Annotated in this window: 58 protein-coding genes and 1 pseudogene; 32 read left to right on the top strand and 27 right to left on the bottom strand. The window is 57.1% G+C overall.

The features are described from left to right. The first annotated feature begins 239 nt into the window (after positions 1-239). Genes ACZ1HK_RS00465 through ACZ1HK_RS00445 form a run of 5 tightly spaced genes read left to right on the top strand, consistent with a single transcriptional unit; the run spans position 240 to position 3,719 of the window. On the top strand, positions 240-491 hold the full coding sequence (locus ACZ1HK_RS00465) for a hypothetical protein (RefSeq protein ID WP_472627014.1): 252 nt from the start codon (positions 240-242) through the stop codon (positions 489-491). Continuing rightward, entirely contained in the window at positions 488-1,423 is a 936-nt protein-coding gene (locus tag ACZ1HK_RS00460; RefSeq protein WP_472627013.1) for a hypothetical protein, read from the top strand. The genes ACZ1HK_RS00465 and ACZ1HK_RS00460 overlap by 4 nt, the downstream gene beginning before the upstream one ends. Next, positions 1,416-1,718 carry a hypothetical protein gene (locus tag ACZ1HK_RS00455; RefSeq protein WP_472627012.1) on the top strand — a complete coding sequence of 101 codons (303 nt, stop codon included), beginning with the start codon at positions 1,416-1,418 and terminating at the stop codon, positions 1,716-1,718. The genes ACZ1HK_RS00460 and ACZ1HK_RS00455 overlap by 8 nt, the downstream gene beginning before the upstream one ends. Then, on the top strand, positions 1,708-3,015 hold the full coding sequence (locus ACZ1HK_RS00450; RefSeq protein ID WP_472627011.1) for a PBSX family phage terminase large subunit: 1,308 nt from the start codon (positions 1,708-1,710) through the stop codon (positions 3,013-3,015). The genes ACZ1HK_RS00455 and ACZ1HK_RS00450 overlap by 11 nt, the downstream gene beginning before the upstream one ends. Further along, positions 3,009-3,719 (top strand): hypothetical protein, encoded by a 711-nt coding sequence (locus ACZ1HK_RS00445; RefSeq protein ID WP_472627010.1) that lies wholly within the window; start codon positions 3,009-3,011, stop codon positions 3,717-3,719. The genes ACZ1HK_RS00450 and ACZ1HK_RS00445 overlap by 7 nt, the downstream gene beginning before the upstream one ends. 423 nt (positions 3,720-4,142) lie before the next feature. Here the strand turns inward: ACZ1HK_RS00445 and ACZ1HK_RS00440 are convergent, their stop codons facing one another. The 4 genes from ACZ1HK_RS00440 to ACZ1HK_RS00425 are packed head-to-tail and all read right to left on the bottom strand — an operon-like array spanning position 4,143 to position 5,864. Further along, on the bottom strand, positions 4,143-4,706 hold the full coding sequence (locus ACZ1HK_RS00440; protein ID WP_472627009.1) for an HdeD family acid-resistance protein: 564 nt from the start codon (positions 4,704-4,706) through the stop codon (positions 4,143-4,145). Positions 4,707-4,725: 19 nt separating this feature from the next. Continuing rightward, positions 4,726-5,067: a PRC-barrel domain-containing protein gene (locus ACZ1HK_RS00435; RefSeq protein ID WP_472627008.1), complete on the bottom strand. Its 342-nt coding sequence runs from the start codon at positions 5,065-5,067 to the stop codon at positions 4,726-4,728. Positions 5,068-5,095: 28 nt separating this feature from the next. Further along, a complete protein-coding gene (locus tag ACZ1HK_RS00430; RefSeq protein WP_472627007.1) occupies positions 5,096-5,491 on the bottom strand; it encodes a PRC-barrel domain-containing protein in 396 nt (131 codons plus the stop codon). Between the two features lie 46 nt (positions 5,492-5,537). Beyond that, positions 5,538-5,864, bottom strand: a complete 327-nt coding sequence (locus tag ACZ1HK_RS00425) for a hypothetical protein (protein ID WP_472627006.1) — start codon at positions 5,862-5,864, stop codon at positions 5,538-5,540. 249 nt (positions 5,865-6,113) lie between these two features. On the opposite strand from ACZ1HK_RS00425, the gene ACZ1HK_RS00420 reads away from it, so the two are divergent. From ACZ1HK_RS00420 to ACZ1HK_RS00390, 7 genes are all read left to right on the top strand, one after another. Then, the gene (locus ACZ1HK_RS00420) at positions 6,114-7,721 is read left to right on the top strand and encodes a tetratricopeptide repeat protein (RefSeq protein WP_472627005.1); all 1,608 of its coding nucleotides are present in this window, start codon (positions 6,114-6,116) and stop codon (positions 7,719-7,721) included. Between the two features lie 74 nt (positions 7,722-7,795). Then, the gene (locus ACZ1HK_RS00415) at positions 7,796-8,401 is read left to right on the top strand and encodes a hypothetical protein (protein ID WP_472627004.1); all 606 of its coding nucleotides are present in this window, start codon (positions 7,796-7,798) and stop codon (positions 8,399-8,401) included. A 146-nt stretch (positions 8,402-8,547) separates the two neighbouring features. Further along, positions 8,548-9,618, top strand: a complete 1,071-nt coding sequence (locus ACZ1HK_RS00410; RefSeq protein ID WP_472627003.1) for an AI-2E family transporter — start codon at positions 8,548-8,550, stop codon at positions 9,616-9,618. A gap of 29 nt (positions 9,619-9,647) precedes the next feature. Next, complete coding sequence (locus ACZ1HK_RS00405) at positions 9,648-9,938, top strand: hypothetical protein (protein ID WP_472627002.1); 291 nt, start codon at positions 9,648-9,650, stop codon at positions 9,936-9,938. A 14-nt stretch (positions 9,939-9,952) separates the two neighbouring features. Next, positions 9,953-10,393: a phage holin family protein gene (locus ACZ1HK_RS00400; protein ID WP_472627001.1), complete on the top strand. Its 441-nt coding sequence runs from the start codon at positions 9,953-9,955 to the stop codon at positions 10,391-10,393. A gap of 35 nt (positions 10,394-10,428) precedes the next feature. Then, positions 10,429-11,973 carry a mechanosensitive ion channel family protein gene (locus tag ACZ1HK_RS00395; protein WP_472627000.1) on the top strand — a complete coding sequence of 515 codons (1,545 nt, stop codon included), beginning with the start codon at positions 10,429-10,431 and terminating at the stop codon, positions 11,971-11,973. Between the two features lie 114 nt (positions 11,974-12,087). After that, entirely contained in the window at positions 12,088-12,576 is a 489-nt protein-coding gene (locus ACZ1HK_RS00390; RefSeq protein ID WP_472626999.1) for a hypothetical protein, read from the top strand. A gap of 177 nt (positions 12,577-12,753) precedes the next feature. Here ACZ1HK_RS00390 and ACZ1HK_RS00385 read toward each other — a convergent pair whose 3' ends face one another. Continuing rightward, positions 12,754-13,185, bottom strand: a complete 432-nt coding sequence (locus ACZ1HK_RS00385) for a MarR family winged helix-turn-helix transcriptional regulator (RefSeq protein ID WP_472626998.1) — start codon at positions 13,183-13,185, stop codon at positions 12,754-12,756. A 94-nt stretch (positions 13,186-13,279) separates the two neighbouring features. Here ACZ1HK_RS00385 and ACZ1HK_RS00380 point away from each other — a divergent pair, with 94 nt between their 5' ends. Further along, positions 13,280-13,726: a hypothetical protein gene (locus tag ACZ1HK_RS00380; RefSeq protein ID WP_472626997.1), complete on the top strand. Its 447-nt coding sequence runs from the start codon at positions 13,280-13,282 to the stop codon at positions 13,724-13,726. 335 nt (positions 13,727-14,061) lie between these two features. Here ACZ1HK_RS00380 and ACZ1HK_RS00375 read toward each other — a convergent pair whose 3' ends face one another. After that, on the bottom strand, positions 14,062-14,679 hold the full coding sequence (locus tag ACZ1HK_RS00375) for a Pr6Pr family membrane protein (RefSeq protein ID WP_472626996.1): 618 nt from the start codon (positions 14,677-14,679) through the stop codon (positions 14,062-14,064). Between the two features lie 826 nt (positions 14,680-15,505). Between ACZ1HK_RS00375 and ACZ1HK_RS00370 the strand changes: the two genes are divergently transcribed. The 3 genes from ACZ1HK_RS00370 (at position 15,506) to ACZ1HK_RS00360 (ending at position 18,025) form a co-directional block, all read left to right on the top strand. Next, complete coding sequence (locus ACZ1HK_RS00370; protein ID WP_472626995.1) at positions 15,506-16,504, top strand: AraC family transcriptional regulator; 999 nt, start codon at positions 15,506-15,508, stop codon at positions 16,502-16,504. A gap of 118 nt (positions 16,505-16,622) precedes the next feature. Then, positions 16,623-17,450, top strand: coding sequence for an NmrA family NAD(P)-binding protein (locus ACZ1HK_RS00365; protein ID WP_472626994.1), 828 nt, complete (start codon positions 16,623-16,625; stop codon positions 17,448-17,450). 65 nt (positions 17,451-17,515) lie between these two features. Next, positions 17,516-18,025 carry an anthrone oxygenase family protein gene (locus tag ACZ1HK_RS00360; protein ID WP_472626993.1) on the top strand — a complete coding sequence of 170 codons (510 nt, stop codon included), beginning with the start codon at positions 17,516-17,518 and terminating at the stop codon, positions 18,023-18,025. A 299-nt stretch (positions 18,026-18,324) separates the two neighbouring features. Here the strand turns inward: ACZ1HK_RS00360 and ACZ1HK_RS00355 are convergent, their stop codons facing one another. The 9 genes from ACZ1HK_RS00355 to ACZ1HK_RS00315 form a co-directional block, all read right to left on the bottom strand. Continuing rightward, the gene (locus ACZ1HK_RS00355; protein ID WP_472626992.1) at positions 18,325-19,392 is read right to left on the bottom strand and encodes a serine hydrolase domain-containing protein; all 1,068 of its coding nucleotides are present in this window, start codon (positions 19,390-19,392) and stop codon (positions 18,325-18,327) included. Beyond that, on the bottom strand, positions 19,392-20,393 hold the full coding sequence (locus tag ACZ1HK_RS00350) for an alpha/beta fold hydrolase (RefSeq protein ID WP_472626991.1): 1,002 nt from the start codon (positions 20,391-20,393) through the stop codon (positions 19,392-19,394). The genes ACZ1HK_RS00355 and ACZ1HK_RS00350 overlap by 1 nt, the downstream gene beginning before the upstream one ends. Then, a complete protein-coding gene (locus ACZ1HK_RS00345) occupies positions 20,390-21,424 on the bottom strand; it encodes a serine hydrolase domain-containing protein (RefSeq protein ID WP_472626990.1) in 1,035 nt (344 codons plus the stop codon). Before ACZ1HK_RS00345 ends, ACZ1HK_RS00350 begins: the two co-directional genes overlap by 4 nt. Positions 21,425-21,451: 27 nt before the next feature. Further along, the gene (locus tag ACZ1HK_RS00340; RefSeq protein WP_472626989.1) at positions 21,452-22,132 is read right to left on the bottom strand and encodes a hypothetical protein; all 681 of its coding nucleotides are present in this window, start codon (positions 22,130-22,132) and stop codon (positions 21,452-21,454) included. Then, on the bottom strand, positions 22,129-23,022 hold the full coding sequence (locus ACZ1HK_RS00335) for an SDR family oxidoreductase (RefSeq protein WP_472626988.1): 894 nt from the start codon (positions 23,020-23,022) through the stop codon (positions 22,129-22,131). The genes ACZ1HK_RS00340 and ACZ1HK_RS00335 overlap by 4 nt, the downstream gene beginning before the upstream one ends. Positions 23,023-23,032: 10 nt before the next feature. After that, the gene (locus tag ACZ1HK_RS00330) at positions 23,033-23,389 is read right to left on the bottom strand and encodes a glycine zipper family protein (RefSeq protein ID WP_472626987.1); all 357 of its coding nucleotides are present in this window, start codon (positions 23,387-23,389) and stop codon (positions 23,033-23,035) included. Between the two features lie 107 nt (positions 23,390-23,496). Further along, the gene (locus tag ACZ1HK_RS00325) at positions 23,497-24,522 is read right to left on the bottom strand and encodes an AraC family transcriptional regulator (protein WP_472626986.1); all 1,026 of its coding nucleotides are present in this window, start codon (positions 24,520-24,522) and stop codon (positions 23,497-23,499) included. Positions 24,523-24,637: 115 nt separating this feature from the next. Then, positions 24,638-25,300 carry a DUF4386 domain-containing protein gene (locus tag ACZ1HK_RS00320; protein ID WP_472626985.1) on the bottom strand — a complete coding sequence of 221 codons (663 nt, stop codon included), beginning with the start codon at positions 25,298-25,300 and terminating at the stop codon, positions 24,638-24,640. 14 nt (positions 25,301-25,314) lie between these two features. After that, complete coding sequence (locus ACZ1HK_RS00315; protein ID WP_472626984.1) at positions 25,315-26,295, bottom strand: NAD(P)-dependent alcohol dehydrogenase; 981 nt, start codon at positions 26,293-26,295, stop codon at positions 25,315-25,317. Positions 26,296-26,393: 98 nt separating this feature from the next. On the opposite strand from ACZ1HK_RS00315, the gene ACZ1HK_RS00310 reads away from it, so the two are divergent. Beyond that, on the top strand, positions 26,394-27,275 hold the full coding sequence (locus tag ACZ1HK_RS00310) for a LysR family transcriptional regulator (protein ID WP_472626983.1): 882 nt from the start codon (positions 26,394-26,396) through the stop codon (positions 27,273-27,275). 370 nt (positions 27,276-27,645) lie between these two features. Here the strand turns inward: ACZ1HK_RS00310 and ACZ1HK_RS00305 are convergent, their stop codons facing one another. After that, the gene (locus tag ACZ1HK_RS00305; protein WP_472626982.1) at positions 27,646-28,446 is read right to left on the bottom strand and encodes a LuxR C-terminal-related transcriptional regulator; all 801 of its coding nucleotides are present in this window, start codon (positions 28,444-28,446) and stop codon (positions 27,646-27,648) included. Between the two features lie 181 nt (positions 28,447-28,627). On the opposite strand from ACZ1HK_RS00305, the gene ACZ1HK_RS00300 reads away from it, so the two are divergent. From ACZ1HK_RS00300 to ACZ1HK_RS00290, 3 genes are all read left to right on the top strand, one after another. Then, positions 28,628-29,041: an ester cyclase gene (locus tag ACZ1HK_RS00300; protein WP_472626981.1), complete on the top strand. Its 414-nt coding sequence runs from the start codon at positions 28,628-28,630 to the stop codon at positions 29,039-29,041. Beyond that, on the top strand, positions 29,041-30,213 hold the full coding sequence (locus tag ACZ1HK_RS00295; RefSeq protein ID WP_472626980.1) for an MFS transporter: 1,173 nt from the start codon (positions 29,041-29,043) through the stop codon (positions 30,211-30,213). The genes ACZ1HK_RS00300 and ACZ1HK_RS00295 overlap by 1 nt, the downstream gene beginning before the upstream one ends. A gap of 64 nt (positions 30,214-30,277) precedes the next feature. Next, positions 30,278-30,760: an amino acid synthesis family protein gene (locus ACZ1HK_RS00290; RefSeq protein ID WP_472626979.1), complete on the top strand. Its 483-nt coding sequence runs from the start codon at positions 30,278-30,280 to the stop codon at positions 30,758-30,760. Positions 30,761-31,123: 363 nt separating this feature from the next. On the opposite strand, the gene ACZ1HK_RS00285 is transcribed toward ACZ1HK_RS00290, so the two are convergent. From ACZ1HK_RS00285 to ACZ1HK_RS00275, 3 genes are all read right to left on the bottom strand, one after another. Continuing rightward, entirely contained in the window at positions 31,124-31,900 is a 777-nt protein-coding gene (locus tag ACZ1HK_RS00285; RefSeq protein WP_472626978.1) for an ATP-binding cassette domain-containing protein, read from the bottom strand. Continuing rightward, complete coding sequence (locus ACZ1HK_RS00280; RefSeq protein WP_472626977.1) at positions 31,900-33,054, bottom strand: ABC transporter permease; 1,155 nt, start codon at positions 33,052-33,054, stop codon at positions 31,900-31,902. The genes ACZ1HK_RS00285 and ACZ1HK_RS00280 overlap by 1 nt, the downstream gene beginning before the upstream one ends. Before the next feature lie 103 nt (positions 33,055-33,157). After that, complete coding sequence (locus tag ACZ1HK_RS00275; RefSeq protein WP_472626976.1) at positions 33,158-34,177, bottom strand: substrate-binding domain-containing protein; 1,020 nt, start codon at positions 34,175-34,177, stop codon at positions 33,158-33,160. A 253-nt stretch (positions 34,178-34,430) separates the two neighbouring features. Between ACZ1HK_RS00275 and ACZ1HK_RS00270 the strand changes: the two genes are divergently transcribed. Both ACZ1HK_RS00270 and ACZ1HK_RS00265 read left to right on the top strand, forming a co-directional pair. Then, a complete protein-coding gene (locus ACZ1HK_RS00270; RefSeq protein ID WP_472626975.1) occupies positions 34,431-35,612 on the top strand; it encodes an ROK family transcriptional regulator in 1,182 nt (393 codons plus the stop codon). 168 nt (positions 35,613-35,780) lie between these two features. After that, positions 35,781-36,413 (top strand): tyrosine-type recombinase/integrase, encoded by a 633-nt coding sequence (locus ACZ1HK_RS00265; protein ID WP_472626974.1) that lies wholly within the window; start codon positions 35,781-35,783, stop codon positions 36,411-36,413. 599 nt (positions 36,414-37,012) lie between these two features. On the opposite strand, the gene ACZ1HK_RS00260 is transcribed toward ACZ1HK_RS00265, so the two are convergent. After that, on the bottom strand, positions 37,013-37,624 hold the full coding sequence (locus tag ACZ1HK_RS00260) for a response regulator transcription factor (RefSeq protein WP_472626973.1): 612 nt from the start codon (positions 37,622-37,624) through the stop codon (positions 37,013-37,015). Between the two features lie 164 nt (positions 37,625-37,788). On the opposite strand from ACZ1HK_RS00260, the gene ACZ1HK_RS00255 reads away from it, so the two are divergent. From ACZ1HK_RS00255 to ACZ1HK_RS00220, 8 genes and pseudogenes are all read left to right on the top strand, one after another. Next, on the top strand, positions 37,789-38,316 hold the full coding sequence (locus ACZ1HK_RS00255) for a putative pterin-binding protein (protein WP_472626972.1): 528 nt from the start codon (positions 37,789-37,791) through the stop codon (positions 38,314-38,316). Further along, entirely contained in the window at positions 38,313-38,645 is a 333-nt protein-coding gene (locus tag ACZ1HK_RS00250; protein ID WP_472626971.1) for a hypothetical protein, read from the top strand. The genes ACZ1HK_RS00255 and ACZ1HK_RS00250 overlap by 4 nt, the downstream gene beginning before the upstream one ends. Before the next feature lie 17 nt (positions 38,646-38,662). Beyond that, a pseudogene (locus ACZ1HK_RS00245) lies at positions 38,663-39,264 on the top strand (PAS domain S-box protein); the annotation flags it as partial. A gap of 87 nt (positions 39,265-39,351) precedes the next feature. After that, entirely contained in the window at positions 39,352-40,002 is a 651-nt protein-coding gene (locus ACZ1HK_RS00240) for an ATP-binding protein (RefSeq protein WP_472627025.1), read from the top strand. A gap of 118 nt (positions 40,003-40,120) precedes the next feature. Continuing rightward, positions 40,121-40,792, top strand: coding sequence for a response regulator (locus tag ACZ1HK_RS00235; RefSeq protein ID WP_472626970.1), 672 nt, complete (start codon positions 40,121-40,123; stop codon positions 40,790-40,792). A gap of 153 nt (positions 40,793-40,945) precedes the next feature. After that, positions 40,946-42,157: an NAD-dependent epimerase/dehydratase family protein gene (locus ACZ1HK_RS00230; RefSeq protein WP_472626969.1), complete on the top strand. Its 1,212-nt coding sequence runs from the start codon at positions 40,946-40,948 to the stop codon at positions 42,155-42,157. Between the two features lie 90 nt (positions 42,158-42,247). Next, on the top strand, positions 42,248-43,753 hold the full coding sequence (locus ACZ1HK_RS00225; protein ID WP_472626968.1) for a hypothetical protein: 1,506 nt from the start codon (positions 42,248-42,250) through the stop codon (positions 43,751-43,753). Next, positions 43,750-45,585, top strand: coding sequence for a glycosyltransferase family 2 protein (locus tag ACZ1HK_RS00220; RefSeq protein WP_472626967.1), 1,836 nt, complete (start codon positions 43,750-43,752; stop codon positions 45,583-45,585). Before ACZ1HK_RS00225 ends, ACZ1HK_RS00220 begins: the two co-directional genes overlap by 4 nt. A 74-nt stretch (positions 45,586-45,659) precedes the next feature. Here ACZ1HK_RS00220 and ACZ1HK_RS00215 read toward each other — a convergent pair whose 3' ends face one another. The 4 genes from ACZ1HK_RS00215 to ACZ1HK_RS00200 form a co-directional block, all read right to left on the bottom strand. After that, complete coding sequence (locus tag ACZ1HK_RS00215) at positions 45,660-46,187, bottom strand: hypothetical protein (RefSeq protein ID WP_472626966.1); 528 nt, start codon at positions 46,185-46,187, stop codon at positions 45,660-45,662. Next, positions 46,147-47,247, bottom strand: a complete 1,101-nt coding sequence (locus tag ACZ1HK_RS00210; RefSeq protein WP_472626965.1) for a calcium-binding protein — start codon at positions 47,245-47,247, stop codon at positions 46,147-46,149. Before ACZ1HK_RS00210 ends, ACZ1HK_RS00215 begins: the two co-directional genes overlap by 41 nt. Before the next feature lie 617 nt (positions 47,248-47,864). Continuing rightward, the gene (locus ACZ1HK_RS00205; RefSeq protein WP_472626964.1) at positions 47,865-49,148 is read right to left on the bottom strand and encodes a tyrosine-type recombinase/integrase; all 1,284 of its coding nucleotides are present in this window, start codon (positions 49,146-49,148) and stop codon (positions 47,865-47,867) included. An 859-nt stretch (positions 49,149-50,007) separates the two neighbouring features. Continuing rightward, positions 50,008-50,877, bottom strand: coding sequence for a hypothetical protein (locus ACZ1HK_RS00200; RefSeq protein WP_472626963.1), 870 nt, complete (start codon positions 50,875-50,877; stop codon positions 50,008-50,010). A gap of 573 nt (positions 50,878-51,450) precedes the next feature. Here ACZ1HK_RS00200 and ACZ1HK_RS00195 point away from each other — a divergent pair. Both ACZ1HK_RS00195 and ACZ1HK_RS00190 read left to right on the top strand, forming a co-directional pair. After that, positions 51,451-51,882, top strand: a complete 432-nt coding sequence (locus tag ACZ1HK_RS00195; RefSeq protein ID WP_472626962.1) for a hypothetical protein — start codon at positions 51,451-51,453, stop codon at positions 51,880-51,882. Between the two features lie 95 nt (positions 51,883-51,977). Next, the gene (locus ACZ1HK_RS00190; protein ID WP_472626961.1) at positions 51,978-53,087 is read left to right on the top strand and encodes a hypothetical protein; all 1,110 of its coding nucleotides are present in this window, start codon (positions 51,978-51,980) and stop codon (positions 53,085-53,087) included. A gap of 87 nt (positions 53,088-53,174) precedes the next feature. Here ACZ1HK_RS00190 and ACZ1HK_RS00185 read toward each other — a convergent pair whose 3' ends face one another. The 3 genes from ACZ1HK_RS00185 to ACZ1HK_RS00175 form a co-directional block, all read right to left on the bottom strand. Continuing rightward, entirely contained in the window at positions 53,175-53,390 is a 216-nt protein-coding gene (locus ACZ1HK_RS00185; protein WP_472626960.1) for a WGR domain-containing protein, read from the bottom strand. Between the two features lie 5 nt (positions 53,391-53,395). Next, complete coding sequence (locus tag ACZ1HK_RS00180; RefSeq protein WP_472626959.1) at positions 53,396-53,878, bottom strand: tyrosine-type recombinase/integrase; 483 nt, start codon at positions 53,876-53,878, stop codon at positions 53,396-53,398. Between the two features lie 191 nt (positions 53,879-54,069). Continuing rightward, positions 54,070-54,987 (bottom strand): hypothetical protein, encoded by a 918-nt coding sequence (locus ACZ1HK_RS00175; protein WP_472626958.1) that lies wholly within the window; start codon positions 54,985-54,987, stop codon positions 54,070-54,072. Positions 54,988-55,421 lie beyond the last annotated feature (434 nt).

Genomic DNA, 55,421 nt, shown 5'->3' with positions numbered 1-55,421 from the left:
AAGGGTCGGTCCGTTGGCGGGGAGCTTTGAGCCGGGGCGGGAGTTGGTTGGACGCTGTGTGCAGTGGCGGGCAACGATTGGCGGAGATTGGCCGGTGTGGTTGGTGGTATGTTGTGAATTCAGTGATGGACTTGCAATTAATCGCCAAATCAATACTATTTCACGCAAGATTTAGGTGAATTCGTCACCACCCGCCGCCAGATGTTGTGCCGCCGGGGTCGAAAATGGAGGATCGTTGCGTGAGTGCGCTTCTGGCCTATGACGAAAGCATGGGGGTCAAGCTCCACAGCGTAACCAAGCGTGAGTTGCGTATGTGTGCGGCGCAACACGAGGTGGCTATCGGTGAGATCGCCCGCCTTCTGGTCATGTCGTGGTGCGTCATGCCCATGAACGAACGGGAAGCCCTCACTCTTTGGATGAAACAGAACGAAAGCGCCACGCTGAAACAGCTTGTGCGCCAACATGAAAAGAAGATGGGCAAAGTCTCATGACCAAACGCCACCACCCTCTCAACGCGCTCCGTCGCACCCCGCCTCCGTCCCCCTCGGTCAATAATCCGGGTGGAGATATCCAGATCGATCACTTTGAAGGTGATGAGCTTGCGGCGGCCAATTCATTCGGCTTTGGCGCGACCGAGGGCGTTGAGGACGCGGTTGTGCTGGACCCGCCAAAACCGGCCGGGAAAACGCCGTTTCCGCAACCAACTGTGCCGCCAAACGTTCAAAACAACGATATCGCTATATCAACCTCATATGCGTCACCGAAATTGACCGCCCCGGCCCCTGAACACGGCATGACCAACGATCATCACGACCCAGAGCGGCGGCCATGGTGGAACCCGATGATTGACCGGCTGGCGGACCCGTCCGAGGACGATGAGACCCCAGAGGGCGGACGGGAGGTCTACATCGGTCTCAAGGCTTACCCGTGCGCGCACGAGCTTCTAGCGCGCTCCCGTGCCTATCTGGATTGGTGCATGGACACTCCGTTTGTGACCTACACCTCAACGCTTACGAAAATGGGCGTCCGGTATATCCCGCAATACCATCCGCGCGCGCCGGTCATTGACGGGCTGTTTCCGTGCATTGGTGGCTCTCGCATGGCGTTCAAGGCTCTGTGGATGCACAACACCCCACAAGGCCGCATCGCCCGTGTGATTGACGACATGATCCGCCAGACAATCAAGGCCGGTGCTCTGGCCAAGACATGGGACGCCGCGCTTGCCACCCGCCTCTTGCAAATCGGCTCAGGGTCCGAGGAAGCCGAGGTTATGGGGGCGGCTCAGGACAAGAACGCAGCCGAGATTGAGGACGATGGCGGTATCTACCTCCACCCGGACGATATGACCGGCGACGGGCCGCGCCTGACCCATGCGCAATACACGGCAATCCTCGCCGAGCGTAAGGCGGTCGCCAATGGCTAAAGTGAAAGTGAGCTTTGTGCCGCAAGGCATGTGTTTTCCGCCGTGGAACGAAACGGACCTCATGCCGTTTGACCGGGTTGAGTGGCTCGTGCACGTCCGGGCCTATCTCAACATTCCCATGACCGCGACCGTGGGCGAGCACAGAGCCGTCATCGAAGGACTGAGCGACCAAGAGCGGGAAACGTTGCTAGAGGACGTCCAGAGCTACGCGGAGGCGCTCGGGGACGCCAATTTGCTCCCCTTCACCTTGCGAGAGGATTACGAGGCTTTGACGGGGCAAGACCATGCCGCTTGATTTCAGTCAGACGCTCACAATCGGTGAGGATTTCAAGCCGCTCTTTGACGATGACTTGATTGGGCACATCCGTTTCATCGCGCTCCACGGCGGCCGAGGTGGCGCGAAATCGACGGTTGCAGGCATCGCCGCAATCCTCCGGTGCCGGTGTATGGCCCGGTATAAGGTCGCGGTTGTCCGAGATACTGAAAACTCGCTCAGCGGATCGTTCTATGAGCTTCTGTGCGAGTGGATCGAAAACCTCGGCTTTAGCCATGAATTCCACATCACCGAGCGCAAGATTACGCATCTGGAGACGCGGGCAACGATCATCTTTCAGGGCGTCACGAAAAAGATTTCCTCACTCAAATCGTTGCAGGGCATCAACCTGTTGATCTGCGAAGAATTCGACACGGTCCCGATGGCCGCCCTCAACGTGCTGTTTCCGACGATCCGCGCCGGTAAAATGGGCACAAAGAAGGCATCTCAGATTTGGGTTTTATGGAACCCGCCAGAGGGCGCACCATGCGCCTGTGACCTCCGTTTCCGTGGTGATCGCCCGCCCCCGGACGCAATCGTGCGTGAGGTCAATTTCAATACGGCTAACCCGTTTTGGTTTCACTCATCACTCGTGACCGAGGAATTGACCGCACGGAACGATCCGGAGGTGCATGAGCATGTTTGGCTCGGCAAGCACAGCACCGGCTCATCGCTCAGCGTGTTCCGCCCCGGTCTGGATTGGTCCATTGGCGGCCTGAAACACGTTCCGGATGACGCCCGTGTCTGTTTCGGCCTTGATCACGGCATGTCCCCAGACCCGGCGGCGAGCATCAAGTGCTATGTCATCCCGCCGCCGATAGGATCAACTGAGCGAGGCATCATCTACATCACGCATGCGGGCGTTGGATACGATCTCGGCACCGAGGATTTGATTGAATTCGTGGACGATAGCTTGCCCGGTGTGCGTCTCAACGAATTGATGACGGACACCTCTGACAAGCGGGCTAACCAAGAGCTAGAGGACGCGGGCTTTAACGTGGTGAAGGCCCACAAAGGGGCCGGATCGATCCAGAGCGGTATCAAGTGGCTCAAGAGCTATCACATCCGAGTGCGGCCGCCCAATGGTGACCCCGGCCTTGAGAACGTGGTCCACGAGTTAGAGAATTACCGCCACAAGAAAGACCCGCACACCGGGCTTAAAACCTCAGTCATTGTTGACCAATTCAATCATCACATGGACGCATTGCGCTATGCGACCGACCCCGGACAACGGCCGCTCAAAAACGGCCCATTAATCACAAGGCCCATCCGATGGTAACAGCAACGCACAGCCTCTTTGCCGAGGACGAAACGCAAACCTACATCCCCGGCGAGGGCGTAGGTTTCCAAGCGCATCTGGACGCTGGCGGCACAGAGCCGAGCGTTGATGAGCAATTGTATCCCCCGGCGATGGTAAACGCGCCCCAATTCGTCCACGAGCGCCCACTCAACGCCTCGCCCGATATCGACACCATGGACCTGAGCGACGATGAGCGCGCCGCCATTGATAGCCTCGCCCGCCACCTCGGCCGGGACGGCTGGTGTGATCCGTGGCAGGCCATGCTCTACGTTGCGGAACGTCTCCCCAACGATAACGGCCGGGCGCATGCCGTCCACCGAGCCGCCATTGCAATCAACGTTGGTATCTATCTGGATTGCCGGTTTTCGAATTACCGCGGCAACGAATACATGCGCGCCCCCTATGTGCTCCGGAATGCCCGCCGCCCCCACGTCATGCACGGTTGCGTCCCATCGCCAGACGGTCCTGTGATCATCGGCGACTTGCGCATGCGTTATGCGACCATGCGCCGTTGGTTGGCGGCCCACATCGAAGAGATACCGAGCGAGCGAATTCAGGACGCAGACGCCGAGGCCGAATGGCTGAGCGCCATTGAAACGGCCGCTCTACTCGCCGTTGATTACGAGCGGGAATTGCCCACGATTGACGGCGGCTTGCCCCAGCGGACGGTTGATCGTCTGTGACGTATATCCCTGTGATACAGAGATAACGAGCACCCCAGAGCCGACCACAGCGACCGGCCGCGGAAAATCGGCCTAGACCGGTGTATTGCCCACATACATTGATCCGCCATAGGGCGGGAAGCGGACGTTCGCTGCGGAGGCGAACTGCTCGCCGCAATTTGGCAAAGCTGCCGTTGATTGGAAGCGATCTGGATGAGTGTTCGGCGGTCCAAGACCGCGATACCGTCGGTTCATGCCGACGGCATAAGATTGGCCGAAACTCGAGTACGTCTTCAACGTGTACTGCGCGGTTGTGCAAACGATTGAGTGAAGATGTTCTGGATAAATCGATTGAAGCAAAAGACATGTTCTGAAAATCCGACTCCTCACGCCCGCATCGGTTGAACTCTGGCCGGGGCAGCCATTGCAGCCCCGGCCAGGCGTCTAAGCGGATTGGTGATCGCTCACATCAGTCGTCGACTGACTTCCCAAGGCCAGAAGTGACACACCGCTGAAGATGAAGTTGACGCCCACCAGCGCGCCGCTGACACCCAGCGATGCTCCACTGGCGAGGCCGGCGAAGACCAGCACACCAAGCAAGATCGAAATCCCGCCAGCCGCAGCCAGAAGACCCCAATGGCGTTCACCGCTCAGTTTGAATGCCATGACGATCCTCAGAACGCCCTCGGCGACAAACAACGCACCAAGCAGGATCGTCAGGGCAATGACCCCGCCGAACGGATCCAGCAGAAAGACTATGCCGCCTGCCAGATAGACCACACCAACGAGAAGCTGCCAGAACACGCCGCCCCAGCCCTTCTCGCTGAAGGCCTGAATGAGCGTGGCCACCCCGCCAACGACAAAGGCGCATCCAATGAGCAGTTCGACCGAAAGTGACGCAACAAGCGGGAAGACCAGGGCCGCGATGCCCGTAAGGAGCATCACGATACCGAGAAAGACAAGCCATCCCCGACCCTGGCTTGTTTCGGAATTATGAATTGAAGTCATTTGTCCGATCCCGCCGCAATCAGTGCGTGTACTGGAAGGGCGGCATGTCCTTCAGTTCATCGGTTGTGATCTTCGGGAGGACGAATTTTCCCTCTTCCGCCACTTCGAACATGTCTGCAGGAATTGCGACCCATTTGGCCCCGATTCCCAGAAAGCCGCCGACTTCCATGACCGCGATACTGACGTCGCCTTTGGGGGCAATGATCAGGTCGTGGACACGGCCAACATCATCGCCAGCATCATTCTGAATGGTCGATCCGATCACTTTGGCTGCGCTGTAACCTGCGGCCTGGATCTTTGCGACGTTCACTTCGATCCCAAGGATCGTTTCCCCTGCAGTGGGGGTATTTGCTGTGGTCATCGTCTTTCCTCCTGTCTGATTTCCACGATCAGTTGGTGTAGGTGAATTGCGGGATGTCGCGCAGGGATGCTTCGGTTGCATTCGGCAGAACCACGACGTGGTCCGTGTCACCCGCCTCAAACAACTCGGCAGGCACGGCAACCCAGCGAGAGCCGATGCCGAGGAAGCCGCCCACCTCGAGAATGGCCAGGCTCATTTCGCCATCGGTGGCCAGGATCAGGTCATGGACGTAACCCACGCTGGTGCCGGCATCGTTGTGGACATTGGCGCCGATCAGCTGGTTGGCGCTGTAGCCTTCGGCCTCGATTGCAGCAACGTTGACTTCCACACCGAGGACGGTGCGGCCTACGGTCTGGGCCGTGGCGAACGATGTTGTGGCCGCAAGCAACGCCGCGGCAGAGACGAATTTGGTCAAGGTCTTCATGGGTCTTTCCTTTCGTTTTGGTTGAGGGTTCCGCCGAACAGGCGGCTCATGTACCGGCCACCTGCGTGAGGTGATCGCGATATGCTTTGACGGCCGCCTGCAGAGCCTCGTAATGGCGCTCGGCCTTTTCTTTGGCGTCCCGCACGGCATCTTCGCCTTCAATCTTTGCCCGATCGGCGATGGCATCCATGTCTTGCTTGGCCTGTGTCCAGTCGTTCTTGAGCTTCTGGACCTGTTCATTGGACCATGCGTCAGCGCGGTCTCCTGCGGCCTTGGTCTTGACCTCCAGGTCGCTCAATTCGGCGCCGATCTCATCGATGTATGCTTTTGCCTGTTCGACGAACTTGCTTGTCTCGGTCATGGTGTGTTCCATTCACTGCTCCCTTGAACGGGAGATTTGGTTGCGATGAAGGAACCCTGCCTGGACTGAACTGCCGATATGAGTGAGTCACCGTGAATCGGCGGGAATTCACGGCATGTCGGCTGCCCCAAGCAAAAAAATTGACGTAAGGTTAACCTGAAGTATCGTTGTGACCGTCCAATCGCCCAACGGTTGCGGTGCTCGGTGTTCGGTCCGGGCAATACACAAACACCTGCACCCCAATGCGCGAAGGGGGAAGATATGACTGCCATAGCATCGGCTCCGATGGAGCCGGGGATTGTCCAACGCCAGTTGGACCGCATCCTCAACAGCAGCCAATTCATCGAGACGACGCGACTGCGTCGGTTTCTGCGCTACCTCGTGGAACAGACCCTCGCGGGCAATGACGACGCCTTGAAGGGGTATTCCATCGGACTCGACGTTTTCGACAAGCCAGATGATTTCGACCCTGCAATTGATACCATCGTTCGGGTTCAGGCCAGCAAACTGCGCAGCCGCCTGGACCTCTACTATGCCACCGAAGGGTCCGAGGATCCGCTTCGCATTCTAGTGCCCAAAGGCTCTTACGTCCCGGTCTTTCAGGTGGCATTTGACCCCGATCTTGCCCCCGATACGGGCACCGTCGACAGCGCCCCTGCTCAAACACGCTATTCCATTGCCGTAATGCCCTTCGACAACCTCAGCGGCAGTCCCGATCAGGAATTTCTAGCCGACGGCTTCACCGAGGAAATCCTCAACGCGCTGTCCAGGTTCCGGGAATTCCGCGTCGCCGCGCGGCATTCCACCTTTCGCTACAAGAAGAAAAAGGGAGATGCCCGCGAGATCGGAACGGAATTGGGCGTGCGCTATATCCTGGAGGGCAGCGTGCGCCGCTGGAAAGACCAGATCCGCGTGACGTCTCAGTTGATCGATGCGGAAACCGGCGCACACATGCTGAGCGAGACCTATGACGACGACATAAGCGTGCAGAGCCTATTCGATATTCAGGAAACGATTGCCTCCCGGATTGCGGCTGAAATTGCCGAACCCCATGGTGTGATCCACAAGACCGGGGCCGCACACAGAAAGGCCGCAACGGACAATCTGGATGCCTATCAATGCCGTCTTTTGGCCAGCGAATACTGGCGCGCGCCCAATGATGATACCCACCGACGTGTCGTCGACCTGCTCGAACGGGCCGTGGGACTTGATCCCAATTACGCTGGCGCATGGGCGATGCTTTCGATCATCTACAGCGACGAAGTTAGGTTCGGATTTCATCGCCCCGAACGCACGAGGCAGCCGCTGGACCGTGCCCTGGCCGCAGCGAAAAAGGCGGTTGCGATCGATCCGAAGGATGCCGCCAGTTATCACGCTCTGTTCACCACGCATTTTCACCGCAACGAACTCTCGGCCTTCAAAATCGCCGCGGAACGGGCCTTGGCGCTCAACCCGAACTACCCTGATCTGCTGGCAGATTACGGGACCTGCATCGGCTATTCCGAGGACCTGGAATTGGGGCTGGACTACCTCCGCAGGGCGACAGAGCTGAGCCCCGATGCACCGGGTTGGTACAAGGCGACGATGGCGGTGATGCTCTACCTTTTGAAGGACTACACCGCCGCGCGCGACATGATCGAGGGGGTGGAGCTTGGCTCCGGATATTGGGGCAATTTCATTCGTGCCATGATACTTGCCCAGCTTGGCGACCTGCCCCAGGCACGGAAGTATCTGGAACTTGGCATGGATCGCATTCCCGACGACGCCGGGCCCAGCCGCGATGTTCTGAAGATCTGGAACATGTCGCCCAGGGCCATGGACCACCTGTTCGACGGATGGCACAAGGCGGGGCTTCTGCCACAGCCGTGAAACCGTGACTCACTGTCGGGCTTGGGCCGGCCACGACATGATCCTGCACAGCCACTTGTTGCAGGAGCCACGCCATGCCAGTCACTTATTCCCTCAGCCCCGAGGCCCAGGCCGAAATCCGGGCCTTCATGCTGTCGTCGATTGCCATCTCGACCAGCGTGTTCAGCATCGCCTTCTACTACGGAGTCTTTGGCACGGTCTTCTTTGACCATCTGTTCTATGTCTGGGTGGCCTCAACCGTTGCGCTGGTGGCCAGCCTCTTCGTACCGCCGGTTGACGGTTTGCCGGCGCTTGTGTCCTGGCGGGGGCGCTTCGTGCTGCTGTTCCCGACCATTCTGATGCTTTGGTTGTTTTTCAGCGAAAACCCGTCACTCGATCTGGAAAACACGGATTGGTTCGAATGGGTGCTCGCGCTTATCGTTGTGGGGCTGTCCTTGCCGTATCTTCTGATCGTGATGATCGTTGTGGCGATCCCGGACGTTGAGCAGCTGAAACAACCGAAGCTGAAGGCCGCAATTCTCGGTATCTGCCTGGCAAGCGCCGCCATGGGCGTGGTCATCGGCACGCACCATTTCCGCTTCATCACCTGTCACGATTTCGCAGTATCCGGCAATTTCGTGCCCGACGATTGCCACCACGTGGCGGGTGCAAGCGATAACCCGGTGACCTCCGACCGTTAACCGTGACTCACTGCCCGGATCGCGCTCCCCTGGGCAGGGTCGAACCAGGGAACCTTACCTCGTTTCCACATGTCTCAAGGCCCTTCCGTCCACGACCCCTCCCTGTCGTGCCGAGCGGGAGGGCCACCAACCCTTGAGGAAAGACTATGCAAGACCTCGCCCTTCCCGGCAACGACCGGATGCAAACGACTACTCTGCTGAATGCAACCCTTGCGACCGGCCTGGTGCTGATGGCGATTTTCGCGCTTATGGCGGGGAAATCAGTGCTGGTTCCTTTTGCGATCGCCGTGCTGCTGTGGTTCATCATCAATGCCGTCGCGCGACGGATCGGACGGCTGTTTGGCCGCGAAGGTGAGCCCGGACTGGGCCAGATGCTTCTGGCAATCCTGCTGGTTGTGTTAATCTGCCTGGGCGTAGTCGAACTGGTGGCCACCAATATCGCCGCCATGGTCGAACGGGCGCCTGACTACCAACCGAACATCGATGCTCTGACCACACGGATAACTGGGCTGATCGGGCTGGAAGCCTTTGGCCAGTTGTCAGTCGCCATCGACAATTTCGACTATGACGTGGTTCTCGACCCTGTCGCCGCCGGGTTTGCGGCGTTTGCGGGCGGCATCGGAACGGTCGTGATGTACATCGCCTTCCTGCTGGCGGAACAGCAGTTCCTCGGCAAGAAGCTCCGCGCCATGGCGCGAGACGATGAACGCTTCACGAAGGTCGCCGGCGTTTTTTCCGAGATTGGCCACCGGGTGCGCACCTACCTGTTCACCAAAAGCATCACCAGTGCCGCGATGGCGGCGATGGTCTGGGTCGCATTGGAGATCGCGGGGGTGGATTTCGCTGGGTTCTGGGCCTTCCTCGTCTTTGTCCTGAACTTCATTCCCGTGGTCGGCGGCATCATTAGTGGGATTTTCCCGGCGGTCCTTGCCCTTGTGCAATTCCCCACCCTCACGCCGTTCCTGATCGTGGTGGCCGGCGTTGGCCTTGCTCACATGATCATCGGCAATATCGTCGAGCCGCGCTTTGTCGGCAGCTCCGTCAACCTGAGCCCTCTTGTCGTCATCCTCGCGTTGTCGGTCTGGGGCTTCATCTGGGGCGTCGCGGGCATGTTCCTCTGCATCCCCATCACCGTGATCGGAATGATCGTCTTCTCGGAATTCCGCTCCACCCAACCCATCGCCATTGCGCTTTCGGAAAGTGGCGAGATCAACTGAACAACCCTTACCAGAACTGGAAGAATCCCATGAGCAAGCAAACCGCCACTGCGGCTGTCGAAGAGCTGAGCAAGGAAGCCACAGCCATTCCCGATGCGAAACCCAAATCCCTTTCGGACGAGGCGCAAGACCTTCTGGTGCGTCTGGCAAAGGAGAACGAAGCGCTGAAGGACGAGATGGCCGAAGTGAAAGCACGGGTCCACGACACCCTCAAGAAGGGCAAGGACGAACTGAAGTCCGAGATCGCCCATCACCCCATTCAATCCATTGCAACTGCCTTCGCGCTTGGCTTCATCGCCTCGCTGGTGGTGCGGCGCTAAAGGCGGAGGTCAAGATGGTCGATAAAAGCACCTTTCGCCGCCTAGCTCTTTTGGGGCGCATCAAGTCGATGCGCCTCAAGATTGCCCTGCAACTGGCCGCGAAACAGGCAGGGACTATCGCCTTCGCGATGCTTCTGGCACTGGGCGGCATCGGCTTCCTGATGTTCTGCCTGTTCACCGCACTTGCAGCCGAGTTCGGCGTTATCGCAGGCGCACTGGTTGTTGGCCTGGTGTTGCTGGCGATCGCAGGACTGGCTGCAGTTTGGGCCGCGCGCATGAAACCTGCGGCCGAGGCTCAGATCCTGGACAATCTGGAAGCAAGCCTGATCGGCGATATCTCGAAGGATGTCGCGGACCTGGAGAATGGGCTGAAACGGATCGAAACCGGCGCGTCGGCCTTGTTCAAAGGCGATTACCTGACGGCTCTAGCCAGTATCGCCAGCCCAATGAGGTAATTCCGAAGATGCGTCGCTCACTACAGGCAGCCGCCATGGCCCTGGCATGGCTGGCTGCCACACTCTCTCCACTGCAAACCACAGCACAAACCGCAGAGGACGCTCCGGCGGAGGCCGTTGAGACAGACCCCTATGGCCGTGCCACTCCGCGCGGAACGGTCGAAGGGTATCTCAGTGCCATTCGGGAATCCGACCTTGAGAAAGCAGCGCTGTTTCTGGATGTTCGCGGATCGTCAGACGCCGATAGTCAGACCCGGGCCGCAGAACTGCGCGATCTTCTCAATGCGGGCGGCGCATTCTTTGCCCTTGAGGAAATATCTGCACAGCCCGAGGGTGACCTGTCTGACGAGATGAGTGCCGACCTCGAAGTTGTCGGCACGTTGGACACTGGCGGTCAGGAGGTTGAATTGGTCCTGCAAAGGATCCCCAACGCGGACGAGTCCGATATCTGGCTGTTTTCCCGCGATACGATCGACCACCTTCCCGATCTGCACAACCAATCCACAGAAGGTATTCTCAACCAGATCCTGCCGGATGCGTTGATGACGACAACTATGTTTTCGGTTCCGGTCGGTCACTGGCTGGCGATCTTGGCAGTGGCCGTGCTTGCGTTCATGGCTGGATACGTCGCGGCAACCGTGGTTTTGAAAGCCATTCTATGGCTCTTGCCAGACCGCTGGTTCGCTGTTTCCGACAGGAATTTGAGGAATGTACTTTTTCCCCTTGGGATCCTCATCTCCGTTGTGCTTTACCGCTCTGCCGTTGTGGCAATCGGTGTCGAAGTGGTTGCACGCGGGTCAACCGATTGGATCTTTTCGACCCTCTACTGGTGCGCCGTCGCACTTGTTTGCCTGCGCACCGTGGATCTGGTCGCGGAGATACTCGCCTCCGCCGTGGAGGGAGAGGTGCACCGGAAGTCGCTGGCGGCCCTCATCCTGACGCGCAAGATTGCCAAGGCCATCATTGTGGCCGTGCTTGGTGTGCAACTTCTCGAAATTCTCGGTTTCGATGTCACCACGGCCGTCGCGGCATTGGGTATCGGCGGCCTTGCACTCGCCCTTGGCGCGCAACGCACCGTAGAAAACCTGGTTGGATCAGTGATTGTGGTGGCAGACAGGCCGGTTGAGGTCGGCGATTTCTGCAAATTCGGGGATGTCTCGGGCACGGTTGAGGATATCGGCATTCGGTCGACACAGATAAGAACGCCGGATCGCACCATTGTCACCGTGCCCAACGGGGCCTTCGCCTCTATGCAGATCGAAAACTTCTCTGTGCGCGATCGCTTCTTCTTCCATCGAGTGCTGTCGCTCAAGAACGATGTCCCGTCAGATCAGGTGAGGATGGTCATCACAAAGATCCGAGACTTCATGGACGCGTCCGAATTCGTTTCAGCAGACTCGCGCGTGAACCTTGTTGATCTCAGCAAATGGTCAATCGAAGTCGAAATTCTGTGTTACGTCGAAGCGCCGGATTTCGACGCATTCGTCAAGCTTCGGGAAAGATTGGTTTTTTCACTGCTGGAGACCGTGAATGAGGAATATCGGTTCCTCGTGTCATCAGACCAAACCGTCGTCTCTTAGTGGCCCACGCAAGATTTGTCCCAGCAGGACTGCCCCGAGACCGGCCATGCCTTCAAACGATTTTCATCAAGAGTACCGCGGCGAGCTGCGGGCAACATCACTAGAGGTACTAAAATGACCCTTATAGAAAACTGGCTCGCTTGCCGCCGAGCCGAGCCCCTGTTTAGGATAGGGAATTCATTTGGATTTCAGACTCGTCAAGCCTGGGTGGTTGTGATCGGCAGCCGCATAGAGATCTCAGAATTACGACAAGTGCTCCAAGAGTTAACCCTCTTGGTGGAAAATGCTGAGCGCGCCTCCATAACCTACGATTTGCGAGGTCTGGACTTCAGAGAAATCGACTCGGCAACCATTCGCCAATGGTTGCGAACCAGCGCTGAATTCAAGTCGCTTCTCCGAACCAACGCAGTTTTTGTGGTCGAAAATGAGCTGGGTTTCGGGATGATGCGAATGTTCCAGTTGCTGGCTGACGCGGATAGCCTTTTGCCCGAAACCCGAACCCATGTGACCTATTCGGTCTACGATGCAGTACGTCGAATCCGTTACATCAACCGCAGCTCCAAAGCGGTCGCCAAGGTATCAGACGGAGGTGGGGGCAACTAGCTTTGCGACCGAGGTTCGTTGCGCCTCAGATCAGCCGGCCAGATCGAAGAAGGATTCAGTCGCTTTTTGACCAATTCGAACGACCGGTTTGGCTGGCTGCGCTGCAGAAATTCAGTCATGAGGTCAAAGACCGCAATGGGCCGAAAAGGATGAAGCAGCCCGACCTTGTGATTTTAGCTACTTCGGCGCCGCGTCACAAAGGGCTCTTTCCAATAGACTGCGCAGTACGTTCTCCTCCGCTTCTGAGATTGGGTTGAGGATTTCACTGATCGTCTCGGAGACGACCTGCTTAAGCCTCGAAACGACCTGTTCGCCATCCTGCGTCAATGACACCAAAGAAACGCGCGCATCGTCAGGCGACCGTTTGCGCTCTACTAACCCTTTCGTCTCAAGAGACCTGATTGTTCGTGTCATCTGCGATTTGTCGCGCGCCACCTGTTTGGTCAATTCATGTAGTCTAGGGCTTCCCATGTCGGACAAAGTTAGAAGCACAATGCCGCCACCCGGACCGACTTTCTCGGTGTCGAAGGCATGGGCTTTGGATTGAAGGCCGAAGTGGATGCGTCGCATGAAGCGATCAATCAAAAGGGCCAATTCTGGATCTTGCATAGAAGTACTTTTGTTGACAAAGTCCACAAAGTGTCAAAAGTGGACAACGTCAACTTATCTACCCCAAAACGGGTGCAGACGAAAGGGTACTCGCATGAACAGTCGGACCACTCTTCTACTCAGGATTTCGGCGGTGCTTTGGATCATCTGGGGCCTGGTCCATATGTTCGCAGGCATCATGACGATCTCGCAAGATGCGGGAGCGGCTGTAGCGGGGATAGCAGATGCGGTCGACCCATCCCTACTTGCGGGCGAGTATCACCCTGCGGTCGGCGCAGTCTTGAACCAGCACGGCTTCAACTTGCTTTGGATTGGTGCCTTTACGGTCGTGGGCGGTGTGATGATCTGGCGTCATTCGGCTGTATTCATCTTTATGACGGCCGTGGTCGGCTGGATCACTGACGTGGGCTATTTCGTCTTCATGGACCTGGGTGGTTTTGTGCACTTCGTACCAGGGACCGTCATGACGATTATCTCGTCAGCCGCGGTCATCCTGAGCTTCTGGGCGTACTTTTCTGGAATGCGCCGCGCAGGCATCTAGTCGGCAAGGCTGGATGCGCACGATGAGCGACATCGACTGGATTGCTGCTTAGTCTCGCTCTGCCGACATCTGCGGTCATGGAGACAGTGCCGGTGCAGCGAATGTCTCCTTAGACGGGCTGCATCGCAGCGGTGCGAGTCCTCGGCCAACGGCGGCTTTGGGCCGATAGTGCCCATTGCTCCATTCGCCGATATTCGCTTTGGCAGATGACCGAACTGCGGGACAAATCTGACCTTCGTTGCAACGGCTCCAATGGCTGCTTTAGGAGACTGGATGAGACGCAATCGATGGTGCGGTAAATTGGCCTTACACAAGATAATGCATGATGCGTGCGTTTATGTATTTCGCACCGCTGCAAATCGAGCAATTGCTGTAATGATCAACCCGATCACGACGAAGCTGAGAAGAAGTCCTGCAATAGATACCGCAAGACCATTCCAGCCCAACTCCGGCAGGTTAAGGAATGGATACGGATAGAAACCGCTGAACGACGCACGAACAAGAATATAGGTGCAGTAGGTGATGGGCCAGACAACCCAAAGCCCAACATCTAACCACTGAAACGGTGGTTTGGGCGCTAGGAACATCCACCAGAGCAGCGAAAGCGCCGGAACAACTGTGTGAACACCATGATCCGCCCAAAATGCCAACCCAACGAATTCCACCAGATGCGCAAGAAGCAGATGGTAGACAACTCCCACAATCACAATTGCGATAATCACGGCTTTGACCCAACGGGTGGAAACATTTCGACTGGCGGCGATCAAAGCCATGATCGTCATGACGACAGCATTAGTGAGGATCGTGAAGAACTGCGATAGGTAGGAGACGGCTCCAAGGACGCTCCCGTCTTCGCTCGTGCGGAGATAAACTCGTGTCAGCAGCGTGACCGCAGCCACGATTGCGATCCCGACGGCCGCACGCCGCGCTGTTTCGCTGTAATTGACAATCATTAAATTTCTACCGCTGTGAAGGTTGCCAGTTGGTCGCCCGCGACACTTTGCAAGATCAGCGTCGTCCCTTCTATGGCAAATCTCGTTGCCTCGGCCAACACTTCAGCAAAGCGGTGTCAGCACCATAGCGGCTATGGCTAGGGCACATTTGAAAGTAGTCTTCTGCATTTAGGTCTACTTCTCAGATGATTGGTCCAAATACTTGGACGCAGGTCATTGCCAATTCCTTGGTTGTTCAACATATTTTTTTTGCTTCCCAATCTGGGCACGCCCTCAAATGCGTTCCCCAATTGTTTAAGTACTTTGCCTAGGCCGTTGCACCGAGCGATGCGCTATCTCAGGTGCATAGAAAAGCGGACATTCATTGGAAGGAAAGCAGCCGTGATTTTGGGCTCGAAGCTGACTTCCGATGCATCACAGCATTCTGGCATGGCGGAGTTTTCTTGGCAGCCGTAGTCGGCCCAAACCTGCCGTTGCCCAATGGGTCAAGATGCTGCGACGCGGCCCGTCAGAGCCGCCATTCGCTGCATAAGCAAAATTTTAGAGGGGTCTAACTCAAACGTCGCGAACAAAGCGGACATGTGCAGCTCCGGCTATTGCTGACGCCGCATCTGTTAGTGCCGGCAGCAGGCGAGTCCCCGCGTTGCAGGGCTTATCGTCAATTCGATCATTCGAATGCACTCCGAAAAGACCAAATCATAGCTTTGCGGCGGTAGTATCAGGCAACTTGGTCACCAGCTAAACGGCCATCCGTCAAGACTTTGGGAATGACTCCCATTCTGCCGGAATACTTGGAACGTGTTTTCGACTGGCTTAACTTAAATGCATGGGTCAAGTTACGTCTCTTTTCGCTCGGAGAGTTGTTGGCGTCGCGGGCAATGCCATCGATGCAAATGCGGTCCTGGATTCGGTTGGCGTCGATGCCGACGGCGCATGGGACCCCAAGCACATGCTTGATGAGGACGACTTCTATGGCATGATCGAGCTGATGGCCGACAAGATGGATGTAACGTCTTTGCCACTGATCGTAGGTGAAGCGATGCGACCGGACGAATACGGCGCGCTTGGCTTGGCTTGGAAATCCGCGCCCAATCTCCTTGGCTCGTTCTCACGCGTGGCGCGGTACTGGCGCCTCTGGAGCAGCTTTACGCAGTATGAGCTTCAGGAAACTGACGACGGCATTTTGTTTATCGAACATCGTGACGGCATTCGGCGGCTTGGTATGCGCATCTCGATCGAGGCTGACTTGGCGAGTGGAGTTTCGCTCAGTCGACAAGTGTCGCCGCGACCCTTTTCCCCGATCGAAGTCACCTTCAAGCACGCCGCGCCCAAGACAATCGGGCATCACGAAGCTTATTTTGGTTGTCCCGTCCGTTTCGGTGCGGACAGAGATGCGATGCTGCTCTCTCGACAGTCTCTTTCGGAACCGAATATTCTTGGGGATGAGGGGATCACGCAGTTTCTTGTATCGCACCTCGATCAGGAACTTGCGCAAATCGATGACGCACCCGCTTTGCAGACGCAAACAAAAAGCGAGATTGCCCGCGCCCTCAGCGGCGGGCTGCCCAAAATGGCGGATATCGCCCGCAAACTGGGGCTAAGCGCCCGTTCCTTTCACCGGCGTCTTGCCGAGCATGGGCTCAGCTTTCAGACCCTGACCGAAGAAACACGCCGCGAGATCGCCACAGCTATGCTACAAGACGAACGCTACTCTCTGTCCGAGGTTGCGTTCCTCACCGGATATTCCGAGCAAAGCGCGTTCAACCGCGCTTTCAAACGGTGGATGGGGATGACGCCGGCGGCCTATCGGAAATCTCTCGGGTAAAGGCACCGCTACGCGCGGCATTGGCCACAGATGTCAAAACCCTGGCAATCGCGGTCAATACCTGAGCACTGCGGGTTTTCTAAACCTTGGTCATCAACACGAACCAAGGAGACAGAAAATGACCAACCAACCCATCCTCGTTATCGGCGCCACCGGCAAGACCGGCTCTCGCGTTGCAAGCAAGCTCGAAGCAAAAGGCGTCGTCGTGCGGCGCGGTGCACGGCGGTCCGAGACGCCTTTCGACTGGGAAGATCCCAGCACTTGGGCACCTGTCCTGGCCGGCGTTTCCAAGGCCTATGTCACCTACTTCCCCGATCTCGCTTTCCCTGGTGCTATCGAGAAATTGGAAGCTTTCACCAAGGTTGCAGCTGACACCGGCCTTGAGCACATCGTCCTTTTGTCGGGCCGGGGCGAGCATTTTGCCACCATGGGCGAAGAGGTCATCCGCAACTCGGGCCTGCCCTTTACCATCGTCCGGGCTGCCTGGTTTGCGCAGAACTTCAGCGAAGGTTATTTGCGCGACCCAATCCTCGGCGGCGTGCTGCCAATGCCGGGTGGAGATATCCAAGAGCCGATCATCGACATTGACGATATTGCCGACGTGGTCGTCGCGGCTTTGACTGAAGACGGGCATACCGGCGAACGCTATGAGGTCACCGGTCCGCGCCTGATGACATTTGCAGAGATGGCCGAGGTGTTGTCCACGACCTTGGGACGGCACATTCAGCACATCCCGATTACCTTCGAGGATTTCAATGCCAATGTTACAGCCTCTGGCGGTGATTTCGTGGCGGAGGTCTTTACGCAGATCGCCCGCGAAACGCTGGATGGCCGCAACGCCCACACGGCAGACGGAGTCGAACGCGCCTTAGGCCGCAAACCACAGGACTTTGCTGAATTTTCCAAGACCGCAATGGTCGCCGGCGCGTGGTCCACGGCCGCGTGATCATCTCAAACCTTTAGGCAGGAGGCACAGCCTCCTGTCGCGACACCCACTTAGGAGGATCGACCATGTCGACTGCTTTCTTCTTTCTTTTCCAATTCGCAATCCTTGCCTATGCCCTCGTGGGCGGCGTTTTTCTGGCCTTTTCCGACTTCATCATGCGGTCTCTTGCCCTGACCGGCGGCCATGGCGGCGTCGAAGCCATGCAAGTCATCAATCGCGAAGTGTTTCGCTGGGTCTTCATGGCCTTGTTCCTGGGTATGGCGGCTGTGTCGGTGGCCGTTGCAGCCTATGGGGCCTTTGGCCTGACAGGGCCTGCAGGGACGATGATCATGGCGGCCGGGCTGGTCTATCTGATCGGATGTTTCGGTGTCACCGTCTTTTTCAACGTGCCCATGAACGAAGCGCTTGCCGGAATGGAAACGGCATCGAACACCACCCGCGACTACTGGATGCAGACCTATGTGCCGCGCTGGACGTTCTGGAATTCAGTCCGGACGCTGGCCTGCGCCATCTCCGCTGCGTTGCTTTTGTTTGGGCTGATCTGGATGACTCAGAACCAAGTACAGAACGCGTGATGCGCGGCCTCAACAGGGCCGCGCGTGCAGGCCACGGGCTGCCCTAGAGCCACCCTACGATACACGACCATTCGCGCGCAATCCGTCCTTTATGGTTATGACGAAAACGGCGTGCGCAAAGCAGAGCTTGAGTTGCGCCGTGCCGAGCGGGGTTTGAACGAAAGGGAAATCGTGGAAAATCTTAGGGCAGAAGCACATCAAAATTCTTCCGGTTTGCCCTCTCAGACACTGCGAGGCCAATGCCCATGATACGCCGCTACGATCTGCCGGTTTTGGAAGCGTTTCCTTGCGCCCCCAAATCAATCTAAAGCCAGTAGGTCGTGCGCCTTTTGCATAGGGTTGGACCAATTCAATTTGGTGCCTGCCCACAGATTGCCCGCCACACCATTGTTGGAAAGAACTGCAAACGCGGCTTCCCGTTCGGGAGAGACAAACAAGGCGCAAGACGACCCGGCAGTTCCGCCGTTATGAAAAAGGTAGCCCAGCATCTGCTGGTCCATCGTGACCCGCAGCCAGCCGGAACACTGTGCAGTCGGGATCGACGCGCCTTTTCGCCCCAAGCCGAGGATCGGGATGGCCGATCGCACAATCGCATGGTCAAGCGTGGTCTGCGGCGTCCGCAGCGCGCGGATGACAACCTTTGCATAAGCGGCAAGGTCTCGCGCCGATGACCGCAAGCACCCGGCCCCCGCGAGGCTTTGAAAGATCCAGGGCGAAACGGCTTTGCCGCTTGGTGCCCTTGGTTGCGAGAAGCGGCCTTTCTGGGCCTCGCTCAGTCGATCTGTCGTGTCCTTGAGCCCGAGAGGTCCCGTCACTTTGGTGGCAAGAAGGTCGGAAAAAGACCGACCTTCCATGATGGCCATCGCCTCTCCCAAGAGGCCGACACCAAGGTTGGAATAAAGATGGCGGTGCACAGATGGCGGCGATTTATCGCCGTGGTGTCGAAACCAAGCAAGCAGATCCGCGCGCGAGAATTCCGCGTAGGGGCCGTCCGGCATCTTTCGAAAAACGGCTTTCCAAAGCGGCATATAGTAGTTCGGCAGTCCACTGGTATGTGCGGTCAAACGCTCTGGCGTGATCCAGGCAGGGACATCCTTCAAAGCGTCTGACATCTCGCGCAGCGGGGCCTTTGGGTCGATCCTGCCGTCTTCGATAAGCCGACAGAGCAGGATCGCCGTGAACACCTTGGTGATCGATGCAATCTCGAAGATCCAATCCTCATGCGGCGCGTCTGAGATCTGCGGACCGGATTGGCAATAGGTCGCTTTTCCATCCTGAAGCCAGAATGCGACAACTGCATGGTGCGGGCTCTCGTACGGTCTCATCATGGACCGGATCAGCTTTGTCTGTGCGTCCCGATCCGCCATCACTCTTCATTCCGGGCGATCAGGAATGCGCGAATGGTGCTAAGAGTCGCGTCCGGGTTGTCCCAGATCACATCATGACCAGCGTCGGCGATGACGCTGAGGTCTGCGCTGCGAAAAAACCCCTGATGCTGATCCTGCAACGCGGCACCGGTCCAAATGTTGCATTCACCAGCCATCAAGAGCACAGGTCCGGCAAACGACCTTGCACCCCACGTGAAGCGCTCAAATTCGGCCATCTGCGCAACGCCCCAGGTATCGCTAGACAAGGAACCAAAGCGCCAGCCGGGTGCCGTATATCCATCACCGCAGTGATAAGGATTGTCCGGATGGTTCGTGAAAACACCAACCATACGCCCGATCAGAAAGTCATTATGCGCCGCATCATCCGGCCCTTCGACATGCTGCGCCCGAAACCCTGTCAGAACCGCCTCGCGCCAATAGGTGTAGCCGGAGAGATATCGCTGGCTCTCCGTCTCCCATGCAGCAAAGCCCGCGGCATCGAGATAGCCGGGTTCGATGAGAACCGCAGCTTGCGCCCCTTCGGGGTTCTGGCCGAGGTAGGCGGTCGCCAACATGGCACCCCAGGAGTGCCCAATCAGAATTGGGGGTGCGTCAGGCGATACGGCCTGAACAAGAGCGGTCAGTTCAGCCAGATACCCCTCAAGCGTCAGCATCCCTGCGGGAACCCGTTCGGACAAACCCGCGCCGCGCTGATCATAGAAGACGACCGTGAATTCATCCGACAGGTCCGCCAAAGCCGTGAGCGAGCGGAAATCGCCACCAGGACCACCATGCAGGACGATGATTACGGGCGCATCAGTCGGCCCCTCATGAACCCGCATGTGCAGTTGAACACCGGCAATGGTCTCTGAAGGCAGCGTTGGGTCATCGGTGACAAGCCGGGCCACCGGGTAGTCGCCGCGCGTCCCGAGAAACAGGGATAGAAATGCGCCGACCAAACCTACGCAAATCACCGCGATCCATTTGAGCACCCGCTTCATTTCGTACCCTCATGTTTCGCGACCATCGCCAGCGCTTTCAGCATGAAACCGATCGGACGTCGCGGCGCATCGGTTTGGTTGAAGCTGCCCAGAATATAGGTGTCCCTAGCGGGCGCATAAAAGGCAAAGGACCCGCTCGCCCCGGAATGGCCGATCAACTCTGGCGTCGTGCGGAATAGCGTCATCCAACGGGGGAGCTTTATCCGCATCAGGCCGTAGCCGTATTGGATCGGAAAAAATAATCGGTTCCACTGACGCATCTGCGCGGCGTTCTCGGGGTTGAACAGCCGCCCGTCCATGAAGGCACGCAGAAAAACCAGCAACTCGTCCAGCGTCGAGATGATACCGCCATCCGACGTCATGCTTGTCAGGATCAAAGGAACGTCCAGCCGCTGGTCTTTGTGGTAGAGTGGCATGCCGATGTCGGTTCCATGCAACACACCGGTTTGCGTGAGCCCCAGCGGCCCACAGATCCGGTCTTGCAGCGCCTGATCATATGTCTGACCAGTCACAGCCTCGATCACCGCACCAAGAAGCTGGTAGTTGGTGTCGGAGTAATGGGACCTGCCACTTTCGGGCGCAGCCGGTGGCGGCAGGGCCTTTGTCATCTGTAGCACATCCACCAGATCGTAACTGCGGTTCTTGACCTGTTTCAGATCATGGGCCAGATCGCTTTCGTAGTAGTCCGCCAGACCGGAAGTCTGGTGTAGCAGATGCCGCACCGTCAACGCTGACCCGTAATCGACCCCTTTCACCACGTGTAGTCCTGTAAGGTCTACGCCGGGCAAAAGGCTCTGCACGGTTTGGTCCAGTTTGACCTGTCCTTCGTCAACAAGCTGCATGATCAGCGCCGCTGTGTACATCTTGGTGATGCTCGCAATTGGGAACCGCGTGTCGGGCATTGCGGCCCCGGCGCTCCCTTTGAAATCCACCTGACCATCGCCAGAGGCGACCCGTAAGATGATCCCATGGGTGTTTGACTTACCCGCTTCCGTGTCGAGTAGGGCCTGCAATCTTTGAGAAAGTGTCATCGGGTCTCTCCTTCGATCCGGTCGCCCTCAAGCGCGCTGCTGAACCGCCGCCGCTTCGCTCTTGAAGAGAAGCGCGAGGCCGACCGCGATGAACCAGGCAATCGCACCAAGGCCGAAAACCGCACCGGCAACTTCGCCCAGCGGCGGTAGAATTGTCAGAAGTCCACCCAAACCGGTGAGCAGGCCAAGCCCGGTGACAATCCTGCCAAACGCACGTTGCAAAAGGCCCGCAAGGCTGACGCAGAAGATCCAGACACCGCCGGCAATTTCATTGCCGCCACCAAGTCCAAGTTCAACCGCGTGCAGGGCTTCCCAAATCCGAACAGCCGCGTCGAAATCCGTCGGCGCCAAGGCCATCACCCGTTCCGTAGCGACGTTTGCGATCATGCCCGCGCCCAGGACCAGTGTGGTCCAGATAAGACCGAAGGCCAGCGAGGTCGTGCCCCATTCCGGCGATATCCGCTTCAACCGGCTTGCCAGTGCGACGACCAGCAACGTCAGCGCTAATGCATTGACGATATAGATAACGGTGTTCCAGGTGATCATAAGCGCCGGATTTTCCACCGTGGCGCTGACTACAGTGGCCGCATCGATTGCGTTTGTGCCGAACCCCATCTCCGCCATGACGCTGACAAGCAGAGCAAAGCCAAAAAGATAAGTGGCCGCACAGGCCAGGGCGGCAACTCCGCCAATACGTTGCATCGTCATGATTTCTTCCTTTCCGTTGGAAGTTTGTGGATACTCGCCGTGCGCGTCGTGGCGAGGCTGTCTTCAAAATGATCTCTCAGATGCCGCGTGCCATGCTGGTCGCCGACCATGTCCAGGGCCAACGCGCTCAGGAAAAAGCGAGCAGGCCCGCTGACGCGCTGAGGCGTGACGAGCGGCAGAAGGCGCAGCGCGATCCTCCGCAGCATATCCGGCAGGAAGGTCACCCGCGAAGCCTTGCCCAAGCTGGCAAATGCCAGTTCGGCCAAGTCCTTCTGTTCAAAGATGTCAGGCCCGCCTACATCCAGCCAAGCGACACCGTCCTCAATCGCCTCGACTGTCGCAGCAGCCAAATCCGCCCCGTGGATGGGGTTGATCCGTTTGGTTCCGTCGCCAAACAACCAGACCCGCCCGGACCGCGCCATGGAAAGGAAATCGCTCATGTCCGAGAAGTATCCCGAGGGCGCAATGATCGTGCTTTCGACGCCCGCGCGCTGCAACTCCGCCACAAAGGCGGATTTTGAAGCGACCATCGGGACGTGCGCCATCTTGGCCGCACGCAGCACATGAACATAAGCAAACCGGCCGACACCTGCCCGCTCGGCCTCTCGCAGGAGGTTGAGATTGGCCTGATAGTCAACGTCCCAGTAGTCCAACCCATCGGTTTGCCGGGTGATGCCCAGACTGGACACAACCAGATCGATTCCCGCCATGACGCCACTGGTTGAAGCAGCGTCAGTCGCCTGCGCTTCGATCAACTGATCGGCCGCGATAGGCCTGGCTTGGACCGAGTTGCGAACAAGCGCGATCACATACCAGCCCCGCTGCTGAAACTCGGCGCACAGAAACCGCCCGAGATAGCCTGTCGCCCCCGCGATGAAGACCCGTTTCATGGCCGCGTCCTCACCCAACAACCCGGTGGCCACGGCCGCGCAGGCATTCGATGACAATGGATTGGCGCCGTTCACTGACTTCAACGGCACTCGCGACACCGCCTGCCAACGCTCCGGCGATCGCACCGCCCATGGCGTCACCGCTGTCCACTTCACCCAACGCGGCGCCCGCGCCCGCGCCCAGCACGGTTGCGCCGAGCGTTTCATGTTCGAATTGGTCTTGGGCCAAGGTCTGACATTCGGTCAGGTCGGCCTCGTATTCTGGCGTTGGTGTCCCATCGAGGATGGGCCGGTAGTTCGCACCGCTTTCGGAGCAAGCCGCCACCAAGACCAAACCTACAACGGACAAAGTAAGTTGCGTTTTCATTATCCGACCTTTCTCGTCCAAGTCTCGAGAAAGCAGATAGCCGTTCTGTTGCGTTTACAGCATGACCGCAGGTTTCAACGATTTGACACTTTGTAACAACAATGCGGTCAAGCGGCCTGATTGAGGTAGGCCGTCGGGCTCAGACCAGTCCAGCGCTTGAATGCGCGCACGAATGAAGAAGCTTCAGAGAACCCCAGAAGGTAAGCGGTTTCGTTCACGGTGACTTTTTGACCGCCCAAATACTCCATGGCCATTCGCCGGCGCAGATCGTCATGGATCTCCGCGAATGTGATCTCTTCTTCTTTCAGGCGCCGATAGAGGGTCTGGCGGCTCATCGCGAGGTCACTTGCGACCTTATCCATCGAGATCGTGCCTTCGTGCAGTTTCGGCAGGATTTGCGCTTCAATCTGCGCACGTATGGTTTTGTCGGCCTGCAGCTTTGCAAGCATGTCATCCGCATGGCGCGTAAAGATGCCGAAAGCGTATGCGTTTCCAGGCTCGAACTGGGTCTCAGGGCTGTCCCAAACCGGATGGATCTCAAGCGCGTTGCGTTTGGCATTGAACTCCACAGGCACTCGGAACAACTCAGGGTATTGGTCCGCGTGCGGTGGCGGTGGATAGGTGACCTCCAGCGCGATTTCAAAAGTTGCGCCAGGGAAGGATCGGCGGAATTCACTGATAAACCGTGCAAATGACACCTCTGACCAGTATGACATCTCTGGCGGCAAGACGAGATGATCAACAATCCAAAGACCGTCCGCGGTGCTTTGCAATTCGTACCGATCGACCCCTCTTGGTAGTTCCACATCGCCCATCAGATGCAGATAGCGGTTGAGTTGCTCGAATGAGTGACGCAGCGATGCCGACGTATGAACGATCTGGCCGACGACCGACATCGTCTCCAGCTTCGAGTCGAGCGCGTGCCGCAGCAACAAGGCCGTATCACCGGTTTGCCTGATCGCAGCGCCGATCATCGTCTGATACGCGGCTATCGGGACGCGGTTGTCCTGGTCTGACAGATCGTCTTGTGTCAGGCCGCTTTCTGACAGTAGGACTTCTCGTTTGGCGCCTTTGTCGCTGGCATAGTCTAAAAAGGACGCGGCAAACCCCGCCGCCATCGTCTGTTCGGTCATGTGCATCGCCCCAATCCGGCACTGTGACGTCAGCATAGGCTTTGGTTCCGAATTCGAACAGACGGACGGCGACGCAAGCTACGTCGCCTTTTGATTGGGTCCAAAGGGTCGGATGTCAGGCCGCAGACACCCGCTTGCCTTGACCCGGCAAGATCAAAAGCCAGAGGCAGAACGCGGTTTCGGCGACCAGCGGCATCAGATAGGCTGGCGCAACGGCGCCGTGCATATCCGGGGCCGCAAAACGCATCACGCTGCCCGTCATATAGACCAACCCCGACAGACCGATCCCAAGCCCCAAGACACCGGGCACAAATCCGGAACGGAGGATAAGTTGCGCGGTCAGCAAGCAGTTCACGGCGAAGAAGATAAGGCTAAGGTCATAGCCATAGGCATGCAGCGTGATAAAGCTCAGCGCCATATCGACATCCGCGACAAGAAGCGCGGCCTGCAGGTTTAAGAGTCCTGCGGCAATCAACCCGGACTGCAGCAGTCTGAAGACCAGCGCACTCAGTGCAAGTCCTGCTGACACTGAGCGGAACATCAAGAACACCAAGATAGCCAAGGCCGCATCGGCAAGGGCCATGACAACATCGGCCAGGATCGAAAGGCGGAACCGCAGGGTCTCGGCACCAATGGCGCGCGCGGTCGCTTCTGCCGAACCGAGGTCAATCAGCGGTCCGCGCAAGGCGACCTCCGACCCGACGCCGGAAAGGATAATGATCAAATAGCATAGCCCAGCGAAACGAGCCTGAGCCAATGAAATGGGGAGCGTTTTCATGATATCCACCCCCATCAGACAACAACAACGTTGCCGCGCTTACGGCCCGTTTCGACATAGCGATGGGCTTCGACCAGATCAGCGAGCGGATAGGTGCGATCCATCACTGGCGAGAACTGTCCATTGCCCATAAGCTCTAAGACCTCGGACAGTTCGTCGTGATGCACCTCTGGCTTTGACATCCCCGCGGCCGCAAATTTGGCTGTTTTGTCGCCGAACAGGCCAGTGACGAGCATGTCACGCAAGAGCCGCAACCCCAGTACCGGACAGACATAGCGCCCGCCTTTGGCCAAAGCAGGTTTCGCCTCGCCGAAGGAGGAAATACCGATTGTGTCGAAGACAACATCGTAGGTGGCACCGGATTTCAGCGGATCCTGGGACCTGTAGTCGTTGACTTGATCAACGCCCAAAGACCGCAGCAGCTCTGCGTTCTTGGCACTTGCGCTGGCGGTGACGTTAGCCCCAAGGGCTTTCGCAAACTGCACGGCGGCTGTGCCCAGCCCGCCCGAACCACCCAGGATCAGCACACGTTCACCCGGCTGAACATGCGCGACACGGGTCAGGAAATGCCACGAGGTCATCGCGCCATCAAAAAGTGTCGCAGCTTCTTCATATGCCACGCTGCCGGGCTTTCTTAGCAAGCTGCCATTCTGGTCGACACAGATGTATGTTGCGTTGGCACCAAACTGTAGCCCGGCTTCGCCGAACACTGCATCGCCAACGCCGAACTCTGTCACATGGTCACCGATGGCGACGACATCGCCCGCAAAACAGGTTCCAGACAGCCCGGCGCGCGGGCGCTTGAGCCCCAGAAACAGGCGGGCAAACTTCGGCTTGCCCGCACGCATCAACCCGTCGGCCCGCGAAACGGCCGAGGCGCGAATACGGATGAGAACCTGATTTGCCGTTGGTGTTGGCACCGGCCGCGATACCGGGGCGAGGACTTCGGGAGCACCGTAGCGGGTCACTTCCCATGCATTGAATGTCGTTTCCATGTTGATCTCCTTGATTAATGACAAAGGAAATACTGGACTTTTTTGATCCAATAATTGGCTATCATGATCCGCATAGGATCAAAAACGTTACAGATCAGATGGACTGGAAATCTCTCCCCGCCTTTCTCGCTGTCGCTCGCACAGGTTCGCTACGCGCGGGCGCTGAACAAATTGACGGGACCCATGCGACCGCGCGCCGCCAGATCGAAGGTTTGGAGGCACAGCTTGGCACGACTCTTTTCCGGAGAAATGCCGGCGGTCTGACACTCACGGCTGCGGGCCGGCGCCTTTTGCCGCAAGCCATCGAAGCAGAGGCCGCGCTACTCAAAGGTTTCAGCGCGGTGCAGGGTCTGGACCGCGAAGCCGCTGGCCGAATTCGCCTGTCAGTAGACCCGTTGACTGCGCATTACTTACTGGCGCCGGTTCTCGCTGATTTTGCCGAGCTCTATCCAGAGATCGAGATTGAACTGAAACTGTCGTACTTTCTTGACTCAATCGAGAAGGATGAGACCGACATCTCGATAAGGCACGTTGTTGAGGTGGAAGAAGATGCCGTCGGACGAAAGTTGTTTCCGCTGTCCTTGGGGGTGTTTGCCTCCCGCCACTACATCGACACCAAGCTGCCAAAAGCTGGAACAAGGGGCAAAGGTCTGACCTGGATCAGCTATGGTGAAGTCCCTGAGCTGCAAAAAATGATCTTGGCCACGCCTTTCTCGAACGCGCGGGTCCGACACATCATCGCAGACCCGCAGATGCATCTGCACATGGCCCGCGCAGGGGCGGGCATGACATTCCTTGCGAATTGGGCCTCATCCGTGTTTCCAGAGTTGCAACGCGTACCTGGAACCCAATTGGATCAGCGCCGGTCCACGTGGATCTTGCTGCATGGCGGGCTGCGCCGTGTAAAACGCGCGCGCCTGCTTGTGGATTATCTCAGCGCGGCACTTCTGGAACGGCGCGCGGAATTCATAGGGCTATGAAATTTCCAGCCGTTATAGCCAAAGGGTTACGATCGAGAGGCCCGAAGGCACTACCATGACAGTCCCCACAAAGGCCGTTGTTTACGCCGCATCGCAGCGCGAGAGATTGTGCATAGGTGGCACAGTCTATGCTGCGAGTACACGCCGCGAGAAGTGAACCGGTCTGCTGTGGGCTCAGAGCTGCCGTTCGCAGCTATGCGGCATCATCGGGGGGCCAGAAAGTACCGCCACTATCGGCCCTTAGCTGCCGTTGGCCATCTGGCCTTGATGCTGCGGCCGCAGCCCGCAAAGCAGCCATTCGCGGCACTTGCTCGAATTCGGTGAAGTCAAATGACGGGGCTGTCGAACTTTATTGCCATTCCAGCGATTACTATGGATTTCCGTTGTCACTGATGAGCCGGGCGTTCTCCAAAGCGATGACACTCTGTTCTGCAAAAATCTGGGCCAGCCTGAGCGCATCCTCTGAAAACGGGCGCACGGATTGGCGATAGATTGTGAAAGCCCCGACAAGCTGATTTGCAGCCAGCATCGGAATTGCAACAAAAGATCGCGCCCCTCCGAGATCCGCTGTGGCAAACCGCAAAGGATCGTCTGAACGGTATATCGCCTCTGCTTTCACATCGATGATATTGATTGTGGTCCAATTTATGGCCATTCTGCCCAGCCCGGTGTGATCGCTTGCGCTGAAGGTGCCGCTGTCATCAAGCCACTGTTGAAACGCCGTTGGAATGCCCAAGGTAAAGCTGGCTTGGAATTGCTTCTTGCCTCGGTACTCGAACAGGATACCGAACTCCGCGTCGCATAAGTCCAACGCATGGCGCAGAATTGCGGGCATGACCAGGTCGAGGTCTCCCTGCGACGCACCGATGATACGCAGGACTTCGCTCAGCGCTTTCTCCCGGCTCAGCGCCTCTTCAAGGCTCAGGGCCAGCTCCGAAATGATCGCCGCGTGATCCACCTCGCTGCGCGGGACAGTGCCTTGCCCACTCAGGCGATGTGCCAAGTCCACCTTGGAGGAGACCTCAAGCTTGCGGTAGATCGTGGCAAGATGGGTCCGCACGGTGGAAGGCGCGATGTTCAGATCCACGGCGATTTCCTGGTAGTTGCATCCAGCGGCATAGCTTTCAGCGATCTGCTGCTCCCTTGGGCTAAGTCTGGTGTCGTCGAGCATCTAATCCGATCCATCTGGCGTTCATCGCAAAGGATACCCAAGGCCGACGTCGGTACAATCCTGCAAATGCATGAGGCGCATACAGCAGCGCGACCCCGAAAAATACTGCATCTGCCCGATACACGGCGCGGCGCGTCGGGCGTAGTCTCGTCGTGCAACCACTCACATGAAGGATTTTCCAATGACACAGTTTGAAACCGCCCAAGCATTCTTCGATACCTGCGAAACCGGTCAGGGCTGGCAGGCATGCCAAACCTGGTGTGCGGACGACGCCACCTTCGCGTGCCAGGCGGATGCGCTTGCCGAGATCAAGACCCTTGCGGAGTATTGCGAGTGGATGAAAGGCCTGCTGACCCCGGTGCCGGATGGGCGCTACGTGCTGACATCCTTTGCCATGGATGATGACCGCACCTCGGCCGTCGCCACCGCCGAATTCCATGGCACGCAAACCGGGCCGGGCGGACCGGTTGCGCCAACGGGCAAAGCGGTTGTTTCAGATTACGCCTATGTGATGCAGTTCGACGGCGACAGGATCCGTCACATGACCAAGATCTGGAACGACGTGCACGCGCTGCGCCAGCTTGGCTGGGCGTGATGCGCTGGCGCATTCTGGGGCTCCTGTTTCTGGCGCGCGTCGGACTTGGGCTTCAGTTTCAAACCGTGGCATCCGTGGGCGACGATCTGATCGTCGCCTTCGGGCTCACCTACGCAGATATCGGCTTTCTGATTGGGGTGTTCATGGCCCCGGGGTTGGTCCTGGCCATACCCGCCGGATATTGGGGCCGGTCCGTTTCAGACCGGGCGATGGTGGTGGTGGGACTATGCGCCTTGGCCCTTGGCGGGGCTGCGTCGTCGTTGGCGACGGAAAGCTGGACCCTTGGGATCGGCCGGGTTCTTGCCGGGTCCGGGTTTCTTGTCTCGACGCTCTATTTCACCAAGATGGTCGCGGATTGGTTCGAAGGCCGGGAAATCGCTACGGCCATGAGCATCCTTGTGATGAGCTGGCCGTTCGGGATCGCCATGGGCCAAGTCGGCCACGCCTGGTTGGCCCAAACCTATGGCTGGCAGGTTCCGTTTCAGGCCGCCTCGGTTTACTGCCTGATCGCCGCCGCGGGGGTCCTTTTACTTTACCGTCCACCGCATGATCTGCCTGATGCGACGGGCGGTACGCGGGTTTCCCTGACAGGGCAGGAATGGCGTTTGATACTGTGTGCGGCGACGGCCTGGGGCGTCTTCAATGCAGCCTATGTCACCTATCTTGCCTTTGCGCCAAAGGTTCTTGAGGGCCACGGCCAAACCGCCATTGCGGCCGCTGGCATCATCAGCATCGGCAGCTGGCTCATGATCATTTCCGGTGCGGCCTGCGGGCAATTCGTGGATCGCTTTGGAGGACGCAACACTGTCTTGGCACTCTGTATGGGCGGCGCGATCGTCGCCCTCTTGCTGCTCGGTCTTCCAGGCGCTGGCGTTGGGGCAAGCAGTCTGTTTGGACTGATCGGCATGGCCCCTGCCGGGGTCATCATGGCCATGGCAGGGCAAGCGATGCGGCCTCAGGTCAGAGCCTTTGGCATGGGGGTGTTCTTTACGGTCTACTTTGCGTTCATGTGGATCACGCCGCCGGTCGCAGGTGCGATCCTGGATGCGACAGGTAATCCGCAAGGCCCTTTGTGGCTCGCAATGACCCTCTTCGCAGCGGTGGTGCCGCTCGGCATAGCGTTCCAGGTCTTCAAAGGTGCGACGGTGACAGGGACAGAAAGGAAAGTTTGATGATGAATGTTCGGAAAACGGTTTTCACAAGGGAAATCATCACCGCTGATGAAATGGGTCAGGTGTGCGATCCGATCACCCGCGTTGCAGCCATGGCGGTTGTCAGAAACCCTTCGCTGGGAGGCACCAGGACGACCTGTCACCCCTCTTTGATGTTGGCGCGCAACTTGGCGGGTCGCTGACGCAAGAGCTTGTGCACATGCTTGGAGCCCCCGCTGTCTGCTATGGCAAAGCCGCTCTTGTGGGATCTTCGGGCGCAATGGAACACGGCGCGGCCCTGTTGCACCCTGCCCTTGGCAAACCGGTGCGGGCCGCCATCGCGGGCGGCAAATCCCTGATGCCATCCAACCACAAGGTTGGAGCATTGGGTGGATCGATCGATCTGCCATTGGGGCACAAGGACGACGCATGGTCGTTCGATCATATCGATACGATGACGCTGTGCGTGGCTGACGCGCCCCGCGCTGACGAGATCCTACTCTGCATCGGCCTCTCGGACGGACCACGCGCGCATCCGCGCGTTGGAAAAGGCCCAAACCCAACTTGACGGCGCTTTTCTCAAAGCAGCCATTAAGCCCAGATGCAGTATAGGTGAAAACGGGCTCGCTGCTGCCGTTAGATCGCTCGCAGAATTTGCGCTTTAAGGTTTGTCTGCTACCGGCCCAAAGCCGACATTCGTGGCGCTCATCTTCGCTGCGATGCAGCTTCCCCGAAGCGGACGTTGATAGTCGGCGCGATAATTCGAGGGTTTCAACAGCGTCTGCGTTGCCGAACAAACCGTCCAATCTCGAGGCAAACGAAAGACGCCGGTCGTCGCAGGTTGCCTGGTGCCGTGCGCGCGGCAGGTCGATGCTCACTGGAATGGCGTCTAGGCGGGTGCGCCAAGCATCAAAGCCAGCCTGCGCCGCGCCTAAGCCATTTGAACGCTCGCTGGAGCGTCCTTGGCGCCGGTCATGAAGGCCACTGCGTCTGACATCGTGTAGTCCTTTGGGTCCACGACACAAAGCCTGCGGCCAAGTCGGTGAACGTGGATGCGATCCGCAACTTCGAAGACGTGGGGCATGTTGTGACTGATCAGAATGATCGGAATGCCCCGCGACCGTACGTCTAGGATCAGCTCCAACACCTTTCTCGACTCTTTGACCCCGAGCGCCGCAGTGGGTTCGTCAAGGATAATGACCTTCGAGCCAAACGCCGCTGCGCGCGCCACGGCGACGCCTTGTCGTTGTCCTCCTGACAGCGTCTCGACAGCTTGATTGATGTTCTGGATCGTCATCAATCCTAGCTCATTAAGTTTCTCGCGCGCCTTGGCCTCCATCACGGCCTTGTCTAACTGCTTCAATATCGTTCCGCGCCAGCCGGGTTTGCGCAGCTCGCGCCCCATGAACATGTTGTCCGCAATCGATAGCGCGGGGCTGACGGCCAACGTCTGATACACGGTCTCGATCCCGGCATGCCGCGCGTCGTTTGGTGAGGCGAAGGTAACCCGCTTACCTTCCAACTCGACCTCCCCTTGGTCCGGGACAACCGCACCCGATAGCGCTTTGATCAAGGTAGATTTGCCGGCACCGTTGTCCCCGATCACGGCCAGGATCTCGCCGGGAAAAAGATCGAAGTCGCAGTTATCGAGGGCCACAACCTTTCCGTAGCGTTTGGTCAGGTTTCTGCCTTTGAGAATTGGTTCCATCACGCGGCCACCTTTCTGATCCATTGGTCGATGCCGACCGCCAAAATGATGAGCGTGCCGATCAACATGAAAGTCCATTGTGGGTTCACACCAGCCATTCCGAGGCCCAGCATGAAGACCCCCACGATGAGTGCCCCAAAGAAGGCACCCCAGATGGAACCACGCCCCCCAAACAGTGAGATACCTCCGATCACCACCGCGGTAATCGACTCGATATTGCCCTCGATGCCCGTCGAAGCACTGGGCGAGACCGAGGCAAACCGTCCGATCAAAGACCACCCCGCAATTGCGGCAATAAAACCGGCAAGCATGTAGACCGACATCAGCGTGCGCTTGACGTTCACACCGGCCAATTCTGCGGCTTCGGGGTCGTCGCCAACGGCGTAGACATGGCGCCCCCATGCGGTCGAACGCAGCATATAGGCCAGAATAAAGGTGAGCAGGATCAATGTCAGCACGCCGTATGTGATCTTGGTCTGCCAGATCAGATCCAGCAGGAATTGGTCGGTATCGTTGGGCCGTATTCGCTCGTAAACGTTGCCACGCAGGCCATCGATCCAGAGCACCAGCTGCTCGTTGGGCTTGAGCCCCAGCCATTGCAGCATCGGCGCGTCTTCACGGATGTCGCGGGCGCGGATCGTCTCGTTGCGGGAATAGATGTAGTTGGCCGCCAACACGATCTGCCACACGCCAAGTGTGGCGATAAACGGTGGTATCTTGATCCGCGTGACCAGCCACCCCGACAACGCCCCGATGGCTGCACCTGCTGCAAGCCCGCAGGCCACAGAAACAGCGGGCGGAATGCCATAGCGAAACGTGAATTGCCCCATGATGACGGAACAGAAAACGGCGATTGCACCCACAGACAGATCAATGCCTGCCGTCAGGATCACCAACGTCTGGGCCAAGGCAAGAATGCCGACAATCTGGATCTGCTGGAACACCAACGTCATTTGCGGCAAGAACCGGGGCCCAAGCCAGCCCGTGAATATCATGATCGCGCATCCCAGCACGATCAGGGGCACGAGCGACGGTGTTTTGTGAAGCGCACTTTGGAAGCGCATCAGGAGAGACTTATTGTCGAGCTCAAAGCTTGCAACGCTTTGCTCTGCGCCTTTCAGGCCGTCTTCAAAATTGTCGGAACGCTCCGTCATTGTCTTGCCCCTGTCTTCCATCGGTCGCGGTCGAGATTTTCAAAGGGCGGACCGTGGCCCGCCCTTCTTCTAGCATAATGCCGGGCCATACACGCCGATCAAATTAGCCCCAGCAAAGGTCGGCACCCTCTTCGACCGTGATGCTGTCGAGACCGTCAACCGGTTCAGCTGCCACAAGCGCCACGCCAGTGTCGAAGAAGTCGAGACCGGGAGTGTTTTCCGGCAACGTGCCATCTTCGGCAAAGGCTGCAATGGCTTCAATGCCAAGGGAGGCCATCAGCAGTGGATATTGCTGTGACGTGGCGCCGATCACGCCATCCGCGACGTCGGCAACACCGGGGCAGCCACCGTCAACGGAGACGATCAAAACATCATCCTGACGGCCGACAGCCACGAGAGCCTCATATGCACCGGCTGCAGCGGGTTCGTTGATGGTGTAGACAACGTTGATGTCGGGGTCTGCGGCAAGGCAGGTTTCCATTGCGGTGCGGCCGCCTTCCTCGTTGCCTGCAGTGACTTCGTTGCAGATGATCCGCTCATCAGTCTCATCGCCCCACAAGCTCGGATCGACCACGTCAATGCCAAAGCCGGTCAAGAAACCCTGGTCGCGTAGCACGCCAACGGTGGGCTGGCTGATGGCCAGATCAAGCATGGCGATCCGCGCGTCGGCGGCAGCGTCTCCTAAGGCACCCGCGGCCCACTGACCGATAAGTTCGCCTGCCGCGAAGTTGTCCGTTGCGAAGGTCGCGTCGGCGGCGTCAATCGGCTCCAATGGCGTGTCGAGCGCGATGACAAGGATGCCTGCGGCGCGGGCTTCTTCCACTGCTGGAACGATTGCGGCTGTATCGGATGCGGTGATCAGGATGCCGGATGCGCCATTCGCGATGCAGGTTTCAATCGCAGCAACCTGGGCTTCGTTGTCGCCGTCCACCTGACCGGCGTAGGAGTTCAAAGTGATCCCTAGTTCGGCTGCAGCGGCCTCTGCGCCCTGACGCATCATTACGAAAAATGGGTTGGTGTCGGTCTTTGTGATAAGGCAGGCGGATACGCCGTGCCCGTCCGCCATCGCCGCACCCGTTGTCGCAACGGTAGCCAGCGCAGTGCCGATCAGTAGCTTTTTCATGGTGTCCTCCCAAGACAGTTTTCCGGCAGCTGTGCGCTGCCTGATCAGCGATCCCTCCTCAGGTCGCTTGCCTCCAAAAGTCACGATTCGAGTGGGCCTGTCAATTAATTAGTTAACTTTCCTTATTAAAGAGAATCCTCTAGGATGAGGCGCAGAAAGAAGGCATTAGTAGTCGCCAATGGAAGACGGATTGGTCAGATCGCTCAGCTTCGGGTTGAGCCAACGTGGTGTTCGTGACCACAATGAACGGCTTTTGCTGTCGCTGATCCAACGTCACGGTGGGATGCCGGGCAGCGACTTGTCGCGGCGCGCCGGATTATCCCCGCCCACAGTATCTAGCATTTTGCGCAGGCTCGAGTCGGAGGGCCTCGTGCGGCGCGGCGACCCGGTGCGCGGCAAGGTTGGAAAGCCATCGATCCCAATGCATCTGGATCCAGAGGGTGCGTTTTCGTTTGGCCTCAAGATTGGGCGGCGCTCAGCAGAACTCGTATTGATCGATTTCACCGGCACTGTGCGTCACGAGAGAAACCTTACTTACATGCGTCCGACACCTGCCGACATCTTTGCATTTGTCGAAGATGGCGTGCACGGCATCAGCTCTGAAATGAGCGGCGCGCATCGACAAAGGATATGTGGGTTCGGTGCGGCCGCTGCGTTCGAGCTTTGGAATGCCCAGGACGCCAGCCCTGGTGGCGTTTTTGCAGACTGGCAAAATGTAGATCTGAAGAGCCAGCTAGAGGATCGGATCGACCTCCCCGTTCTGCGGCTCAACGACGCCACCGCTGCCTGTCAGGCGGAACACACCTACGGACGCGGAAAGGAGTTCCAGGACTACGCATACTTCTTCGTTGGGGCCTACATTGGCGGTGGAATTGCGCTCGACAACGCGGTCTACGAGGGGCGTCAAGGCAATGCCGGCGCATTAGGCTCGCTGCGCAGCATCGGACCCAACGGTGAAAGCATGCAATTGGTCGAAATGGCCTCAATTCACCAGCTAGAACGCCGCTTGCACGAAGTCGACATGGACCCACGGCAGCTTTGGACCGATCCTGATAGCTGGCGCAAGTTAACTCGTTACGTTGATCCCTGGCTGGGACAAACCGCACAGGAACTGTCCAAGGCGGCCTTGTCTACTTGTTCCGTCATCGATTTTGAGGCGATTCTGATCGACGGCGCGTTCCCTGAACACATTCGCGATGAATTGGTCGAACGGGTCAGGCGCTACGTCGTCACCCAGGATACGCGCGGCCTGATCTGTCCGCGCATCGAAGCAGGCAGTATCGGAAAAAAGCCCGCGCCATTGGCGCGGCAGCACGTCCTATCGGAACCCAGTTCTTGCTTTAGCGGAATTTCCTTCGCTTGGCAGAGTCGTGCAAACTTGCTGTTGCTGGTTCGGCGTTGGGCCAAATCTCAAATTATTCGAGGTCTGCACTAACTCGCGACAGGATCTGCTTGGTTTCTGGGTCTCTAGGGTATTGCTTTTCGCATTTAGTAGGTTGGGCTCAAACTCGTCCTCGGATGCGGCACGGCATCCTATGATATGTTGCCTTGGTCAACGTCATGTTGGCGTTGTGGTAGGGCAAGGCGGATCGGAGGATCAGTTATGGAAACACCAAACTTACCTGCCATTCGTGCGCTGCGACCAGCCTGGAACAAAGGCCGTATCGTTGGTCAGAAAAGGCCACTCAAGCCAAAGCATGTCTGGGCAATCCGTGTTCGACTTGAATTGGCCGAGAACCATCGAGACCTCGCCCTGTTCAACATGGCGATCGACAGCAAGCTGCGCGGCTGTGACCTTGTGAAGATGAAAGTCGTGGATGTGATGGCATCAGGTCAGATCAAGGAACGCGCCTCTGTACTGCAAAGCAAGACACATAAGCCCGTCCGCTTTGAGATATCCGAAGGCACACGCGCCTCGGTCGAGAAATGGATGGAAGATGAGCTCATGGTTGGCTCCGAGTACCTTTGGCCTGGACGCTTCCACGAGCGCTTGCATATCTCGACACGCCAGTATGCGCGGATCGTCCGCGACTGGGTCACATCAATCGGTCTGGAGGCGAGCGCTTATGGCACGCACTCAATGAGGCGAACAAAGGTGACCCAGATCTACAAGAAGACCGGTAACTTGCGGGCGGTTCAGCTTCTCCTTGGTCATACCAAGATGGACAGCACTGTCAGGTACCTGGGCGTCGAACTGGAGGACGCGTTAGCCATCGCCGAGGCGATTGAAATCTAGTAGCTTCGGGCCGTCTTCAAGGACGGCCCGAAGCTGCCGTCCAACTCTTGAGATGATTGCTGCGTGTGCATTCGAATTGCCTATGTTCGTTGTGCGCGAGAGGCCCAGAAACAGCTGACAGTCTGGAGTGCGGACGTTGCTTCTCTTGGAGGCTGTTTCATCAAAGGCAGTTTTGCTCCAACTGAGGTGCCGTCGAAGCCGTTTCCAACTCGTCATTCAATGTCGCTGCCAAATCAAAAAAACGCCGTCGCACAGTTTCAGCGTAGGTATTGGCTTTTTAGATCGCTTCGAAGACTCCTAGTGCATCATATTGAACCTTGAAAATCGCCTCCGACAGCAAGTCAAAGCTCTTCGTTGTCATGCGCGTTGGTAGCGGTCGCATCCTCTGGAGGACCTTGGCGATCAGATTTGTGAGCCCTTGGACAAGACCTGCTCATTGGTGCTGATCGTGCGGTGTCGTCACTATGACTGCCAGACTCAGTGCTTTGCGTAGAAATGCGGACACTCGCGCGTGTCGCGTTCCCCGAGCGGGACGAACCGCAATACATAGACCCCCAATTCCTGACACATCACTCTGGGCTTTTTGGAAACGACAGAACTCAAAAACCGCCCTTCTCCTTTGCAAGAAGCGCGGCTTGAGTTCTGTTGTTGACCTGGAGCTTCGCAAGGATGTTTTTGACATGAAGCTTTACCGTTACTTCAGCCAAATCCAATGCGCGGGCGATTTCCTTGTTGGACGCCCCGTTGCAGAGGTGGCTGAGCGTTTCCATTTCCCGACCGGTTAGGCCCATGAAGCTTTCCTGTTTCTGCGGGGATGCCTCTGAGAAACCGAATGGGAAGTATTGCTCGCCTGCCAACACAAAACGGATGGCGTTCACCATAGATTTCGCGGCTGCGGATTTGGGTAGAAATCCTTTTGCTCCGATCCCCATGGCTTGCTGCGCAACGTCAGGTGTTGCGATACCCGACATGAGGACGAACTTGATATGCGGATAGGCCTTTACGACCTGTTCTAGCCCAGTAAGACCGTTCATCCCGGGCATGTTGTAGTCAAGAATTGCCAAGTCAAATGGCACCATGCCTGCCAGTTTCTCCTGTGCCTCGAGCAAACCGGGCGCGGTCTCGATGATGAAGTCTTCCTGTTGGCCCAGATAGGCGGCGATTGTATCGCGCACGAGGTCGTGGTCATCGGCGATGAGAATATTTGGCATAGCGAAGTTGATCCGTCTCTTGTCCCAGCAAGGTACAAGCAAATTATGGCCACTGCGAGGCAAACCTATACCAAAGTATATAAACCTATCCCCATCCCCCAGACTTCCGGATGCGTAGTAAATTATGCTCGACGGCGCAGACACATGAGCCAAGAGACAATCCGATGCTTCGTTCCCTTACCCACGTCACGGCACTTCTGACGTTATTGTCGTCACCTGTTGCCGCCCAAGATCCAACCGCGCTTCAGGTGACGTCGCTCGCGGGAGATACAGTGTCTCTCGCAATGGCGGACCTCGATGAATTGGATCAGGTGACGATCACAACAGAAACGATCTGGACTGAGGGCGAAATCACCTTCACCGGCCCGTCGCTGAGCGCCGTTTTGGGCGAAGCAGGCATTACCGGCGGCAATCTGACACTTACGGCACTTAACGACTACGCAATTGAGATGCCGGCCCCAGAGGCAGACAGCATTTACCCGGTTGTTGCGACCAGGTTGAATGGAGCCCCAATGTCTGTTCGCGACAAGGGACCATTCTGGATCGTTTTCCCTTATGACGATGGCACTCAGAATTCCAGACTGAAGAGGTCTACGCGCAAAGCATCTGGCAGCTCGACAGGATCGAAGTATTGGAATGATCCGGCAGCGACGGTATTGCTTCTACCGTTGCAAATGAAAGGTTCATCGTGATCGACCGAAAAAGGCGCAGACGCGTTGGGCTGTTGATCGTTGTACCAGTGCTGGTGCTGCTGCTGGCTGTTCTTGGCGGCAATCTTCTGCGCGAGTTGCGGGGGCTCTCAACCGCAGATGCTGACAATTTGCAGTGGACAATCCTGCAAGTCGAAACTGAAATCGCAAATCTTGGTGCCACGTTAAGCGATGCGGCGGCCCAATCCGATCCAGATGGGGACGCCGTACGTTTGCGCGCCGACATCGCGCTGAGCCGGCTGCTGATCGTCGGGCGGGGTGAAGCGCGTGACCTTTTTCGGAGGATGCGGCAGACCTGCTGGATCGCGTAGGCGCGTACCAAGAGGGTATGATTGGCATTCTGGACGTAGATCCGGACCTGACGTCCCAAGACATTGCAGCGATGCGCGATCTGACACGTAGCATTCGCCCGGATATTCGAAGCCTCGTTCTGCTTGGGTTGGAAGCCGGAACCCAGCGGGCCGCCGACCGCCGGACGGGTTTCGCGCGTCAACTCGCCTTAACCGGCGCTGTTGCCGTTGCGGTCATCGTTGGTCTGGCGACGGTGTTGTTTTTCCTCAACCGGTTGTTGGTCTTGGCCGACCAGAGAGACGCTGACTTGCTTGCCTCCAGCTCTCAACTTGCATCTACGGTTGAGGCTTCTCTGGATGCGATTGTGACCGCAAATGAAGCTGGTGAGATTGTCGAATTCAACACATCCGCAGAACGGATATTCGGTTGGCGACGGGATGAGATATTGGGGAAAAGATGGATGCCACAATCATCCCCCATCAACATCGAGCCGCTCACTCCGCAGGTATGGAACGCTACCTTGCGACCCATGAACCACACGTCGTTGATTCTGGACGGGTCGAGTTGTCGGCGCTCCGAAAGACGGGTGAGGAGTTTCCTGTTGAGCTGAATATCACCTCGGTACAAAGCGGCGATGGCGAGTTGTTCATTGCGTATCTTCGTGACATTTCGCAACGCAAGATCAACGAACAGAGGTTGATCGATGCCCGCGACAAGGCCGAAGCCATGGACCGCGCTAAGTCGCAATTCCTGGCCGTGATGAGTCACGAGATGCGCACGCCATTGAATGGCATTCTTGGCGTGCTGGATTTGATGCGACAGACGAAGCTCACCAAACAGCAGCAACGCTATGCCCGCGTCGCATCTGCGTCGGGCGAAATCCTACTTGAACACGTAAACGAAGCGCTCGACATCACGCGTATAGAGATGGGGTCAATGCAGCTCTCGCCCCAGCAATTTGAAATGCGCCGGATTATGGAAGGCGTGGTCGATGTATTGGTGCCCCTCGCCGAGGAAAAGGATCTGAAGCTGACGCTAACGTTTGACGAAGGTATGAATCGTGCCTTTTGGGGTGACGGCGGTCGGATCGGACAAATACTCACCAATCTGATCGGGAACGCGATCAAGTTTACGGATGAGGGAAAGATCGAAGTATCAGTGACGGGAATTCACGGGACTGAGAACACAGACACGACGATCACGGTGACGGATAGCGGCCGGGGAATTCCTGAGCAGCATCTTGAAGATGTGTTCGAGGATTTTGTTGTGCTTGCACATTCCGAGGGCCGACAAACGCGCGGCGATGGCCTCGGCCTTTCCATCTCGCGCAAGGTGGCGCGCCTTATGGGGGGATTTGACGGTTCAATCAGTCCATAAGGAAGGGAGCCGTTTCACACTTCGTGTTCCTCTTGCGCGACCACAGGAAACGGTCGACGAGCCGAAACGCCCGGATCCCGCAACTCTTGAAACGCAAGAGACCGCAGGAAAGCAGATCTTGATCGTTGAGGATAACGCCATCAACCGGTCTGTCTTGCGCGACATGTTGGAACGTCTCGGGCATGTCGTAGTGGAAGCGGCAGATGGCCTCGATGGCTTGAAGGCTGCGCAGAAACAGGTCTTCGACCTCATCATCATGGATGTCTCAATGCCGGTGATGGATGGCATTGAAGCGGTGCGCAGGATCAGGGGCTCTGAGGGGCCGAACCAAAAGACGCGGATTCTTGGCCTGACGGCCCATGGACGAGAAGAGTATCGAGAGCGCGCCTTGAAAGCGGGCATGGATGGTTTCTTCACCAAACCCATTCGGTTTTCGGCACTTGGAGAAGTGATCGAAGCGCGCAATGCCCGGGACGAAGCGAAGACGGTTGACGGTGTCGTTCTTGACGACCTTCTCGAAGTTCTGGGCGCTGACAAGGTTGTTGCCACCGCGGACAATTTCTTTGAAGAGGCTGAGGCAGCAATCGCAATTCTCCTTGATGATGGAACCGACAGAGCCGCGGCGCTGCACAAAATGCGGGGCGGGGCTGCGTTGCTGGGTCTTGCGCCTTTGATTTCCAAGATTGATGAAGTGGTTCCCGATCAATTGAACGCGGACACGCTCAGCGCATTGCGTGCCGAAATGACAGTCAGTCGGGATCTGTTGCACCAGCATATTTCTAAGGGCTGAACACACCTATCCTTAGGGATATGACACCCTTCCGATCTATCCACGAACCTATCCCTCGGCGCACACAAATCACTGAAAATCCTTCTTAAACCTTGGTCATCGAAACGAGGGCACGTCCACGGAGGCGGCCCACCTGACCAAAGGACAAAGACTATGACGAAGGAAATTCTGGTAATCGGTGGCGATGGTTTCTGTGGCTGGCCCACGGCGTTGCACCTGTCGAAACTGGGTCACAACGTGACCATCGTCGATAACCTCTCGCGCCGCTGGATCGACAAGAAAATGGGCGCCGACAGCCTGACACCGATCGCAACCGTGGAAGAACGGGTCGAGGCCTGGCACGACGTCACCGGCCTGACGATCAATTTCGAATGCATCGACGTGGCCCGCGAATTCGACCGCCTGACGGGCCTCCTGGCTGCGCTCAAGCCCGACACGATCATCCATTTCGGCGAGCAGCGCGCCGCGCCCTATTCCATGAAAGGCATCGAGGAAAAGCGCTACACCGTCGACAACAACATCTCGGCCACCCACAACCTTCTGGCTGCCGTGATCGAACTGGGCCTCGACCCGCACATGATCCACCTCGGCACCATGGGCGTCTACGGCTACGACGATGACGGGATGGAAATCCCCGAGGGCTACCTGCGCGTCTTTGTCCCGGGTGACGACAAGCAGATCTTCCAGCGTGATATCCTGTACCCAACCAACCCGGGCAGCGTGTATCACATGACCAAATCGATGGATCAGCTGCTGTTCCAATTCTACGCCAAGAACGACCGCCTGCGGATCACCGACCTGCACCAAGGCATCGTCTGGGGCACGCAGACCGATGAAACGCGCCTGGATGAGCGGTTGATCAACCGCTTCGATTACGACGGCGACTACGGCACTGTTTTGAACCGCTTCCTGATGCAGGCCGCTGTCGGGCACCCGCTGACCGTGCATGGCACCGGCGGTCAGACCCGCGCCTTCATTCACGTCAAGGACACGGTGAAATGCATCGCATTGGCGGTCAACAACCCACCGGCCAAGGATGGCAAGGTCAAGATCATGAACCAGATGACCGAGACCCACACTGTGCGCTCGCTCGCCCAACTGGTCGCGGCCAATACCGGTGCGCAGATCGCAATGGTCGACAATCCCCGCAATGAGGCGGCCGAAAACGACCTGCGTGTCTCGAACGCCTCTTTCATCGATCTCGGGCTGGAACCGGTCACCCTGGCTTATGGCCTCATGGAAGAGACGCAGGAGATTGCGTCGAAATACGCGGATCGCTGCATCATGCAAATGATCCCTTGCGTTTCCACCTGGACCGAGAACCAGCGCCCAGGCGTGGTTTCCGTCGACAAGATCGCCGCCTGACCCGGCCATGAGCATCACGTCAGCCTTGCTTGGAGGTGGGGCTGGCGTTTCGCTCGTCGGAGTTCAGGCCCTTTTCAGAAAGCAAGGACCATGCGTTTGATTGGCATCGGGCTGTTGGCATTTCTACTGGCAGGGCTGGCCCTTCTGCTCGCACGATCCGAGATGGTCGGGCAAACCTGGCGCGCTGTGCGCACGCTGACCGACGGGCCGCAACTGCGGTTTGAGACCCCCATGGCCGCCGAGGCGCAAGCGGGCGCGGACCAGGCCATCATCCTGCGCGCAGGCCCCGCCGCGCCGCTTATTTTATCAGGACTACCCGCCTACCAGGGCGCTGTGTTTCATATGCCAATCGACGCACGCCCGACATCTGGATACCTCCAAATCGATGCGACATCGCAAGTGCTGGACGGGGTCGAAGGGGTGCTGCGCATCTCCATCGACAATACCCGCCGGGCTGAGGTGTTGCTGCATCCAGGTGAGGCGGTGCGCGCCGTGCGGATCGAGCTGACCCCAGCCGATATTGCACGGGCGCAGCTGGTCGTCTCCTTTTCGCTGCAGGGGACGGGTGCCAACCTCGTCTGCACCAACGACACTTCAGTTGAAGCTGTGGTTGAAATCGAGACGACCAGCGCATTGTACCTTGCACTCGATGCCCCATTGGAAAGCCTTCGCGACCGCGTTGCGGCATGGGGGGATCAGTTCCGTCTCGTGTGGGACAATTCCCCAGAGGCACTTGTCCAAGCGGTGGACGCCACACGCGCAGGTGCCAACGTATTGTTGGTTCCTGAGACAGGTTTGCTGATCGATGAGGCGCAGGCAGCCATTGACGAATTCGGCACCTTCGACACCCGCCCGCACTACGCCTGGTCAGAAGCGATGGAACCCGATGCCGGCCTTTATGGTCTGCGCCGTTTTCAAGGCTCGCACACTTGGAGGCTTCGCTATGACTTCGCAAGAGCCCAGAATGCGAACCGACCTAGCGTGTTGGAACTTGCCATGCTTTTGCCATCGCATCCCTTGGGAGCGGATTGGCAAATCACCATAACGCAAAACGACCGCCTACTGACCCATCTTAGCGGTACCTCCTCTCAAACCCGGGTTGGTGGGCGCATCGCAATCCCGGCCGATCCCGGAATGGCCCATTTGATCGAGATTACGCTTACTTCGAGCTTCCTGCACGAAGGCGAATGCAATGATGGTCCGGAGCTATTGGCGGAGATTCTCCCCGAGACGCGGATCATCCCATCCCATGAACGCATTCAGGACCCTGTTCGAGCCATTACGGCTGCGCTTGCCGATGCCAGCGGCACAGCTCTGAGCCTAAATCGAGACTTGAATGCCGCCGAAGCCACAGTAGCCGTGGACCTGTTGGACAGGCTTTTGCCGCCCGGCCAACACACCTTGTCAGTGCAAGATGCGGCGGCCATCGCGATTTTGCCACGCGGAACGACTATTTCTCAAATAGATTTGCCCAACCAATGGATGGTTTTCCAAACCGCAGAAGGCACGCTCACGGCCGAACCCGCGACAGCCTGGTCTGGTCGTGAAACCAGTTCGGTCACGTTGTTGGTTGATCTTCTTGAGATTCAGTCATGAGCGATGCAGACGACAATCGCGACAAGATCGCCTTCATCTCCGTCGACAGTGCACCCAAGCGGTTCGCCGGATTCATCCCGCAATGGCGTGGGCCAGCGATGCTGGTCGTATTCACGGCAATTGCAGTCGCACTGCTTTTGGCTGTCAATTCGCCGTTTGGATCCATGGTTTTCCCAAACCGCGATTTGGTATTCTCGCCCTACGAAGGGCGGCACTCCATCGCGATCCGCATCTTTCTGGTCGCCTTCTACATCAGCTTTGCGGCGTTCTGCTCGGCCGATTGGAAAGGGAAACTCTTCTTCGGCCTCGATATGGTCCTGACCTATGCCCTGATCTGCGCCATCTTCGATCTGGCGAACGTGGCGGGCCACTTGGCCTTCGATCTGGCCTTTTCGCTGCATTTCAGCGCCATCGCATCCGGCCTTCTGGGCTTTTGCATCTACTCCTGGAAGTTGCTGGAACGCGGCCTGATGCCCGTGCGCATTCCTGTGGAACACCGCCCCGTCAGCAACCGTCGCGCCATCATCCGCTTGGCGGTCACCATCGCCATCGCCATCGCGACCTCGATCTGGGTCACATCGCTGCAGCTTGAACTGGTCGAACGCCTGCGCAGCTGGACCCTTCTAGGTGGCATCGGGCCAGGCGTGTTTCTCGTTCTCCCAGTCCTCTTCGCACAACTCTACGCGCTGGCGATCTGGGATGTGAAAACGGCGAAAACACCCAAATTCAATCCACCCGTCTCTATCATCGTGCCCGCCCATAACGAGGAATACATCATCGAGAACACGATCAGCGCCATGGACAAAGCAGCCGCCCATTATGGCGGCGAGGTGCACATCCTGATCATGAACAACAACTCCACCGACGCCACCGAAGAGATCGCGAATGCCACACTCGCCTCCTGCAAGGCGGCACTGGGGCGCGTGCTCAACGTGCCAAAGCCCGGGAAATCGAATGCGTTAAACGCCGGCCTTGATGCGGCCGAGACGGAGTTTCTGGTGCGAGTCGATGCAGACACGCTTGTTGGCGAAGACAACCTCACCCGTGCCATGCCCTACTTCACGAATCCCGCCGTCGGCGTTGTCGGCGGTGTCCCCGTGCCGCCCGGTGGCGCGCTGTTCGACCGTGCCCGGCTTCTGGAGGTGCTGGTGAAACACGGGTTTTATTCCGTCGCCATGGGCGCGGTGAACGGGGTCGTCGGCATTCCGGGCATGTTCGTGGTCTACCGCACCGAACACCCCCGCTACCTGGGCGGCTTCGTCGAAGGCATGAACGGCGAAGACACCGACGTGTCGCTGCGCATCGGAGAGCTGGGCTACCATTCCGTGGTCGATCCCAAGATCCGCTATATCTCCGAAGTGCCCTCAGCCTATGAGCATATGCGCGAACAGCGTATGCGCTGGTTCCGGTCAATCTACCACATCTCGTCGCGCTGCCGGGACCTGATCTATTCCGGTAACGGCTCGCTCAGGGGCAAGATCATCCTGCCCTACATGCTGGTCAATTCCGCCCGGCGCGCGATGCTCGTCCCGTTGATCATCTACGGCGCGTTGGAATGCATTTTCGCCTACAATCCCGACAGCCCCATCGTGTGGCAAGCCGTTGTGGCAGTCACAACCGGCGCACCTGCGATCATGGCGGTGATTGCATCGCTGCTGAATGGTGTGCCCAAAGGCATCCTCGCCTTGCCGGAATACCTGATCTTCCGCGTTCTACGCGCCTATTTCACGCTTGAGTCCATGATGAGCATTCTGGTGGGCCATGACGGCGAGGTGCTTGAGACAGCCACCAAGAAGAACATTGTCCCAACAGGTCCAGTGCGGGTCGCCTGACTGTTCAGCAAGCCAAACAAAAAAACGGCCCCGCAATTTCTGCGGGGCCGTTCGTTGTTGGTCTTGGCACCTTGCTAGAACGTGAAGCAATCCACGAGGTGGTCGATAAACCCGTCACCAACTCCCGCATGGTCTTGAATGAAGACCGATTGTGATTGGCCAAGGTCAATCTTGACGCCGCCGTCCTGCACTGAAACCGAGGAGGCGATCCACGCCTCAACGCTCTCATACTCCGCAAGGAAACCGTGGTCGCTGAGATCCAATGTGTCTTTGCGGCTTCCGAAAGCTTGGAAATCGGTGATGGTGTCGCGGACGAAACCAATATTGGCCTTGAACACAAATGTGTCCGCGCCCCCACCGCCCGTCAGCAGGTTTTCTCCACGTCCACCGTGCAGCACGTCAGCGCCATAACCGCCGTCAAGCGTATCGGCCCCCGTCCCGCCGTCCAGCACATCCGCTCCACTGTCGCCGCGCAGCACGTCTCGGCCTGCGCCACCAAGCAGGTGATCAGCCCCAGAACCGCCTGACAGACTGTCACCGCCGGAACCACCATCGAGTGTGTCAGCACCGTTGCCGCCGAGACAGAGTGTCCGTGCCCGCATCGCCGTTCAAAACGTCGTCACCGCGCTTTCCGTGCAGCACATCGTTGCCACTGCCTCCGACGAGCTGATCATGACCATCGCCACCATTCAATGCGTCGGAGCCATCTCCGCCTTTGAGCAGGTCGTTGCCAGCACCGCCACGAAGCTCATCATTGCCGAGGCCTCCATCCAAGGTGTCATTGCCAGATCGGCCAAACAGCAAATCGCGACCAGCTTCGCCGTGCAAGACATCATCGCCGTCGGCACCGCCAAGCGTGTCGTTTCCGGCACCACCAAACGCAACGTCGTCGCCTGAGCCACCCCACACCCGGTCGGAGCCAATCCCACCGGCGAAATTGTCATCTCCGTCGCCGCCAAACATGAGGTCGTCGCCAGATCCACCGGCAAAGGTATCGTTGCCATCCGCGCCATAAAGACGATCAGCACCGTCTTGGCCGCTCAACGCATCGGCATCCGACCCGCCAAACAAGGAATCCGAGCCTGACCCGCCTTCAAGCGCGTCTTGTCCCGTGCCTCCGAACAGTTTGTCGGCACCGATTTCACCCAGCAACTTGTCGGCTCCACTTCCACCGACGAGCGTGTCGTTACCTGTGCCACCGTCCATCAGATCGTTGTCGGCACCACCGAAAACTTTGTCGGCTCCCGCACCTCCGTCCAACGTATCGTCGTCGCGACCGCCATAGAGCCGGTCATTGCCACTATTGCCATGAATGCTGTCGTGGCCAGACCCGCCCCAAAGCCGATCGTCCACACCGCCTCCACCGCCGGTTTGGTCGTCACGACTTGCTGTGTCGCCACCTGTCAGTACGTCGTTTCCTTTCCCACCGAGAAGTCGGTCTGACCCGGCACCTCCATGAAGGCTGTCGTCTCCGGACCCGCCATGAAGCAGGTCGCTTCCTGCGGCACCAAATACGGTGTCATCACCGCCCTGGCCGAACACAGTGTCCGCGCTGTTGCCACTGGTGATGGCATCATCGCTGTCTTTGCCGAGGATGCGGTCCTGACCCGAACCGCCTTCGAGATCGTCCTGTTCTGGCGTCCCATAAATTGATCTTGGCATTTTGAGTGTCTCACTTTCCTGTTTTGGGTTTTCAACAGAAACAGCGAGTAACGCTCCCCACGCGCGCATGCCTCTGGGCGCACGGATAAGCCAAGGAGAATAGGTATATTTGGGCTATGCGAAGGGATGGGTTGAATTCGTGTTCGACGACGTCTGCATTACAATCTTTCCGACGGCCCAAAACGTAAACAAGATTGCGTGGAGACGGGACGCCACGAGCCAACCAAAGCGCATCAGGAGCGCTCAAAACAAAAGAGATCTGAAACCCCAGACGTTGTCCCAACAACATCAGAGCCTGCTTGGCTATGAAGCAGGGAAACTTTCGAGCGCGGCCAGTCTTTTCAGCCGGTCTGGTCTCTCAAGTCGGCCCAAGTGACGAAGTTTGTTGCAGCTGAAGCCGAGAATAGGGAACCGAAATACGCCTTCCAAGTTCGTAGGGACGTTGAATACATGACTATTTTCGGCTGCTCGTGTGCTGGGTTCGACTACTCGCTGGACCGGTTTCGGCTTCTGCGCATTCCTGGGTTGCGCCTGCAGCGAACGTCCGCAATCCGCCCTTTCGCCGTTGATCAATCCCTAGAAGTCTATCGTTGTGCTCCGATTCAAGGCATCCTGAGTCAAGCCACCGCTTGGCAGTCAAACACAGCCTCACCCGCAATCTGTTCAGCCCACCAATTCAAAAGCTCCACGCGTTCGGCTTCACGGTCATCAAGATTGTAAGTTGCCGAGATGCGACCGCGGATCGTCTCCAGCTTGTGGCCCAGAGCGGTTTGCACGGTCGCATCATCAAACGCGGGCGCGACGTGGTGTCCCGCTGTGACGGCCGATTTCTTGCTATCGGCACACGATGTGCGGCCAATCCAAGCGCGAGTGTCACGGTGATAAATGTTGCTCGCCTGACTTCCGTGAGTGGCCAGTGCCTTGCGGAAGTCGTGCAACACGTAATGACCGCCCGGCAGATTATCTGGCAAAAACCGGTTGGCGTTGGACAGGTCCCGGCGGCGCTTGAAAAGCATATCCGTCGCGGCCGCATCCGGCCCGTGATCCGCCAGCGCCTCGGCGACGATCTCCCACGCCGGGCCAGACAAATGCACGATGTGCGGGCCTTCCTCGGCGGTGCGCGCTTTCATCCGGTCATGGCCGATTACGAGCCGCCGGGCGTCTGGATCCATCTCGCCGAGTGTGAGATTGGCGATTTCGTTCCGGCGGCATCCGGTCAACAGCAACAGGGCGACGGCTGGCCATGCTTCACGGGTGACGGCAAAGAGCGTCCGGCATTCGTCCACGCTGAGCACACGGGTGCGCTTGCTGTGCGCGTTGAGCTTTGGCATGTCCTCGGCCGGGTTGGTGTCAATGAGCGCGTATTGCTTGCACCACCGAAAGAAGGTCACGAGCCGCGATTGCATGGCATTGGCCGCAACCGGCTGGCCTACATCGTTCTTTGCGTTAATCGGCTCAAGAATTTCGGCTTTGGTCACGCTCTTGATGGGGCGCTCCAGCAAACCGGAAAAGGCCGCGTCCAGTTGAGCGAGCATCTGTGATCCGGATCTCATCGCCGAGAGCTTGCGCACGTCATAGAGGCGGAGAGCTTCGTCAACCGTGTGACCACGCACCTCGGGGGCGGCATTGGCTTGCACGATGCGCTCAGCGGCTTTGAGCGCCGTCTCAACGTTGAAGCTCGGGAACGTTCCGACCTTGTGGGCGGTGCGGCGCGTGGTGCCGTCCTCTGCAAAGATCGTGAAGCTCACATAGAACGTTTTCACAGTGCCTTTGTTGCGCGTCCGTGTGACCCGCAAGTGCAAGCCACTATCTCCCTCGGCCCGGTAGCGTTGAACCTTGGCGCCTTTGCTGGCGTAACGGATGGCTTGGACGTCATTGTCAGTTTTGAACGTGTTGCGCATGTTCAGCAGCTCCCTTCGTTACAACAGATACATCGAGTCGACGATCAGCTTGGCTGTGACGCCGAAAGTGAGACAAATGCGGATCGCAGGTCTGTCGCCAAACAGGGGGCCCGCAATCGTATAGGTCAGAACCGGCAAGAACAGGGTGCCGACAACAATTCCTAGGATGTGCGGGTCGATGAGAGCTAGAACTCAACAGCACCCAGCCAAACACCCAGCCACAGGAAACGCTTTTCAGATCGTCATTCATGATCGGAAAGATGGGAAGGCGATAGAGGTTTTTCAATATCGATAAATACTAACGTATAAGCTGCTTAAGTTCTTCTATCTTTTCTTCGTTTCCGTCAAGGATCGCTAGGCCAGCATCACGGAAGAACACACCTGGATGCGAAAGGCCCGACGCATCAACCCGTTCATTTTCAGCCGAGGTAAGGGAGATGTTGAAACGCGGCTTGCGAGGGTCAGCCGCTTTAGGTCGTCCCCCTCTGTTCTTCGAAGCCATGTGACCCTCCGGTTTAGTTAATCAGTATAGATATTCGCTACTGGCCACGCACATCGACGTCAAGCTAACGACGAGAAACGGCTAGAAGCCACGATTCCCCGAATTTTGAGCGTGAGGAGTAGCCCTAATCAGTGCAGACTCTCGTGCACTCGACCGCCCATGGGTCGGCCCCGTACGCTTCCACCCATGCCAGAGAAAGTGTGCCGGTAGCTATTTCCGACTGAGGTTATGAGCTTCCATGCAGACTGACCGCGCTTCAGCAAATCGAAGCAACTCACCTACGTCACGACAGGTTACCAAAAGTCCGTGTTATGTTGGTTCCCAGATTTCTTGCATGTCATGATCCAAAGGCACGTTTTAACCTGGGCTGGACGTCAAATAATCCTCTGGTGAAAGCGCTTCGCATCTTGTGCTGAACAAGTGACCTTGGCCAAAGCTATCACTCAAGAATTCAAACAAATTTCTGAATTCGGTCCATAACCCGGTCATCTCCCTAATATTTTCATATTCAACGGGTTTTTCCAGCCTCTGTACAACCGTTCGCGCAGAAAATGCCATGTTCCCCGTGTCGAAACCGGTCATGAAGCCTCGATATCCCCCTTGCCCAGTGTCTCTAAGGGCTATCATTCGAACATCACCATCAATCTTATCATAACCAAGAACATTCAGTGCTCCGGACTTACTGAAGACGCCACCATCAATGACAAGATCTCTTTCTATAATGCCACCGGGAACCTCACGCACTGCCCTCGAAATCCTGCATGTCGCCAAACCCCAGGTAGAAAATGTGTCGTATACCCGCATATGTGAAAGAACGTTGCCAAGTTCAGAGTGAGGCCTGACTACAAAGTAGTCTCCCGCCAATTCAGCAGAGCTGCGTTTCTGCTCATCGTTCGATAGCTTAGCTCGATCCTTCAGTACACTATAAGGATCTCGCTGCGCCCTTAGCCTAAAGAGAAAGTCAATGTCCGATTGGCATTGAATAACCCACGGCAGGTCCCACCTACGCCTGATGATCAGGTATCGAGAGAAGTAACCATAAATAGCTTCAATGGTTTCGCGTGCAGGCCAGGTCTTATCCTCCTCATTTGCGAAGCGCCTCAGAGTATGCTCGCCTGCCACCCCCAGCTCATCGCTCGTCCTTACCCAAGATTTGATCTCATACTCGTTGTAACACCAAAGGATATTTCTCAACGCGCCAACGGCTTTGTCCGAATACGGGTTCATAAAACTATTCCAACAATTTGGACAGCGGCATTTGGCGCCGCAAAAGTACAGGACGTGTCTACTCACTACACGAGATGTCGCAAGACGACCATATGTGACGCCGTTTGCCGCAGAACGTTGCTGACAGCCCACAGGTGCGTCCGGCGCGCGTGCTCCGGCAGCGCCAGCCATAGTCACGCGACCCGCTACTGCCAAAGCAGCTCCTTGCCACAAATCTTACAATTGCCGCCGAAAGAAGAATTTGTTCGACGAGCAATCATGGCCAAATCTCCGCTTTACACAGGGCTACTCTTTGGCCCGACCGCACAAATAACAGGAGGGCCTGAATTATGAAAATCTCAGCTAAAAGATCTGGTGCAGTGATTGTTGCCGCAATCTTATTGGCGGTTTCAGCTACCGCAGCGGTGGCGACTGTACCGGGCGGCGAACTGCTTACGCCGCCTACCTACGAAGTTGGAGTGAAGTGCCACTCACTTCCCTGGCGTGGCCTTGGCTACTGCTGGTTTTGGTAAGCGATTCCGGTGTGAGGCACAGCAGTGCCTCACTCAACCAAACTGAATTGGGAGGAAGACAATGAGTCAGATCATTTCCGAAAAGCCGTTCGCAGCACACGCCTTTAGAGATAAGCGATATGGCTACTTTTGGTACGAGATCACGCTTGAGGCCATCCAAGTAAATGGGTCGCTAATCGAACCGAGGGTGTCCTCGTTCTTAACTCTTTCGAATGGTATTGAATTTGGCGGTGTACCGCAATTGGGAGTTTTCGTTCGGTACTTGGATGAAGCCAATAAACTGATCCACGCCTATCAACGGGTTATGGAGGTTCCAGATCCTGGATTCTCTTCTGGTGGCGCCCGTGAAGTTCACGATGTGGAACATCACAACCTGAACGCTTCTGACGCCACGAGGATTAAATCTGTCGCCGTGCAATGGATTGACCGCTTTATCCCGGTCGACGCCCCATTGGGGCCATCCGTTCCAATTATTGCTGTACCTCTTCCCTGAGGTCACTAGCCCAGGCCTGCCAAACGGCAGTTTGGCAGGCAAAACAAACAATGCAATGCGGAAGCACGCTTCGCCAGTCAAAACGGAGAGTCAAAATGCAAAATACAATTTTGAAACCCGAAGTCACGTCCTTGTGTGATTGTGCCGGCAATCTCGGGAATTGGACGCACAGCACGGCTCAGCGAAGAGACACCAGCTATGCTGTTGCTGTACCGCTCCAACCTTGGGCCAGCAGCCAGACACGTTTATTGAATGCGCTGGAGTTTAAAATGATCGTGAAGCTACTGCTATCACTCTTTTTTGCAATTTTTCCAAACACTTCACTTGCAGAAGAACCCCGCGTTGCTCCGAATTTTGGACGCGGTGTATTTGGTGTATTTGTCGACGCAGCCGTGAACGATCGTGTTCAAGACCTACTAATCGAAGCACATCGGTCAGCACCTTGGATAGTTCCATCTGATAGCGTGCTCTTCAACGTTTATATCCAAACTGACCCGAATTCCGGGTTGCCGCTCATGCCAAGCCACGCCAACGTCCAGCTACTTGCAGTTGGCGTAGACCAAACGTCAGCTTCTCTCCAACATGTGTACCAAGGTGACTATGTTCAATCAGTTCCGTTACATGATGGCGCAAGATCACTGCGTGTTTGGGTCTCTGTGAGCCCTGGCGGTGTTTTTACCTACCAACACATGGCTTTAAATGCCGCCGAAAGGCACGATGTCGCGCTGCGCAATAACTATGATCGAGTAATTGGTTCAAATCAGTCCACAACGGGACACATGCAAGTATTACGGGCTATGGATCCATCAATCAGAGTTGCGCCTCGATTAAATCCTACGGGTACTGGGCAATTCCAACCAAGAGCATCTACACCAGTCATTCAGTTGGGACTTCCACTGGCCAGAGCAGAACTAGACAGGATCACGAGCGTGCTAGGCGAATTTGCGAGCCATGCGTTCGAAGGAATTGGCGGAACAGTTTCTTCTGGTGGCGGCGGGTTCGATGCTGGTTCCTCAACACCAGAGAATGAAACGGTAACTATTCCCGAGCGAACACCTTTTGGCACCCCCACCGTGGAAATTGATGATGGAGCCGATGGGACCGTTGACTGGCGTGGCCCGGTGGAAATAGCACCAGAAACAGAGAGCGGTGGCAGCGCTGGAGCCTGTTTTGAAGTTCATGTGGAGTGTTCTCAGGTGCACTGAACACTGCTGTTGCCATCTGAACTCTTGGAAACACGAGACTACCGGATCATGCCTAACCCCAAATCGCAGAAAGAAAAGCGCCTCCATTCAAACGTAGCCACGCTTTTCCTTCTGCGAACGGAGTTTCATCCCCGAACTCTCGGGGTCAGATCGGCTCGGAAAGCAACTTGCCTGCATCGAACCTGAGCAACCAATACGACCATATTCGCCCACGAGCCCCCAATCGCCGAAAAGTCTCCACACAACTTTCAACCGGTGGACGCGATGCATATTTCTCTCCAGCTCTGTTGTTGTGAAATGCATCCGGCCTACCTCCACATCCTGGACGCAATGTCGTGTTCTTCCTTACCGACGGCATCTGCATAGATCGTCGTTGTGCTGAGCTGTAAATGTCCAAGCCATTTCTGGAGCATGTGCAGCGGTATGCCCTTAACGACGGCATTGATCCTGTAGCGGTGGCGAAGGCCTTTCAGTGTGCACTGCGGCGCATCAGGAATACCCGTCTCGATCATCACACTCTTCACGATCCGCCAGACATGCACGCGAGTGATGGGCCAGATTGGGTTCCCTGTCTTCTTGGGCGACTTCTGGGCTTGTCGGGAGCTAAAGGCCGTGTTGAGCGAACCCAAGTAGTCTGGGGGCGCAAGCACCGTCCTACAGACACCCTGAGTTTCCACCGCCCTAGACTTCCGCTTCTTTAGTAACCGGATCGCAAATGAACCACCGGACAGGTCAACGCTTGCAGGCGTAATCTCGATCAGCCAGGTTGGAGGACAACCGGTAAAGTGCAACGTCTCACAAGTCGTGTTGTCCCGTGCCAGTCTCTGACGCGCGGCCAGCGAGAACGCCTCCCCTCTTCTGCGTTCTGATTGAGGCGGTTTTCTTGAGCGTTATCGAGGCACATTTCACTCATTTGTAGCACTATCAATCATTGTGTTAGGTTGGGCTACTCATAGGATTGCTGACGTTGATCGCACTCCGCTTACGGTCGAGACTTGCCGCCATTTTGCCAGCGGTCGTACATCTGCTGGCGTGATGCGTAAAAATCGAAGTTCAGTTCTTCCGAGCAACGGTCGTATAGGCGCGAAGGATCGGAACGTAAGCGCATTAATGCCATTTCATACAGGGTCGATTGGTATGAAGTGCTGTTCCAAGATTCCGAGTCAGCGGCTTGCGCAATGGCATCCAACTCCGCGAGTTCCACCGAACACCTATTTGAAAGCTCATTTAGCTCAGCGATGCGTAGAGCTTCACGTTCAGCCGCGGTCTGGTCCAGGAATTCTGGTGAAGCGTTTAAGGTGCAGTTTGCGTTTGGGGAAGTGCCAATAGAGTATCCGTCATCTGGAAAAGAAAACTGCCTCAACAAGGAAGAGTCACTTGACGTGAATGCCCTGGTCTCAGTTATCCCCATGGCTTCAGGACCCACTCTACCGGATAGACAAAATGCGTCTGGCAATGCCACTGCGTCGAGCTCGAATTCTACCACCTCTAAAGGAGGTATTACGACTGGAGGACTGCTGCCTACCAAGTTGCCTTCCCTGTAGAAATGAATCTCAAAGCCTCGAATTGGAAAACTGGACGGGTTCTCGAAGTCGATCCTAACGAAGCTTGCCTCAGGCGAATGGTCAGCAATAGCGAAGTGGTCCAAAACGGCCCAATATGGTACAGCGTTGGCAAGCTCCGTAGCAGCATCAGCTGTAATCTGGGACGCCTCAACTTGGGCTAGTGCCGCTTCAGCTGCTTCACCTGTGTTTTCAGCAATATCATCAATAGGCCCTGACACTGCCCCTGGCCTTATGAGAGTTGCGATCGCAACAAAGCATGCCAAAATTGTTGCCTGATATGCAGCTCGCTCCAGGGTGAGCCAGGAGAGATAGCGCTTTGCGAGGCCAACAAGCATTCGACCAAACCGTTTGAAAGATTGCATGCTCTTGGGTTGTCCTGCAGGAGCCCTGAGGCGGTAACGCTGGGTCGTACAGCTCGGAAATATGCTACTTTCGCTTTTCTTCTTGGGCAACAACCTATGTCAAGAAACACTCAGAACTGAAGTGTTGCGTGATCTAGCTAGAGTGTTCCTGCGGATCCACAATTCCGTCGGTCACCCCCAACAACTGTTCTAGCTTTGCACCCGTACGGAAACACTCCAGCAGAAAGCTCCGTCACCAATCAGGCCGAACAAATCCGATGAAGTGCGTCAATATTGTCCAATAGCGTCAATGCTGTCTGGTATACCGCGTTTTCCCAAATGGCATATCAATCGGTATACCGGAGCCAGGTCGACGGCCACCAGCCTCTTGGTTTTAAATGATTTTATGAGGTTGGCGTGGTACCCGA

Source organism: Gymnodinialimonas sp. JB5-7 (genome assembly GCF_055693405.1).
Note: the sequence above shows the minus strand (reverse complement) of the source record. Positions and strands in the feature narration are given on the sequence as shown.

Bases quoted from the DNA above. Each gene is read 5' to 3' on its own strand.
- ACZ1HK_RS00385 (WP_472626998.1), bottom strand. From the start codon at position 13,185: ATGCAAGATCCAGAATTGGCCCTTTTGATTGATCGCTTCATGCGACGC.
- ACZ1HK_RS00305 (WP_472626982.1), bottom strand. From the start codon at position 28,446: ATGCTCGACGACACCAGACTTAGCCCAAGGGAGCAGCAGATCGCTGAA.
- ACZ1HK_RS00175 (WP_472626958.1), bottom strand. From the start codon at position 54,987: ATGCTTGTTGGCCTCGCAAAGCGCTATCTCTCCTGGCTCACCCTGGAG.
- ACZ1HK_RS00215 (WP_472626966.1), bottom strand. From the start codon at position 46,187: ATGCGGGCACGGACACTCTGTCTCGGCGGCAACGGTGCTGACACACTC.
- ACZ1HK_RS00440 (WP_472627009.1), bottom strand. From the start codon at position 4,706: ATGACTTCAATTCATAATTCCGAAACAAGCCAGGGTCGGGGATGGCTT.
- ACZ1HK_RS00295 (WP_472626980.1), top strand. From the start codon at position 29,041: ATGCGCTGGCGCATTCTGGGGCTCCTGTTTCTGGCGCGCGTCGGACTT.
- ACZ1HK_RS00195 (WP_472626962.1), top strand. From the start codon at position 51,451: ATGAGTCAGATCATTTCCGAAAAGCCGTTCGCAGCACACGCCTTTAGA.
- ACZ1HK_RS00395 (WP_472627000.1), top strand. From the start codon at position 10,429: ATGGCCCTGGCATGGCTGGCTGCCACACTCTCTCCACTGCAAACCACA.
- ACZ1HK_RS00185 (WP_472626960.1), bottom strand. From the start codon at position 53,390: ATGCATTTCACAACAACAGAGCTGGAGAGAAATATGCATCGCGTCCAC.
- ACZ1HK_RS00430 (WP_472627007.1), bottom strand. From the start codon at position 5,491: ATGAAGACCTTGACCAAATTCGTCTCTGCCGCGGCGTTGCTTGCGGCC.
- ACZ1HK_RS00375 (WP_472626996.1), bottom strand. From the start codon at position 14,679: ATGATTGTCAATTACAGCGAAACAGCGCGGCGTGCGGCCGTCGGGATC.
- ACZ1HK_RS00260 (WP_472626973.1), bottom strand. From the start codon at position 37,624: ATGCCAAATATTCTCATCGCCGATGACCACGACCTCGTGCGCGATACA.
- ACZ1HK_RS00315 (WP_472626984.1), bottom strand. From the start codon at position 26,295: ATGGAAACGACATTCAATGCATGGGAAGTGACCCGCTACGGTGCTCCC.
- ACZ1HK_RS00190 (WP_472626961.1), top strand. From the start codon at position 51,978: ATGCAAAATACAATTTTGAAACCCGAAGTCACGTCCTTGTGTGATTGT.
- ACZ1HK_RS00325 (WP_472626986.1), bottom strand. From the start codon at position 24,522: ATGACCGAACAGACGATGGCGGCGGGGTTTGCCGCGTCCTTTTTAGAC.
- ACZ1HK_RS00415 (WP_472627004.1), top strand. From the start codon at position 7,796: ATGCCAGTCACTTATTCCCTCAGCCCCGAGGCCCAGGCCGAAATCCGG.
- ACZ1HK_RS00390 (WP_472626999.1), top strand. From the start codon at position 12,088: ATGACCCTTATAGAAAACTGGCTCGCTTGCCGCCGAGCCGAGCCCCTG.
- ACZ1HK_RS00310 (WP_472626983.1), top strand. From the start codon at position 26,394: ATGGACTGGAAATCTCTCCCCGCCTTTCTCGCTGTCGCTCGCACAGGT.
- ACZ1HK_RS00210 (WP_472626965.1), bottom strand. From the start codon at position 47,247: ATGCCAAGATCAATTTATGGGACGCCAGAACAGGACGATCTCGAAGGC.
- ACZ1HK_RS00405 (WP_472627002.1), top strand. From the start codon at position 9,648: ATGAGCAAGCAAACCGCCACTGCGGCTGTCGAAGAGCTGAGCAAGGAA.
- ACZ1HK_RS00320 (WP_472626985.1), bottom strand. From the start codon at position 25,300: ATGAAAACGCTCCCCATTTCATTGGCTCAGGCTCGTTTCGCTGGGCTA.
- ACZ1HK_RS00420 (WP_472627005.1), top strand. From the start codon at position 6,114: ATGACTGCCATAGCATCGGCTCCGATGGAGCCGGGGATTGTCCAACGC.
- ACZ1HK_RS00335 (WP_472626988.1), bottom strand. From the start codon at position 23,022: ATGAAACGGGTCTTCATCGCGGGGGCGACAGGCTATCTCGGGCGGTTT.
- ACZ1HK_RS00255 (WP_472626972.1), top strand. From the start codon at position 37,789: ATGCTTCGTTCCCTTACCCACGTCACGGCACTTCTGACGTTATTGTCG.
- ACZ1HK_RS00435 (WP_472627008.1), bottom strand. From the start codon at position 5,067: ATGACCACAGCAAATACCCCCACTGCAGGGGAAACGATCCTTGGGATC.
- ACZ1HK_RS00200 (WP_472626963.1), bottom strand. From the start codon at position 50,877: ATGAACCCGTATTCGGACAAAGCCGTTGGCGCGTTGAGAAATATCCTT.
- ACZ1HK_RS00380 (WP_472626997.1), top strand. From the start codon at position 13,280: ATGAACAGTCGGACCACTCTTCTACTCAGGATTTCGGCGGTGCTTTGG.
- ACZ1HK_RS00370 (WP_472626995.1), top strand. From the start codon at position 15,506: ATGGGTCAAGTTACGTCTCTTTTCGCTCGGAGAGTTGTTGGCGTCGCG.
- ACZ1HK_RS00460 (WP_472627013.1), top strand. From the start codon at position 488: ATGACCAAACGCCACCACCCTCTCAACGCGCTCCGTCGCACCCCGCCT.
- ACZ1HK_RS00330 (WP_472626987.1), bottom strand. From the start codon at position 23,389: ATGAAAACGCAACTTACTTTGTCCGTTGTAGGTTTGGTCTTGGTGGCG.
- ACZ1HK_RS00410 (WP_472627003.1), top strand. From the start codon at position 8,548: ATGCAAGACCTCGCCCTTCCCGGCAACGACCGGATGCAAACGACTACT.
- ACZ1HK_RS00425 (WP_472627006.1), bottom strand. From the start codon at position 5,864: ATGGAACACACCATGACCGAGACAAGCAAGTTCGTCGAACAGGCAAAA.
- ACZ1HK_RS00365 (WP_472626994.1), top strand. From the start codon at position 16,623: ATGACCAACCAACCCATCCTCGTTATCGGCGCCACCGGCAAGACCGGC.
- ACZ1HK_RS00300 (WP_472626981.1), top strand. From the start codon at position 28,628: ATGACACAGTTTGAAACCGCCCAAGCATTCTTCGATACCTGCGAAACC.
- ACZ1HK_RS00205 (WP_472626964.1), bottom strand. From the start codon at position 49,148: ATGCGCAACACGTTCAAAACTGACAATGACGTCCAAGCCATCCGTTAC.
- ACZ1HK_RS00220 (WP_472626967.1), top strand. From the start codon at position 43,750: ATGAGCGATGCAGACGACAATCGCGACAAGATCGCCTTCATCTCCGTC.
- ACZ1HK_RS00265 (WP_472626974.1), top strand. From the start codon at position 35,781: ATGGAAACACCAAACTTACCTGCCATTCGTGCGCTGCGACCAGCCTGG.
- ACZ1HK_RS00285 (WP_472626978.1), bottom strand. From the start codon at position 31,900: ATGGAACCAATTCTCAAAGGCAGAAACCTGACCAAACGCTACGGAAAG.
- ACZ1HK_RS00280 (WP_472626977.1), bottom strand. From the start codon at position 33,054: ATGACGGAGCGTTCCGACAATTTTGAAGACGGCCTGAAAGGCGCAGAG.
- ACZ1HK_RS00360 (WP_472626993.1), top strand. From the start codon at position 17,516: ATGTCGACTGCTTTCTTCTTTCTTTTCCAATTCGCAATCCTTGCCTAT.
- ACZ1HK_RS00355 (WP_472626992.1), bottom strand. From the start codon at position 19,392: ATGGCGGATCGGGACGCACAGACAAAGCTGATCCGGTCCATGATGAGA.
- ACZ1HK_RS00225 (WP_472626968.1), top strand. From the start codon at position 42,248: ATGCGTTTGATTGGCATCGGGCTGTTGGCATTTCTACTGGCAGGGCTG.
- ACZ1HK_RS00340 (WP_472626989.1), bottom strand. From the start codon at position 22,132: ATGACGATGCAACGTATTGGCGGAGTTGCCGCCCTGGCCTGTGCGGCC.
- ACZ1HK_RS00450 (WP_472627011.1), top strand. From the start codon at position 1,708: ATGCCGCTTGATTTCAGTCAGACGCTCACAATCGGTGAGGATTTCAAG.
- ACZ1HK_RS00445 (WP_472627010.1), top strand. From the start codon at position 3,009: ATGGTAACAGCAACGCACAGCCTCTTTGCCGAGGACGAAACGCAAACC.
- ACZ1HK_RS00230 (WP_472626969.1), top strand. From the start codon at position 40,946: ATGACGAAGGAAATTCTGGTAATCGGTGGCGATGGTTTCTGTGGCTGG.
- ACZ1HK_RS00240 (WP_472627025.1), top strand. From the start codon at position 39,352: ATGGACCGCGCTAAGTCGCAATTCCTGGCCGTGATGAGTCACGAGATG.
- ACZ1HK_RS00350 (WP_472626991.1), bottom strand. From the start codon at position 20,393: ATGAAGCGGGTGCTCAAATGGATCGCGGTGATTTGCGTAGGTTTGGTC.
- ACZ1HK_RS00275 (WP_472626976.1), bottom strand. From the start codon at position 34,177: ATGAAAAAGCTACTGATCGGCACTGCGCTGGCTACCGTTGCGACAACG.
- ACZ1HK_RS00400 (WP_472627001.1), top strand. From the start codon at position 9,953: ATGGTCGATAAAAGCACCTTTCGCCGCCTAGCTCTTTTGGGGCGCATC.
- ACZ1HK_RS00455 (WP_472627012.1), top strand. From the start codon at position 1,416: ATGGCTAAAGTGAAAGTGAGCTTTGTGCCGCAAGGCATGTGTTTTCCG.
- ACZ1HK_RS00345 (WP_472626990.1), bottom strand. From the start codon at position 21,424: ATGACACTTTCTCAAAGATTGCAGGCCCTACTCGACACGGAAGCGGGT.